We start from the raw sequence: 54942 nt of genomic DNA, 5'->3' as shown, positions 1-54942 counted from the left end.
TGACCAGCCACATGGGCCGCGTCTCGGCGCCATTCGACAAGGTGCTGGTGCGCGACCCGACCAGCGGCCCACGCATGCCGTGCTTCATCAAGACCATCCGCAAGCTGGACGTGAAGTCGCTGCGGGCGGAGGAGAAGGAAATGCGTCAGGCGCAGGTGCAGGAGCGCGAAGAGTCCGCGAAATAGGCCGGTAGCGCCGGGCCATGCCCGGCGGATGCGGGAACGCCGGGCATGGCCCGGCGCTACCTCCAGATCAGGCTTCCGGGGTGAAGCCGGCAGGCTTCTCCGCGTCTTTCTCGAACAGGAACTTCACCAGTTCCGTTTCCAGCAATGCGCGATGCTCCGGCTTGCGCGGGGAGAGGCGGTTCTCGTTGATCAGCATGGTCTGGTGTGCCAGCCATGCGGTCCACGCCGGCTTGCCGATGTGGTTGAACACGCGCTGGCCCAGCTCACCCGGGTAAGGCACGAAGTCCAGGCCCTCGGCATCGCGTTGTTCGTACTGGCAGAAGACGGTTCGGGGCATGGCACTCACTCGTGGTTGCGGGATTTCGCGGAGGTTCGCTTCGGGGCCTTGATGGGCGTGCCATCAAGCAGTTTTCGGATGGGGGCTGGCAAGCCCAGTGCAGACAGTTCGGCGGCATCGACCCAGCGCAGCGTGGGTTCTTCCACGCGCAGGCCGTGCACCTGCCGTGACAATACCTGCAGATGCAGCTTGTAGTGGCTGAAGGTGTGCTGCAGCACCGGTAGTTCCTCGGCATCTTCCAGTGAACCATCGACGTGCACGTCGAACCAGTCCTGCAGCTCGCTGCCCGCATCGGCCTGCGGAAGCGTCCACAGCTGCGCCCAGATGCCGGTATCCGGCCGCTTCTGCAGCAGCACGCGCTGCTGCTTGTCGCGCAGCAGCAGGGCCACCGCCTCGCGTTCGGGCAGCACCTTGCCCGGCTTTGCTGTTGGCAGCTCGGCGGTGCGGCCTTCGCGACGGGCCACGCAATCGGCCTGCAGCGGGCAGATCACGCAGGCCGGTCTGGACCGGCTGCAGACCGTCGCACCGAGGTCCATCTGCGCCTGGGTGTAGTCGGCCATGCGTCCCGCCGGTACCTGCGCGACCTGCGCCTCGGCGATGGCCCACAGCTGCTTTTCGATCGCGGGCAGGCCAGGAAAGCCTTCGACGCCGTGATAGCGGCTGAGCACGCGCTTGACGTTGCCGTCGAGGATCGCGAACGGGTCGTTCCAGGCTTGGCTGAGGATCGCGCCGGCGGTACTGCGGCCGATGCCGGGCAGGTCGTGCAGGGCATCGAAATCACGCGGCAGGTCGCCCGCGTGCTCGGCCACGCAGCGCTTGGCGGCGGCATGCAGATTGCGCGCACGCGCGTAGTAACCCAGCCCGGCCCACTGCGCCATCACCGCGTCGTTGCTGGCGGCGGCGAGGTCGGGCAGGGTGGGGAAGTGCTGCAGGAAACGGTGGAAGTACGGAATGACCGTGGCCACCTGGGTCTGCTGCAGCATGATCTCCGACAACCAGACCCGATACGGGCTGCGCGGATGCTGCCAGGGCAGGTCGTGGCGGCCATGGTCGTCGAACCAGTGCAGCAGGCGGGCGACGAAGCCCTGCTCGGGGGCTGGTGGCATGACGCTGGCGTTCTGCTGGCGGGGCATTGGTACTCCAGGGGGCAGCCACCCATGGGGTGGCTCTACCGGGTTGCAGTAGAGCCACGCCATGCGTGGCTGCACGGTGTATCAGGCACCCAGCGCTTCGGGCAACAGGGCGTCGACGAACGCTTCCGGATCGAACACGCGCAGGTCTTCCGGGCGCTCGCCGATGCCGGCGAAACGGATCGGAATGCCGAACTCACGGGCCAGCGCGAACACCACGCCGCCCTTGGCGGTGCCGTCCAGCTTGGTCACCACCAGGCCGGTCACCGTTACCGCAGCATTGAACTGGCGCAGCTGCGAAAGCGCGTTCTGGCCGGTGGTGCCGTCGATCACCATCAGCACTTCGTGCGGCGCGTTCTCGTCGATCTTGCCGAGCACGCGGCGGATCTTGCCCAGCTCGTTCATCAGCCCGGACTGGGTGTGCAGGCGGCCGGCGGTATCGGCGATCAACACCGACGTGCCACGGGCCTTGCCGGCCTGCAACGCGTCGTAGGCCACCGAGGCGGCATCGGCGTTCTGCCCCTGCGCGACCACGGCCACGCCGTTGCGCTCGCCCCAGATCTGCAGCTGGGCCACTGCAGCAGCGCGGAAGGTATCGCCAGCGGCCAGCATCAGGCTGTGGCCCTCGTCCTTGAAGCGCTTGGCCAGCTTGCCGATGGTGGTGGTCTTGCCAACGCCGTTGACGCCCACGGTCAGCACCACGAAAGGCTTGGCGTTGCGGTCGATGACCAGCGGCTTGGACACCGGCTGCAGGATCGCGATGAGGTCCGCGCGCAGTGCCGCCAGCAGGGCATTGGCATCGATGAATTCGCGTGCCTTCATGCGCTTGCGCAGGTCGGCGATCAGGTCGGTGGTGGCGGCAACGCCGACGTCGGCGGTCAGCAGTGCGGTCTCGATCTCGTCCAGCAGGTCGTCATCGAGTTTGGGATTGCGTGAGAACAGGCCGCCGAAGCTGCGGGCGAAAACGCTGTTGCGCAGGCGCTCGCGCCAGCCGGGCTTACCGGCCGGAGCAGGCGGGGCATCGACCAGCACCGGCAGGTCGGCGGCCGGGGCGGCCGGTTCCTGTGCCGGGATGACCGGCGCCAGCGGGGCAAGCACCGCAGCAGCGGCGGCCGCTTCGGCGGCGAAGTTCTCCGGTGCCAGCACGCGTTCCGGCAGGGCTTCCGCAGTGGTTTCCTGCGGTGCTTCCAGCGTCGCCTGCGCGGGCGGCGCTGCTGACGTTGCGGGCGCGACGACTTCGGGGGTGGCGGTTGGCACAGGTGCTTCCGCCACGGGCGGGGCTACCGGTGTGGCCGGGGCCTGCTCGGGCGGCGCGGCCGACGGGAATGCCGCCGCCAGCTCTTCAGCCGAGTAGTGCTGGGTCTTGGGCGCGTCCGGTGTGGCGGCGTCCTGGGGCTTCTTGCGGCGGAAAAAACTGAGCATTGGCAAAAGGCGCTGAAATCAGAGGGATATGCTACCACCCGGGCCTGTCTGGCCGGCGTGGACTCAAGGTCGCAGCCGCGCGGCCGTTAATCGGTGCGGAAGGCTGCGTTGGGTGGCCTGGGAGACCCCCGATGAACGATGTGACCGGTATTGCCCTCAGCGGGATGCGTGCGGCCCAGCAGGGCGTGCAGGTGGCCGCGCACAACGTGGCCAACCTGGCGACCTCGGATGCACCGCGCCTGCAACTGCAGCGCGAAGCGGCAGCGCAGGGCGGGGTGGACTCCCGCGTAATCTCCACTGGCGACACCGACCCGCCCGCGCCGCTGGGTGACCTGTTGGCCGCCAAGGCCGAGGTGGTGGCCTTTGCTGCCAATGCTGCGGTGATCCGCCGCGAGGATCAGATGCTGGGCTCGCTGCTGGATCGGCGGGTCTGATCTGAGCGGCTGTGGGCGGGCCCGATCCGACCGGCTCTGGGACGGGCCTGATCCGACCGGCTCTGGTAGGTGCCAACCTTGGTTGGCACGCTGTTGCAGGCGAGCCATGTTCGGCTGCTTTTCAAGCGCCAACCAAGGTTGGCACCTACCAGGGCAATGACAGCGCCAACCAAGGTTGGCCTCTGCCGGGGCAATGGTGGGGCCAACCGAGGTCGGCACCCACCAGGCCGGGCGATCCCGGCATCGATCAGGCCGACAGTTCCAGCAGCAGCTTGTTCAGACGGGCCACGTAAGCACCCGGATCCTTCAGGCTGTCGCCGGCGGCCAGTGCGGCTTGGTCGAACAGCACCCGGCCCAGGTCGTCGAAACGCGCGCCATCGGCTTCCGCATCCAGCTTGGCGATCAGCGGGTGACCCGGGTTGATCTCCAGTACCGGCTTGCTGTCGGGCACCTTCTGGCCGCTGGCTTCCAGGATCTGGCGCATCTGCAGGCCCAGGTCCTGTTCGCCGATGGCCAGCACCGCCGGCGAATCGGTCAGACGGTGTGAAACGCGCACTTCGGCCACGTCATCGCCGAGCACGGTCTTCAGTCGCTCGACCAGGCCCTGCTTGTCCTTCGCTGCAGCTTCCTGTTCCTGCTTGTCCGCTTCGCTCTCCAGCGCGCCCAGGTCGAGGTCGCCGCGGGCGATGTCGACAAAGCCCTTGCCGTCGAAATCGGTCAGGTAGCCCATCAGCCACTCGTCGATGCGGTCGGTCAGCAGCAGGACTTCGATGCCCTTCTTGCGGAACACTTCCAGGTGCGGACTGTTGCGCACCTGGCTGTAGCTCTCACCGGTCAGGTAATAGATCTTGTCCTGGCCTTCGGCCATGCGGCCGATGTAGTCGGCCAGTGACACGGTCTGTGCATCGCCATCGCCACGGGTGGAGGCAAAGCGCAGCAGGCCGGCGACCTTTTCGCGGTTGTTGTAGTCCTCGGCCGGGCCTTCCTTCAGCACCTGACCGAATTCCTTCCAGAACGTGGCGTACTGTTCGGGCTTGTCGTTGGACAGCTTCTCCAGCATGTCCAGCGAACGCTTGGTCAGCGCGGCCTTCATCGAATCGATGACCGGGCCCGACTGCAGGATCTCGCGCGAGACGTTCAGCGACAAGTCGTTGGAATCGACCACGCCCTTGATGAAACGCAGGTACAGCGGCAGGAACTGCTCGGCCTGGTCCATCACGAACACGCGCTGCACGTAAAGCTTCAGGCCCTTGGGCGCATCGCGGTGATACAGGTCGAACGGCGCACGGCCCGGCACGTACAGCAGCGAGGTGTACTCCAGCTTGCCTTCAACCTTGTTATGGCTCCAGGCCAGCGGGTCGCTGTGATCGTGGGCGACGTGCTTGTAGAACTCGGTGTACTCCGAGTCGCTGATCTCGGTACGCGGGCGGGTCCACAGCGCGCTGGCGCGGTTGACGGTTTCCCACTCGATCGCGGCGCCTTCTTCGCCCCCTTCCTTGGGCATCTGGATCGGCAGGCCGATGTGATCGGAGTACTTCTTGAGGATGCTGCGCAGGCGCCAGCCGTCAGCGAAGTCGTGCTCGCCATCCTTCAGGTGCAGGACGATGCGGGTGCCGCGCTCGGCCTTGTCGATGGTGGCGACATCGAAATCGCCTTCGCCGCGCGAGGTCCAGCGCACGCCTTCACTGGCAGCCAGGCCGGCGCGACGCGAGGTGACTTCGACTTCGTCGGCGACGATGAAGGCGCTGTAGAAGCCGACGCCGAACTGGCCGATCAGCTGCGAGTCCTTCTTCTGGTCGCCGGACAGCTGGCGCAGGAAATCGCCGGTGCCGGACTTGGCGATGGTGCCTAGGTGGGTGATGGCATCGGCGCGGCTCATGCCGATGCCGTTGTCTTCGATGGTGATGGTGTGTGCGGCCGGATCGAAGCTGACGCGCACGCGCAGTTCGCTGTCGCCCTCCAGCAGCTCGGGCTGGGTCAGGGCTTCAAAGCGCAGCTTGTCGGCGGCGTCGGCGGCATTGGAGACCAGCTCGCGGAGGAAGATCTCCTTGTTGGAGTACAGCGAGTGGATCATCAGCTGCAGCAGCTGCTTGACTTCGGTCTGGAAGCCAAGGGTTTCGGTCTGGATCGTCTCGGACATCGGTTAGGGCTCCATGTGCAATGCCGCGCAAGCGCGTGCGGCCTCGCCAAGGGGTAAGGGTGATTGTCCCGAAATCAAGGGGTTGGTCGGGCAGGGCGGCGCCCTGCACCCGCAGAGGCCAGGGCAACAGCAACAGCAAAGGCAAGAGCGGGCATTCCGTGGGATGGCGGGGCACTGTGGGTTTGCGGGGACGCCGTAAACCCATCCGTGGGGGCTTGGTCGCGGCATCCATGCCGCTCACACCCCGCAAACCCACAGTGCCCGCCTCTGACAGGTTCACTCGGCTGTTGGTTGGTGTCGACCTTGGTCGACACATCTGTCAGATATCGAAATAAATCTGCGGTCAGATCCGTTTTCCTACGGAAAACGGATCTGACCCCAAGAGCCGTTCGACAGATCGCAGGAAACTGTCGAAGGCGGGGTGGGTCCGGTTGAGGGGGCGTGAGCCGCATGGATGCGGCGACCGAGCTTACATGGACGTACTTGCAGCGGCCCCCTCAACCGGACCCACCCCGCCAACCCACAGGAAACCAGCTTTTGACGTTGCTCCGGCCGTTGCTTCGGCCTCTGCGGGTGCCGGGCGCAGCCCGGCCGAACTACAATCCCGCTCATGCTGAAATTCTCGAATACCTCCCGCCGGGGGCGCCGATGAGCGGCCGTGGTGGCAACGACGGCCAGGTGCGCATCATCGGCGGGCGCTGGCGCAATACCCGCCTGCCGGTGCCGACCCTGCCGGGCCTGCGGCCCAGCAGCGACCGCGTGCGCGAAACCCTGTTCAACTGGCTGACACCCAAACTGGGCGGGGCACGCGTGCTGGACCTGTTCGCCGGCAGCGGCGCGCTGGGCCTGGAAGCCGTTTCACGCGGTGCCGCGCATGCCACCCTGGTCGAACGCGATGCGCAGCTGGCACGCAATCTGTCCGCTGCCGTGGCCAAGCTTCAGGCGGGCGACAGCGTGACGGTCGCCCAGGCCGATGCCCTGCGCTGGCTGCAGGGTGCGCCGGCACAGCAGGCCGATCTGGTGTTCATCGACCCGCCGTTCGCCGATGGCCTGTGGCAGGACGTGCTGGCCCAGCTGCCGCGGCACCTGGCCGCCGATGCCTGGCTGTACCTGGAGTCGCCGGCCAGCCACGTGCCGGTGCTGCCCCCGGAATGGCTGCTGCACCGCGATGGCAGCACCCGCGAGGTGCGCTTTGCCCTGTACCGCCGCGCCACTGCTACACTTTGACCTCATCTGAACATCTGCAACCGCCCATGACCGTGGCCAACCGCCGCATCGCCGTCTATCCCGGCACGTTCGACCCCATCACCAACGGTCACATCGACCTGGTGAGCCGGGCCGCGCCGCTGTTTGAAAAGGTCGTGGTGGGCGTGGCGCAGAGCCCCTCGAAGGGTCCGGCACTGCCGCTGGAACAGCGCGTGCAGCTGGCGCGTGGCGCCCTGGGCCACCACAGCAACGTCGAGGTCATCGGCTTCGATACGCTGTTGGCCCATTTTGTACGTTCGGTGCAGGGCGGGGTGCTGCTGCGCGGTCTGCGCGCGGTGTCCGACTTCGAGTACGAATTCCAGATGGCGAGCATGAACCGCCACCTGATTCCGGAGGTCGAGACCCTGTTCCTGACCCCGGCCGAGCAGCACAGCTTCATCTCGTCCTCGCTGGTCCGCGAGATCGCACGCCTGGGTGGCGATGTGTCCGGCTTCGTGCCGGCCGCCGTGCTCGAGGCGCTGCGCAAGGTCCGCGAAGCGAAGTCGGCGCAGTCGTAAGCCCTGCCCAGCAGTAGATCCTGTAGTACCACGCACCCCATTACGCACACCAACACGCAACATTCCGGGAGGAAACCCATGAACAACACCATGCGCGCGATGCTGATCGCCTCGTTTGCCCTGGCTTTCACCGCCTGCAAGAAGGAAGAAGCCGCTCCGGTCGACGAAGCCAAGCAGGCGCTGGTCGCCCCGGCCAAGGAAGACGACGCAGGCTGGAAGAAGTACCTGCAGGAAGTGGCCATCCAGAACATGGGCAACATCACCAACAGCCCGTTCCTGTACTACCTCTCGCCGGAAACCGACCCGGACTTCCAGGCCAAGTACGAGCGCCAGACCGAAAGCGCGACCCAGGCCGTGGCCCGTGGCGTGCAGCCGGGCAACATGCTGGCCTTCGGTTCGTCGGCCTCGGGCAAGATGGCTGACATGATCCAGGTCGTGTTCAAGGACGTTTCGCCGGATTCCATGAAGGGCGTGCGCGTCGTCTTCATCGGCCAGTCCGCCGACAACGCCCGCGTGCAGGCCGTGGTCCAGCCGACCGGTGCCGAGTACATTTTCGTCGAAGCCAAGTAAGACCGAGCCGAGGCGGTCGTGCTGCGGCACGACCCGGGCGGCGCCCTGCGATGGGTGCCGCTGATGACCTGACCGGCCCGCGCGCCCGCGCAGGCCGGTCCTTGTCCCAAGGCGCGGGCGTGGAGTATCGCCATGTCGCTGAAAATCAATGAGCTCTGCGTCAACTGCGACGTATGCGAGCCGGCCTGCCCGAACCAGGCCATCACGATGGGTGAAACCATCTACGTGATCGACCCCGCCCGCTGTACCGAGTGCGTGGGCCATTTCGACGAACCGCAGTGCGTGGTCGTGTGCCCGGTCGAATGCATCGATCCCGATCCGGACATCGTCGAAACCGAAATCGAGCTGCTGGCCAAGCTGCGCCAACTGCAGCACGATCATCCCGAACTCTATGCGGAGCCCCCATCCGAATGAAGCCGTTCGCCCGCCCCTTGTTGTTGCTCGGCCTGCTGCTGAGTTCCGTCGCCTGGGCTGATGCCCCGGCCCGCGCCGAGCGTCCTGATGGTGCTGCCATCGCCAGCGGCCACGCCCTGGCCACCCAGGCCGGCGTCGACATCCTGGCCCAGGGCGGCAACGCCTTCGACGCGGCGGTGGCCGTCTCCTCGACCCTGGCCGTGGTCGAGCCGATCAGCTCTGGCCTCGGCGGCGGCGGCTTCTTCCTGCTGCATGATGCGGCGACCGGCAAAGATGTGATGCTGGACGCGCGCGAGACCGCGCCGGCCGCAGCCACGCCGCAGGCCTTCCTCGACAAGAAGGGCGACCTGGACCGCGACCGCTCGGTCAACGGCCCGTGGTCGGCCGGCATTCCCGGCCTGCCGGCGGCGCTGGTCGAACTGTCGGCCAAGCACGGCAAGCTGCCGCTGGCGGCCTCGCTGCAGCCTGCGATCCGTATCGCGCGTGAAGGCTTCCCGGTCTATGAGCGCATGGCCAAGGGCTATGCCTCGCGCCGCGAAGTGATGGAGCGTTATCCCGGTACGCGCGAGGTCTACCTGCGCAATGGCAAGCCGATCGCCACCGGTGACCTGTTCAAGCAGCCGGAACTGGCGCAGACCCTGGAGCGCCTGGCAGCCGGTGGCTTCGATGGCTTCTACAAGGGCCAGACCGGCAAGCTGCTGCTGGCCGGCGTGAAGCAGGCCGGTGGCAAGTGGACCGCCGAAGAACTGGCCGGCTATCGCGTGAAGCAGCGCGCGCCGATCGTCTTCAACTACAACGGCTGGAAGATCACCACCGCGCCGCCGCCGTCCTCTGGTGGCATCGCCCTGGCCAGCATGTTGCAGATCCTGGAGGGCTGGGACGTCAAGCAGATGGATGCGGCGCACCGCACCCATCTGGTCGTCGAGTCGATGCGCCGTGCCTACCGCGACCGCACCTTCTTCCTCGGCGATCCGGATTTCGTGCAGATCCCGCAGAAGGTGCTGGCCAGCAAGGATTACGCGCAGGGCCTGCGTGCGACCATCCACCCGGAAAAGGCCACCCCCAGCGACCTGCTGTCGGGCAACCCGACGCCGCTGGAAGATGACGAGACCACCCATTTCTCGATCATCGACCGTGACGGCAACCGTGTCGGTGCTACCCAGACCGTCAACCTGCTGTACGGCTCGGGCCTGATTCCGAAGGGAACGGGTGTGCTGCTGAACAACGAGATGGACGACTTCGCGCTGAAGCCGGGCACGCCCAACGCCTTTGGCGTGATGGGCTACGCCGCCAATGCACCGAAAGCGGGCAAGCGCATGCTCAGCTCGATGACACCGACGTTCATGGAGAACGATGACAAGGTGATCGTGCTGGGCACGCCGGGCGGCAGCCGCATCATCACCATGGTGCTGCTGGGCATCCTCGGCTACGACGCTGGCCTGGATGCGCAGCAGGTCGCCGCGCTGCCGCGCTACCACCACCAGTGGTTGCCGGACCTGATCGAAGCCGAGAGCAACGCTTTCGACGCTGCGACCATCAAGCAGCTGCAGGCGATGGGCCACAAGATCGATCTGCCGGGTGAGGTCGCCGCCGGTGGCCGTGGTTCCAGCCACGTGTGGGGCAACCTGCAGACGGTGGAGTGGGACCGCAAGGCCAACAAGCTGTTTGGCGGCAGCGATCCGCGCAACCCGGTCGGCAGCGCCCAGGTCGTGCCGGCTCCCTGATCCGGCGGTAGCGCCGGGCCATGCCCGGCGGACGCAGGCCTGAGAACCCCGCCCGCAACGGCGGGGTTTTTCATTTTCCCGCTAGCGATTATTTAACGAGCGGCGACCGATAATTGCGCCATGAAACTATGGTCGATTCGCGGTAATACCCAGCGCCTGGATGGCGGTGCGATGTTCGGCAATGCGCCGCGCGCGTTGTGGGAAAAATGGGCAGCACCGGATGAGCTCAATCGCATCGAGCTGGCCTGTCGCGCGCTGTTGGCGAGTCCGCTGGAAGGCAAGACGGTGCTGTTCGAAACCGGCATCGGTGCGTTTTTCGATCCGCGCATGCGCGAGCGCTATGGCGTGCAGGAAAGCCAGCATGTGCTGATCGATTCACTGCGCGAAGCCGGCTTCGAGCACGAAGACATCGACGTGGTGGTGCTCAGCCATCTGCACTTCGATCATGCCGGTGGCCTGCTGGCCGCGTGGCGCGAAGGCCGCGAACCGGAACTGCTGTTCCCCAATGCGACGTATGTGGTTGGTGCGCAGCATTGGCAGCGCGCGTTGCAGCCGCACCCGCGCGACCGTGCCAGCTTCATTCCGGAACTGCCGGGCCTGCTGCAGGCCAGTGGGCGCCTGGAAGTGGTGGACGGTGAGTATTCGAAGGTGCTCGGCCACAGCGTGCGTTTCAGTTACAGCGACGGGCACACGCCGGGGCTGATGCTGGCCGAGATCGTGGGGCAGGGACGCGCAGGCGCAGGGGCGCACGGTGGTGTGGTGTTCTGCGCCGACCTGATTCCCGGTCGTTCGTGGGTGCACGTGCCGATCACGATGGGGTACGACCGCAATGCCGAACTGCTGATCGACGAGAAGCGGCAGTTCCTGGAAGACAAGCTGGCGCGCAACGTGCATCTGTTCTTCACCCATGATCCGCAGGTGGCGCTGGCGCAGGTCGGGCGGGATGAGAAGGGGCGTTTCGTTACGCTGCATGAGCAGGGCGAGCTGAAGGCGCGTGCGTTGGGGTGAGGTTTGCCGGCAGGGCTGCGCCCTGCACCTGCCGAATCAACGGCAACAGCAACGGCAACAGCGGGCTGTCCGTGGAGTGGCGGGGCGGTGTCGGATTGCGGGGACGCCGCAAGTACGTCCCTGTAGGCTTGGCAGCCGCATCCATGCGGCTGACACCCCGCAATCCGACGCCGCCCCGCCGCTGACAGATTTTCGTGACCCGTCGGGGTCGGATCCCGTTGCCGGGCAACGGGCTCTGACCCCGTTCAACGACGGTCAGTAGATCCACGCCGTGCGTGGATGGGCCTTTCTTCGCTGTTCTTACGATGCCTTGAGGCAGCTGCTCATGAAGGTCTTGCGGGCGTCGCCGGCGAGCTTTTTGGTGGCGGCGTCGGCGTTGCACTTCTTCATGCGTTCCTGCGGCGTGGCGGGGGTTGCCGGGGCGGCGGCGTGCGAACTCAGGCATGCGCTCTGCGCGGACTTGTAGGCGTCGCCCTTCAGCCCTTTGTTCTTGGCCGAACAGTCGGCCATGCGCTGCTGCTGCGGGGTGGCGGCGTTGGCGGCCAGCGGCAGGCTGAGCAGCAGGGCGGCGGCGAGCAGGAATGGTGCTTTCATGGTGGCTCCAGGGCAGGGCGGGTGCGCGGAGCATTCGCCCGTCGCCGCAAAGCCGGCGTGAAGGTGCCTGGAGCAGGTGGAGCACTTCCTTTTGAAGCGCTCCGACCCGGGTTGATCTCAGCCCACGCGGGTGCCGAAGATGCGGTCGCCGGCATCACCCAGCCCCGGCAGGATGTAGCCCTTGTCGTTGAGCTGCGCATCGATCGCGGCGGTGTAGATCTCCACGTCCGGGTGCACGGCCTTCACCGCGTCGATGCCCTCCGGTGCGGCAACCAGGAAGATGCCCTTGATCCGGCGGGCACCGGCGCGCTTGAGCATGTCGATGGTGGCGATCAGGGTGCCGCCGGTGGCCAGCATCGGGTCGAGGATCAGCGCATCGCGCTCTTCCAGGCGGCCGGTCAGGCGCTCGAAGTAGGGCACCGGCTGCAGGGTTTCTTCATCGCGCTGCAGGCCGACCACACTGACACGGGCGGCCGGGATCAGCGACAGCACGCCGCTGAGCATGCCGAGGCCGGCACGCAGGATCGGCACGACGGTGATCTTGGCGCCGGCGATGCGCTGCACGGTGACCGGGCCGGACCAGCCCGGCAGGGTGTGCGGCTCGGTGTCCAGGTCGGCGGTGGCCTCGTAGGCCAGCAGCGTGCCAAGTTCGTTGGCCAGTTCGCGGAAATCCTTGGTGCTGAGCGCGGCGTTGCGCATCAGGCCGATCTTGTGCTGCACCAGCGGGTGGCGCACTTCGACGATCTTCATGGGAGGGTCTGGCAGAAGGGGAGAGCCCCATTTTAAGCGGAATGCGCTGTGGTGCCGAGCCGGGTCCGGCCGGCCAGGCTCCACCGGTGTCATGCCCATGCAACCTCGCGGACATACCGTGCTGACCCAATCTTTACACCGTTGGGGATAGCTGTGCAGAAGAAGAACACGTTGGGCCTGGCAATCAGCCTCTCGCTGCTGGCGACGGCCAGCCCGTCGGTGCTGGCAGCCGAAACTGCTGCAGGGGCCGGTGGCGGCGCTGCGGCGACCGATCTGGACCGCATCGAAGTACGTGCGCAGCTGGAATCGCAGGTGCGCGCAGTTGACCTCAAGCGCAGCAGCGACGCTATCGAAGACGCCGTGTCCTCCGACGCGCTGGGGCAGTACCCGGACAAGAACGTGGCCGAGTCGCTGCAGCGCCTGCCGGGCATCAGCGTGACCCGCGACCAGGGCGAAGGCCGTTTCGTGGTGGTGCGTGGCCTGGATGCCAACCTCAACAGCGTCAGCGTCGACGGCATCGCCATCGGCACCCCGGAAGATTCCAGCCGCGCTGCGCCGCTGGATGTGATTCCGTCCGATTCGACCGAGCGCCTGCGCGTGGTCAAGTCGCCGACCCCGGACATGCCGGGCGACGCCATCGGCGGCGCGATCCTGGTTGAATCGGCCTCGGCCTTCGATCGTGACGGCCGCAGCCTGCGCGGCAAGATCGAAGCCAGCCACCAGCAGCTGTCCGGCGAAACCAGCCCGAAGGCCGCTTTCAACTACAGCGAAGTGTTCAATGACACCTTCGGCGTGGCGCTGGGCGTGAACTACCAGAAGCGCACGTTCGAATCGGACAACACCGAAGTGGAGTACGACGGCGAAGACGATGCCGCGCCGGGCGACGTCACCGCGATCAACCTGCAGCACCGCAAGTATGAGATCGAGCGCAAGCGCATCGGCGCCAACCTCAACCTGGACTGGCGCCCGAACGAGGACAGCAAGTACTACCTGCGTGCGCTGTACAGCCAGTTCGACGACGCCGAAACCCGCCAGCGCGTGATCTTCAATTTCGACGACGCGAAGATGGTCAGGACCGGTACCGACCAGTACCGCCTGGACGGCATGCCGAAGGATTCCATCGACAAGCGCATGCGTTACCGCACCAAGGAAGAGAACACCTTCGCCGCCAGCGTGGGCGGCGAGAACAAGTTGACCAACGCCGTGGTCGATTACAAGCTTGGCTTCACCCGGACCGAAGAGCGGGTGAACGATGAGATGGAGGCGCGCTTCAAGCTCAACGGCAAGGCGTTCAACGGCACGCTGGACCAGAGCAGCCGCCTGCCCAGCTACAGCTTCGACAACCCGCAGTGGCTGGACAATGGCAACTACGCGTTCGACCGCTTCGTGATCTCGCCCAAGCAGGTGAACGACAAGGAACACAGCGCGCAGGTCAACGTGCGCTTCGACGGCGACAACAGCAGCATCAAGTTCGGCCTGCTGGGGCGCTGGCGCGACCGCGACGTCAACGTCGATGAAAGCGAACTGCGTGTCGGCCCGAAGGTTGCGCTGTCGAGCTGGACCACCGGCTCGCCCGACTATCGTCATGGCACGCTGGGCGATGGCATGGATTCGGATGCCATGCGCGCGTACTGGGCGGCCAACAGCGGCCAGTTCAGCGCCCGTCCGCAGGACGTCGGTGCCAATGCGATGACGTCGCTGGAGGAGGACTACACCGCCAGTGAAGACATCTTCGCCAGCTATGCCATGGGCACCTGGGATGTCGGCGCGCTGCGCATCATCGGTGGTGTGCGCGTAGAGAACACGCGCTTCAAGGCCGAGGGCAACCAGGTCGATGTGGCTGCAAACGGCCGCAGCTACACCGTGACCCCGCGCGTGGCCAACAGCAGCTACACCAACGTGCTGCCGGGCCTGCACCTGCGCTACGACGCGGCCGATGACTGGGTGCTGCGTGCTTCGGCCAACAAGACTGTTTCGCGTCCGTCCTTCGGCGATATCTCGCCGCGCGTCGGCTACAGCCGCGGCGATGAGGAAGTGCGCCTGGGCAACCCGGAGCTGGACCCGTACGAGTCGAAGAACATCGATCTGTCGGTGGAGAAGTATCTGGGCAGCACCGGTATCGTCTCGCTCGGTCTGTTCCACAAGTCCATCGACGGCTACATCGTGCAGACCGTGCGTACCAATGATCCGGCGTACGGCGGTTTCGACGTGACCCAGCCGATCAATGGCCGCAAAGCCACCGTGCGTGGTGCGGAGCTGAACTGGCAGCAGCAACTGGCCTTCCTGCCCGCCGGTCTGGACGGCCTGCTGGTGGGCGCCAGCGGCACCTGGCTGGATACCGAATTCGATGCTGGCATCGAGGATCGCGCCGGTGAGGATTTCACCCTGCCGCGTGCCTCCAAGCACGTGTACAGCGCGCATATCGGCTATGAAAAGTACGGCCTCAGCACCCGCCTGGCGGCGGTGTACCGCAGCGAGTACCTGGACAGCATCGGCAAGGGCCGTACGTTCGATATCTACGTGGCGCCCAACACCCAGCTCGATTTCTCGCTGGATTACAAATTCAACGCGAACGTGAGCCTGTACTTCGAAGCGCAGAACCTGCTGGATAAGCCGTTGGAGCTGTACCAGGGCACGCGCTCGCGCACCCTGCAGTTGGAAGAATACGGACGCACTTACGCCGTTGGCCTGAAGGTGGCGCTGTGATGGTGCGCGGCATGACCTTGATGGCGGCCTCGCTGGCCGCCGTTCTTGCCGCCGGCTGCACGCCGGCAGCGGACAATGCGCCGGCAGCGGCTGGCGCTGTGGCACCGGTCGAGCGCCAGGTGGCGACCATCGCTGAGGCGTTCCTGACTCCGATGACCCCGGCCGACAACATTGATTCGCCGGCCTCCTGGCAGGCACCGGATGGCAAGACCTGGCTGATTGCAACGGCCAAGGCCACCGACAAGCTGGTGGTCTACGACGGCAGCACTGGCCAGCACATGCGTGATGTCGGCAGCACCGGCACCGGCCTGGGCCAGTTCGATCGTCCCAATGGCATCGCAGTGACCGATGACCTGCTGTGGATCGTCGAGCGCGACAACCATCGGGTGCAGGTGCTGTCACTGCCGGACTTCGCTCCTTTGGCCACCTTCGGTGCCGACGACCTGCGCAAGCCCTACGGCCTGTGGGTGGATCGCCGCGCCGATGGCTACAGCGTCTACGTCACCGACTCCTGGGACAACGGCGAGGACGCACAGGGCAAGGACATCCTGCCGCCGCTGGCGGAGCTGGACAAGCGCGTGCGCCAGTACCACGTGACCCGCGACGGTACCAGGGTCCAGGCAACGCTGTCGGCCAGCATCGGCGATACCAGCGAAGCTGGCGCGCTGCGCGTGGTCGAATCGATCTGGGGTGATCCGGCCAATGATCGCCTGCTGATCGCCGAAGAGGACGAAAGCTACGCCAGCGAATTCAAGGTCTACACCCTGGCCGGGCGCTTCACCGGCACCACCTTCGGTCGCGACGTGTTCAAGGCGCAGGCCGAAGGCGTGATGCTGCGCATCTGCGGCAAGGACGGCTGGTGGATCACCACCGAGCAGGGCAAGCAGCGCAGCGTGTTCCATCTGTTCGACCGCCACACGCTGAAACCGGTGGGCGCGTTCCAGGGCAACACCGTGGCCAACACCGATGGCATCTGGATGATGCAGCAGCCGACGCCGCGGTTCCCGCACGGTGCGTTGTATGCGGTGCACGATGACCAGGGCGTGGTGGCGTTCGACTGGGAAAGCATTGCCAAGCAGTTGGCCCTTCCGCTGGAGTGCGGTTCGTGAGCGCGCGTTTGACGCGCGTGCTTGCGATCGGCCTGCTGTTGGCATTGCCATCGCTGGCGATGGCGGCAGCCGAGCCCAACACCCAAGTGCCGTCGGGCAGCCGCTACTACGCAGCCACACCGGTGCCGGACCGCATCGTCGCCTCTCCGTCGGTCGACCCCAGCCACGGTTTCGCGGTGGCCTGGCGCACCGATGGCAGCGTGCAGTCGCCGCTGCTGGAAATCGCACTGGCCGACGATTCGCCGGCCATCGAGGGCATCCGCCAGGTGCGCGCAACCACCCAGGTGCTGCAGACCGAGAACGGCCTGTCGCATCATCATCGCGCCGACATCGATGGCCTGCAGCCGGACGCCCTGTATGTCTACCGCGTACAGGGCAACGGCAGCTGGAGCGCGTGGAACCAGCTGCGCACCCTGGCCGCCGCCGACCAGCCGCTGACCCTGCTGTACTTCGGCGATACCCAGAACAAGAACGTCAGTCACGTCAGCCGCGTGGTGCGGGCCGCACAGAAGGCTGCACCGGATGCGCGGATCAGCCTGTTCGCCGGTGACCTGGTCAGTGGTGGTGACAACATTGACGACAGCGAATGGGGCGAGTGGTTCGCCGCCACCAGCTGGCTGGCGCAGGAGACGCTGGTGGCGCCGGCGATCGGCAACCATGAGTACTTCGAGGAATTCGAGGACACCCCGCAGGAGCGCCGCGTGCTGGGCCGTCATTGGCCGGTGACCTTCGCTCTGCCGGGTAACGGTGCCAATGCGGCGGCGGGTACCAGCTACTGGTTCGATGCGCAGGGCGTGCGCGTGGCCGTGGTCGACGGCACATCAGCGCTGGATCTGGGTACCGCCAAGGCGCAGGCGCAGTGGCTGGACAAGGTGCTGGCCGGCAACCGACAGCCGTGGACGATCGTGCTGTTGCACCAGCCGTTCTACTCGCCGCGCGAGGGCCGCGAAAATGCAGCCCTGCGCAAGGTGCTGCTGCCGGTGGTACGACGCCACAAGGTGGATCTGGTGCTGCAGGGGCATGACCACACCTACGGACGTCGCGGTGAAGGGCAGGCGGCAACGCCGCAGTACGTGGTGACTGTGGCGGGACCGAAGCAGTACCGGCTGTCGGACGAGGCCCGCAGGACGATGGAACCGGTGGGCGAGGACACCCAGCTGTTCCAGGTGTTGCGTATCGATCCGCAGCAGCTGCGCTACGAGGCGCGCACGGTCACCGGACGCCTGTACGACGCCTTCGAGCTGAAGCGCGATGGCCATGGCAGCAAGCAACGGGTGGAATTGCAGGAAGGGCGGATTGCTCCGCGTGACTGCGCGCGCGCCCAGACTGCCAAGGGCCGCACCGACCGCTGCTGGGAGTGAGGACAGCCCGATGAGCACGCGCGCGCGCATCGTTCCGATGGCCGCCATTGCCGTTGCCCTGCTGCTGATGGGCAGCGCGGTGGCCGCTGCGGATTCGGTCCTGCACCCGTTCCTGACCGCTCAGCCGAAGCAGGTGCCGCAGGAAAGAAAGGCGGGCGGGTGATCAGGGAATGCATGAAGTAAATCCACGCCATGCGTGGATTGAACCTTCCCGCACACCATCCACGCATGGCGTGGATCTACTGCATCGCGTCCAGGAACAGTTCTGCTTCGTCCGCGTCGCCCAGCACCGCAGCGACAGCGCGCAGCGCCGCTTCGCGATGTTCGGGACGGATCCCACCATCATCGTCGTCGCTGTACAGATCCTCATCGACCTCGAGGTAAACGCTGCCGGCCGCCGCCAGTGCGGCCATCAAGGTCGGTACGTCGGCGACGAACTCGTCGGCGTCCCAGTGGCCCGTGCCATGACGGGCGAACAACACGCGGCCATCATTGATGTCGAGGATGAGGGGATCGGCGCCACGGTCGGCAATCACCAGCCAGTGCGCCGGCCAGTTGCTGATCGGCTCGCCATCAATGCCATGCCAGCGGTAGCCCGCCTGATACGCCCACAGGCGCTGCAACGGCGGCAGCCACACTTCTACGCCCGGTACGGTGATGCCGCTGGGGCCGTTGGCAGGATTGAACACCTCACCGAACGGGCCGACGTGTGCATAGAATCCGGCCAGCACGTCCGGCAACGGGAATGGTCCCTGCCACGCATCAGCGTGTTGCGGTCGCAGGGTGCCGAAGCGGTCAAACGTGGTGCGAAGATCATCCATGACGAGGGCAGGGCGGAAGCAGGACAGCACGCAGCCTAGCAGAGCCGGTCGCACGCATCGCCTTCACCGTCACTGGCTATCATGGCCGCCCAGGACAGAGAGGCAGTGCACGTGTCGGTAGCGTTGGTATGGTTCCGTCGGGACCTGAGGTTGCAGGACAATCCGGCGCTGCAGGCGGCCCTGGAAGCGGGCCACGACGTGGTGCCGGTCTACATCCACGCCCCGCACGAAGAGGGCGATTGGGCGCCGGGTGCCGCGTCGAACGCCTGGCGGCACCGCTCGCTGGCAGCGCTGGATGGCGATCTGCGTGCACGCGGCTCCTCGCTGGTGCTGCGCACCGGCAACAGCCTGCCGACCCTGCAGGCGCTGATCGAACAGACCGGCGCCGAGGCGGTGTACTGGAACCGCAAGTACGAACCGGCGACCCAACCCCGTGATGCCGCCGTCAAACGCACGCTGCGCGAGCAGGGCATCGATGCGCAGAGCTGCAACGGCAGCCTGCTGTTCGAGCCCTGGGACATCGCCACCCAGCAGGGCCAGCCCTACAAGGTATTCACCCCGTACTGGCGCAACGTGCTCAGCCATTGGCGATTGCCGGCCCTGCAGGCGCCGCCGCGCACGTTAGCCGCACATACCGTTGAAGGCCTGGCGCTGGACGCGCTGCAGCTGGCGCCGTCGTTGCAGTGGGACTGCGGCTTCTGGGAGCACTGGCAGCCGGGTGAGGCCGGTGCGCTCGAGGCGCTGTCCGTGTTCGAGGAGGGTGCGCTGCGCGGCTATCGCGAACAGCGCGACCTGCCGGACCGGGTCGGTACCTCGCGGCTGTCGCCGCACCTGCATTTCGGCGAAATCGCCCCGTGGCGCATCGCCCACGCGCTGGAAGGCCTGCGCAGCGCTGGCACCGATGCCGACATCGACGGCTACCTGCGCCAGCTCGGCTGGCGTGACTTCGCCTACCACCTGCTGCACCACTTCCCGAAGACGCCCACGGAAAATCTCAACCCGCGTTTTGATCGTTTCCCCTGGGCCAACCCCAGTGCTGCCCAGCTGCAGGACTGGCAGCGCGGCAACACCGGCGTCCCCATCGTAGACGCGGGCCTGCGTGAGCTCTGGCATACCGGCTACATGCACAACCGGGTACGGATGATCGTCGCCAGCTACCTGTGCAAGCACCTGCGTGCGCATTGGCTGCACGGCGCGCAGTGGTTCTGGGACACGCTGGTGGACGCGGACCTGGCCAACAACACGATGGGCTGGCAGTGGGTGGCCGGCACCGGTGCCGATGCGGCGCCCTATTTCCGTGTATTCAATCCCGTCACCCAGGCCGAGAAGTTCGATCCACAGGCGAGCTACATCAGTCGTTGGGTGCCGGAGCTGGCGGCGCTGCCGGTGAAGGCGCGGTTCGCTCCATGGCAGCACCCGCAGCTGTTGGCCGAACGCGCGCCCGGGTATCCGCGCATGCCGCTGGTGGACCTGGCGGCAGGTCGGGATGCGGCACTGGCTGCTTACCGCCAGTCGGCGGCGGGGTAAAGCGCTGGCTGAGCGGTCCAGACAGCTAGCTGAACACGTCCCTGTCGGCCGGTGCGATCATCATCCCGACATCGCGTCCGGCTGTTTATCCTCGTTGCCGCCCGCAAGCCGCCGGCCCGACCGGAAACCAAGGAGAACACCATGATCCGCAACACCACCCGCAACGTCGCACTGGCCCTGATGAGTGCGGCCGTCCTGTCGGCCTGCGCCACCGGCGGCTCCTACGTGCAGAGTGATCCGTACGGCAACCCGACCGAGCAGCAGAACCGCACCGGCCGCAACGCCCTGATCGGTACCGCCATCGGCGTGGCCGCGGGCCTGCTGACCGGCGACAGCGCCACCGAGCGTCGCCAGCACGCGCTGATCGGCGCGGGTATCGGTGCACTCAGCGGCGCCGCCGTGGGTCAGTACCAGGATCGCCAGGAGCGCGCGCTGCGCGAGCGCACCGCCAACACCGGCATCGATGTGCAGCGTCAGGGCGACAACATCACGCTGAACCTGCCGGACGGCATCACCTTCGACTTCGGCAAGTCGGCACTGAAGCCGCAGTTCTACGGCTCGCTCAATGGCGTTGCCGGCACCCTGCGCGACTACAACCAGACCATGATCGAAGTGGTCGGCCACACCGACAGCATCGGCAGCGACGCGGTCAACAACCGCCTGTCCAAGGAACGCGCTGATTCGGTGGCGCAGTACCTGATCGGCCAGGGTGTGCAGAGCGTGCGCATCGAGACCCTGGGCGCTGGCAAGTCCTACCCGATTGCCGACAACAGCACCGATGCCGGCCGTGCCAAGAACCGCCGCGTTGAGATCCGCGTGATTCCGCTCAAGCAATAACGCGCAGCGTTATTGCTGTTCCGGTGCAGCCGGAACGAAAATGCCGCCCTTGCAGGCGGCATTTTTGTAGGTGCCGAGCTTGCTCGGCACGCCGATAGCCCCTGTGGAGACCCATGCCGACCAAGGTCGGCATCTACCAGGATGGGCTCGTGCTATTGATGCAGTCTACGCCGCAGACGCAGCCACCTTCTCCAGGATCCGCTTGCCGCTGCTTGCCAGCGCCGCTTCTTCCTGCTCCTGCTGCTGCCGTGCCAGCTTCGCACCCGGGCACTGCGCCAGCATGTAGTTGGCGTCGAAGTTGAGTTTCTCCACCAGGAAGTCGACGAACGCGCGCACCTTCGGCGAGACCAACCGGCCACCGGCAAACACCGCGTTGAAGTCCACTTCCGGACCGGTCCAACCGGCCAGCACGCGGCGCACCATGCCCGACTCGACGAACGGCTTGGCCATCACGTCGCCGGTCAGCAGCAGGCCCTCGCCACACACCAGCGCACCATTCAGCGCAGACATGTCGTTGGCGGTCATCAGCGGCGTCACCGGGAAGTCGCGCAGCTCGCCGCCGTTCTCGCCCAGCTGCCAGGTAAAGCGTGGCGAATTGCCGGTGTGGTACGGCTTGCGCATGGCCAGGATGCGATGGAACTGCAGCTCTTCCGGATGCAGCGGCTCGCCGTAGCGCTCGATGTAGGCCGGGCTGGCGAACACCTGCGTACGCAGGCTGCCGAGCTTGCGCGCCACCAGGTTGGAATCGGGCAGGGCACCCACGCGCAGGGCGAGATCGGCCTCGCCGGCGATCAGGTCCAGCTTCTCGTTGCCCATGTGCATGTCCAGGCGGATCTCCGGGTACTGTGCATGGAACTGGCCCAGCAGCGGTGCGATCCAGGTGATGCCGATCGAATAGGGCACGGTGAAGCGCAGCCAGCCGCGTGGGCCGGACTGCAGCTGGCTGACCGCGCTTTCGGCTTCTTCAAGCTCGCGCGCGATGCGCTGGCAATGCTCGTGATAGATCGAGCCGGCCTCGGTGAGGCCGAGGCGGCGCGTGGTCCGGTGCAGCAGGCGCGCGCCGAGGCGCGTTTCCAGTTCCTGCACCTTGCGGCTGACCGTGGTCTTGGGCAGGCCGAGCGATTTGGCAGCCGCGATGAAGCTGCCTTGCTCGACCACTTTGACGAAGATCAGCGTCTCGTTGAGATCGTGGGACATGGTCAGGAATCCTGGACGTCGGGGATGGGGCAATCGTGACAGAACGATTGGACCGGGGACGGGATGATTATTCCCCTTAATCAGGACTAATCAAGTAGGGGTTTGAGGTCTATCGTGGCGCCATTCGCTAATTGGAGCCCGTCCGCCATGAGCCTGCGCAACATTCTTGCCCGCTTCCGGATTGCCGGCCAGAACGCTCTGGACCTGGCAATGACCGTCGAATCCCGTCCCAGCTCCTTGGTTAACAAGGATTTTCGGGAGTTTACCGCACCCATGCGTCAGCAGCGTGGCGGTGCCTTGCACCTCGCTTCACACAAGGGTGACCGACTGCGTCGAATCGGGACTATCCCGGATTTGGGAGGAAATGTCCCGTGAATGGGATTCTGACCCCAGAAGTCCTGGTTCTCGGCGGCACCGGTGCCGTCGGCCAGGGTGTGGTCGGCGCCCTGCTGGAGGCCGGCAGCCCCGTGCTGGTGGTCGGTCGCGATCCGCGCCGCCTGGCTGCATTGCACGAGCAGTTCGCCGATGAGCCGGGCCTGCAGACGATGCTGGGTTCGCTGAGCGATGACAGCTCTGCGCGTGTGGTGGCCGAACGCGTGGCGCAGCGCCCGCGTCCGCTGGCAGCGGTGATCGCCGCGATGGGTGGTCCGTACAACCGCGGTCGCGTGGTCGAGCGTGGCGGCGACGCACTGTCGGCGGCACTGCAGGCTGACCTGATGCCGCATGTGCACGCGGTGCGTCATCTGTTGCCGCTGCTGCAGGACAACGTGCACGCCCGTCGCTACGTGATGATCGGCAGCCCGGCCGGGCTCAAGCCCTGGGCCGGTTATGGCGAGACCTCGATCACCACGGCCGCGCTGCGCATGTATGCGCAGGTGGTGCACCAGGAAGCGCAGGCCGTCGGCGTTCGCGCGCAGATGCTGGAAGTGTGCAGCCCGGTCTGCACGCCGGCCAACGCCGCCAACGCCTGCATCGAATGGCCGAGTTCACTGCTGGTCGGTCGCCGCGTGGTGTCCCTGCTCGACGGGTGCCGCGACAACCGCGCAATCGTCCGTTGCGACAGTAGTGATGCCGAACTGCCACGCGGCCTGCTGCACCTGGAAATACCGCCGCTCTGGCGCGACACCGCAGGCGTTGCTTGACCTCAGCCTTGGTTGAGGTCGCAGGATACGCCGCCGAAAGTTGATAGCAATTCTCAAATAGCTGTACCACCCCTCCGTACGGATGCATGCCATGACTTCCCCCAACACCACTCCACATCGTTTCCGTCATCGCCTGGCGATGGCTGGCGTGTCGATCCTCGCTGCCGCCGTTCTGGCTGCCTGCAGCGGTGGCCATGCCGAAGAAGCCGGCGCACCGCCCCCGCCGCAGGTCAGCGCTGCCCCCGTGCTGCTCAAGCAGATCAGCCAGTGGGACGAATTCAGCGGTCGTGTCGAGGCCGTGCAGAGCGTCGAGCTGCGCCCGCGCGTGTCCGGCTACATCGACAAGGTCAACTACGTTGAAGGCGAAGAAGTGAAGAAGGGCGCCGTCCTGTTCACCATCGATGCCCGCAGCTACCAGGCCGAGTACGATCGCGCCAACGCCGAACTGGCCCGTGCGCGCACCCAGGCGGTGCTGGCCCGCAGCGAGTCCGAGCGTGCCAAGCGCCTGGCCGAGCAGCAGGCGATCTCCACCGAGACCGCCGAACAGCGTCGTGCGGCCGCCGACCAGTCCGGTGCGGCGGTGCAGGCGGCGCAGGCCGCGGTGGATGCAGCCCGCCTCAACCTGGAGTTCACCAAGGTGCGTGCGCCGATCGACGGCCGTGCCGGCCGGGCGATGGTCACCGCCGGCAATCTGGTCACCGCCGGTGACAGTGCCAGCGTGCTGACCACGCTGGTCTCGCTGGATACGGTGTTCGTCTATTTCGATGCCGACGAAAGCACCTTCCTGCGGTACGCGCAGATGGCACGCAAGGGCGAGCGCCCGAGCGAGCGCGACAGCGAGCTGCCGGTGAAGGTCGGCCTGTCCGGTGAAGAAGGCTACCCGCACACGGGCAAGGTCGACTTCCTCGACAACCAGGTGACCCGCAGCACCGGCACCATCCGCGTCCGCGCGCTGCTGGACAACGCCGATCGCCAGTTCACCCCGGGCCTGTTCGCCCGCGTGCAGCTGCTCGGCAGCGGCCAGTTCCAGGCCATGCTGATCGACGACAAGGCCGTGCTGACCGACCAGGACCGCAAGTACGTCTACGTGGTCGACAAGGATGGCAAGGCCCAGCGCCGCGACATCCAGCTTGGCCGCACCGCCGAAGGCCTGCGCATTGTCGAGAAGGGTCTGGCCGCCGGTGACAAGGTGATCATCGATGGCGTGCAGAAGGTCTTCATGCCCGGTATGCCGGTGCAGGCGAAGCCGGTGGCGATGCAGCCCACCGCTGCGCCGGCGCCGGGTCGCGATGCAACTGCCGCACTGAACCACTGATCCGCGTCCCCGCTTAGCTGCCGGTGCCAGCGGCAGCCGTCACTGCCTTCGCCAGATTGGCGAGGGGCAGGGCGGCTGTTGCCCGCCGACGGCCTTTTCCAGGAATTCTTCCATGGACTTTTCCCGTTTCTTCATCGACAGGCCGATCTTCGCGGCGGTGCTGTCGATCGTGATCTTCGCCGCCGGCCTGATCTCGATTCCGATGCTGCCCATCGGTGAGTACCCCGAAGTGGTGCCGCCGTCGGTGGTCGTACGCACGGTGTATCCCGGCGCCAACCCCAAGGTGATCGCCGAAACCGTGGCCACCCCGCTGGAGGAGGCCATCAACGGCGTTGAGGGCATGATCTACCTCAAGTCAGTGGCAGGTTCCGACGGCGTGCTGCAGATGACCATCACCTTCCGCCCGGGCACCGACCCGGACGAAGCGGCGGTGAAGGTGCAGAACCGCGTCGCCCAGGCCCAGGCGCGACTGCCCGAGGACGTACGCCGGCAAGGCGTGACCACCCAGAAGCAGTCGCCCACCTTCCTGATGGTGGTGCACCTGACCTCGCCCAACGGCAAGTATGACACCCTGTACCTGCGCAACTACGCCCGCCTGCACGTCAAGGACGCGCTGGCACGTATCCAGGGCGTGGGCGATGCGCAGATCTTCGGCGGTGGCGACTACGCCATGCGCGCCTGGCTGGACCCGGACAAGGTTGCCGCGCGCGGCCTGACCGCCAGCGATGTGGTGCGCGCCATGCGCGAGCAGAACGTGCAGGTCTCGGCCGGCCAGCTCGGCGCCGAGCCGATGCCCAACAGCCAGTTCCTGACCCTGATCAACGCCCAAGGCCGCCTGCGCAGCGAGCAGGAGTTCGGCGACATCGTGCTCAAGAGCGGCGTAGACGGTGAAGTGGTGCGGTTGTCGGACGTGGCCCGGGTTGAGCTGGGTGCCGGCGACTACACCCTGCGCTCGCAGCTGGACGGCAAGAACGCGGTGGGTATCGGTATCTTCCAGGCCCCCGGCGCCAACGCGCTGGAGATCCGCGACGCGGTGATGGCCAGCATGGACGAGATGCAGAAGACCATGCCCGCCGACGTGAAGTACGAGGCGGTGTATGACACCACCATCTTCGTGCGCGACTCGATCAAGGCAGTGGTCTCGACCCTGCTGGAAGCCATCGCGCTGGTGGTGCTGGTGGTGATCCTGTTCCTGCAGACCTGGCGTGCCTCGATCATCCCGCTCATCGCAGTGCCGGTGTCGATCGTCGGTACGTTCGGTGCGCTGTACCTGCTGGGCTTCTCGATCAACACGCTGAGCCTGTTCGGCCTGGTGCTGGCGATCGGCATCGTGGTCGATGACGCGATCGTGGTGGTGGAAAACGTTGAACGCAACATCGAGGAAGGCCTGACCCCGCTGGCCGCTGCGCATCAGGCGATGCGCGAAGTGTCCGGGCCGATCATCGCCATCGCGCTGGTGTTGTGTGCGGTGTTCGTGCCGATGGCGTTCCTGTCGGGCGTCACCGGTCAGTTCTACAAGCAGTTCGCGGTCACCATCGCCATTTCCACGGTGATCTCGGCAATCAACTCGCTGACCCTGTCGCCGGCCTTGGCCGCCCGCCTGCTGAAGCCGCATGGCGCGCCGAAGGATGCCCCGACCCGCATCATCGACCGTCTGTTCGGCTGGGTGTTCCGTCCGTTCAACCGCTTCTTCAAGTCCAGCTCGGAAAAGTACGAGCGTGGCGTGTCGAAGATCCTCGGCCGTCGTGGTGCGGTGTTCGTGGTGTACGCGGTGCTGCTGGTCGGTACCGGCTTCATCTTCAAGCTGGTGCCGCCGGGCTTCATTCCGACCCAGGACAAGCTGTACCTGATCGCGGGTGTGAAGCTGCCGGAGGGTTCGTCGATCGCGCGTACCGATGAAATGCTGCGCAAGGTCGCCAAGATCGCCCAGGAAACCGACGGTGTGGCCCACACCATCTCGTTCCCGGGCCTGAATGCCCTGCAGTTCACCAACACGCCCAACACTGGTGTCGCGTTCATTCCGCTCAAGCCGTTCAGCGAGCGCCATGGCCGTACCGCCGCGCAGATCAATGCGGAGATCAACCAGAAGATCGCCGGCCTGCAGGAAGGGTTTGCCTTCGCCATGATGCCGCCGCCGATCCTTGGCCTCGGTAACGGCAACGGCTACCAGATGTTCATCCAGGACCGTGGCAACCTCGGCTATGGCGCGTTGCAGAACGCGGTGCAGTCGATGCAGGGTGCGGTTGCGCAGACCCCAGGCATGGCCTTCCCGATCACCAGCTACCAGGCCAACGTGCCGCAGCTGGATGCCGAGGTGGACCGTGTCAAGGCAAAGGCCCAGGGCGTACAGCTGACCGAGTTGTTCGACACGCTGCAGACCTACCTCGGTTCGGCCTACGTCAACGACTTCAACCAGTTCGGACGTACCTGGCAGGTGATCGCACAGGCAGATGGCCAGTTCCGTGACAGCGTCGAGGACATCGGCAAGCTGCGCACCCGCAATGATCGTGGCGAGATGGTGCCGATCGGCTCGATGGTCACCGTCAAGGAAACCTACGGCCCGGACCCGGTGCTGCGCTTCAACGGCTACCCGGCCGCTGACCTGGCCGGTGAAGCCGACCCGCGTGTGCTGTCCTCGGCCGAAGCGATGAACAACCTCACCGCCATCGCCGCCAAGGTGCTGCCGGTGGGCATGGCGACCGAATGGACCGACCTGAGCTACCAGCAGGCGACCCAGGGCAAGGCTGCCTTCATCGTGTTCCCGGTGGCGATCATGCTGGCGTTCCTGGTGCTGGCCGCGCTGTACGAAAGCTGGTCGCTGCCGTTGGCGGTGATCCTGATCGTGCCGATGACCCTGCTGTCCGCGCTGTTCGGTGTGTGGATGACCGGCGGCGACAACAACGTGTTCGTGCAGGTCGGCCTGGTGGTGCTGATGGGCCTGGCGTGCAAGAACGCGATCCTGATCGTCGAGTTCGCCAGAGAGCTGGAAATGGGCGGCAAGGGCATCGTCGAAGCGGCACTGGAAGCCTGCCGCCTGCGTCTGCGCCCGATCGTGATGACCTCCATCGCCTTCATCGCCGGCACCGTGCCGCTGGTGCTGTCGCATGGTGCTGGCGCCGAAGTGCGCTCGGTGACCGGTATCACCGTGTTCGCCGGCATGCTGGGCGTGACCCTGTTCGGCCTGTTCCTGACCCCGGTGTTCTACGTGGCACTGCGCAAGTTCGTCACCCGCAACGGTGGTGGCCAGCTGGTGCAGCACGGCGAGCCGACCATCCACCACTGACATGGAAAACAGCGGCGCCGGCAACCACCGGCGCCCGCTTCCCCCTACCAAGGCAATGAATCCATGAACACCCATCAGAACAAGATCGCGCTGGTTACCGGCGCAACCCGCGGCATCGGCCTGGAAACCGTGCGCCAGCTGGCGCAGGCCGGCGTGCATACGCTGCTGGCCGGGCGCAAGCGCGAGACCGCCGTCGAACTGGCACTGAAGCTGCAGGCAGAAGGCCTGCCGGTGGAGGCACTGCAGCTGGACGTCAACGATGGCGCCAGCATCGCCGAGGCGGTCGAGCAGGTGCGCCAGCGCCATGGCCGTCTGGACATCCTGGTCAACAACGCCGGCATCATGATCGAGAACCCCGCACAGCTGCCGTCGGAACAGTCGCTGGACACCTGGCGTCGCACCTTCGACACCAACGTGTATGCGCTGGTGGCAGTGACCCAGGCCTTCCTGCCGCTGATCAAGCAGGCCAAGTCCGGTCGCATCGTCAATGTCTCCAGCATGCTCGGCTCGCAGACCCTGCATGCCGATCCGACCTCGGGCATCTACGACTTCAAGATCCCGGCCTACAACGCCTCCAAGGCCGCGGTGAACAGCTGGACCCTGTCCCTCGCCCATGAGCTGCGCAGTACGCCGATCAAGGTCAACACCGTGCACCCCGGTTACGTGAAAACCGATATGAACGGCGGCAACGGCGAAATCGAAATCGCCGAGGGCGCACGCTCCAGCGTGCAGATGTCGCTGATTGGCGAGTCCGGCGCCAGCGGCAGCTTCACCTACCTGGGCGAGGTGCTGCCATGGTGATCCGCACCCTGGCGATGGCCGTCTCCAGCCTGGTGCTGGCGGGCTGTGTCAGCGTCGGCCCCAATTACAAAGCACCGGTGCAGGAGTCCGTCGTCCTGCAGGGTGCGCAGCAGCCGGTGTTCAGCACCGCCTCGCCGGTCGCCAGCTGGTGGGCGCAGTTCGATGATCCGGTGCTTGAAGAACTGGTGCATGGCGCGCTGTCGGACAACCTGGACCTGCGCGTGGCCGTGGCCCGCGTCAGCCAGGCCCGTGCAGTGTTCGTCGAGAGCCGCTTCGACCAGGCGCCGCACGTTACCGCTGGCGGCAGCTACGATCGCCGCAAGCAACCCGATCCGCAGCTGGGTGGGCAGCGGGTGTTCAGTGAAAGCTACCAGCTCGGCTTCGATGCGGGCTGGGAGCTGGATCTGTTCGGCCGCAAGCGCCGTGCTGCAGAGGCCGCGCGTGCCGACCTGGACGCCGAGCAGGCCAACCTCGCCGACGCGCAGGTGCTGATCGCGGCCGAAGTGGCACGCAACTACTTCGAGTTGCGTGGCACCCAGAAGCGCATCGCGGTGGCCCAGCGCACCCTGGTCAACCTGCGTGATACGCAGCGGCTGACCGAGGCACGCTGGGAGCTGGGTGCCGGCAGCGAGCTGGACGTGCAGAGCAGCCGCGCACGGTTGAAGGCCATCGAGGCCGATATCCCGCTGCTGGAAGTGGCCGAGACGCAGTCGCGCAACCGGCTGGCCGTCCTGCTTGGCCAGCGTCCGGAAGTGTTGACCGCCATGCTGGCACCGCACGAAGTGCCGGCGTTTGCCAAGGCCTTGCCGCTGGGCGATACCCGCGAACTGCTGCGTCAGCGTGCTGACGTGCGGGTCGCCGAACGCCGCCTGGCTGCCGCCACCGCGCGTGTCGGCGTGGCCACCGCCGATCTGTTCCCGCGGCTGTCGCTGTCTGGTTTCGTCGGCTTCCTCGGTGGCGATGCCAGTGGCCTGGTCAACGGCAACAACAAGGCCTGGTCGCTGACCCCGTCGCTGAGCTGGGCGGCATTCGATTTCGGCACGGTCAAGGCACGCCTGCGTGCGAGCAAGGCCGAGGCCGAGGGCGTGGCCGCACAGTACGAGCAGGCGGTGCTGCTGGCGCTGGAAGACACCGAGAACGCGTTGACCCGCTACTCCAAGCAGCAGGCACGGCTGGCCATCGTGGTCGAGCAGGCGCAGGCAGCACGACGGGCCGAATCGCTGGCGCAGATCCGCTACCGCGAGGGTTCGGAAGACTTCCTGACCCTGCTCGACGCGCAGCGCACGCAGTTGGTGGCCGATGATGCACTGGCGGCCGCCGAATCGGAGGTCAACGTCAGCGTGGTGGGCGTGTACAAGGCACTGGGTGGCTGGGGCCAGTCACCGCAGGCGCCGAGCGTAGCCCAGGCGCGCTGATCGGCAGGGGACGGGAGCATCAGCTTCCGTCCCTTTTTTCGTTACGGCCAGAGGTTGGCCGGGGCATCGGGGCCGCGCATGCGCACGATGCAGAAACGATGACCGGTGGGCGCTTCCATCACCCACCAGCGTTTGACGAAACCGACCCGGCGCGCACCGAGCCTTTCCAGCCGTTCGGCTTCGGCGTCGATGTCGTCACTTTCGATATCCAGGTGCACCCGCGACGGGTGATCGACCCGCTGCACCTCCACGTTCAAGCCGGCCGGCGCACCTGTCAGGTCGGCGTACTCTGCGTCGCCTTCGCCACGGGCCGGCTCGGCCTGCAGGCCCAACGCTGCGGCCCAGAAGCGGGCGCTGTCCGCAGCAGGTGTGTCCTGGCAATCGATGATGAAACCGGCCAGTCGGCTGCGATGGGTCATGTGCCGTCTCCGCTCAATGAGGGTGCTGGCAGGGTAGCGCGTGTGCCGCCGGGCGCGTTCTCGCCGCCATGACGTTTCTGACTCTGCCGGAAGTGCCGCCCACCGTGTAACTAGTGGGGGGAACACGGGAGGACAGGACATGAGCGAACAGAAGCAATCGACCCAACGGACGCTGCTCGGCGATCCCGGCCTGCCGGGGGCCGGGCTGTCGGTCGCCGTGGTGGTGCTGCTGGTGCTGGCAGCGATGGCCGCGGTGATCGGTTTCCTGCGCCTGCCCGATTCCATGCTGGGGGTTGGCCTTGTCGGCATTGCGGTGTTCCTGGCCGTCGGCGCACGCATCTGCCAGGCGCGCGACCAGCACCAGGCGCTGTACCGCCTGCTGGGCAAGCGACCCCCGCCGTAGCGAGGGTCGCCGCAGTGCTCAGGGCTTCGGCCAGTCCAGCTCAACGACCAGCGGGAAGTGATCGGAGGGCAGCACGCCGTCGATGCGGCGGTCATCGGTGCGGAAGCTGCGCGCGTGGAAGCCACGTACCAGCACCCAGTCCAGTTCGGCGGTCGCCGTTCCCGTGAAGTTGTGGAAGGTCAGGCGCGGCCCCTGCGGTGTCTTGACCTGTGTGCGCGTGTCCTGCAGCACCCGGGTGAAGGCCTGATAGGTGCCGCCGCCGGGTTCGCTGTTGAAATCACCGGTCAGCACGACGGGCAGATCGGAAGGCAGGGCGGCCACGCGCTTGGCGATCAGTTCGGCACCCTTGATCCGCCGCGGTTCGTCCTCGTCGCGGTAGGGCAGGTGGGTGTTCATGAAGTAGAAGCGACGGCCATCATCCAGGCGACGGAACACGGCCCAGGTGACCATGCGCGGGAACAGGTTGCCCCAGCTGATGCTGCCTGCGACCTCGGGTGTATCGGACAGCCAGAAGTTGCCGGATTCCTCCACCGCCAGCACCTTGCTGTCGTAGAACACGCCCATGTGCTCGTCGCCGCTGCCACCGCGGCGACCTTCGCCGAACCAGCGATAGTCGGGCAGGTGCTCGGCCAGGTAGTTGGCCTGCTCCAGCACCAGTTCCTGGGTGCCGATCACCGCCGGGTGCGCCTGCTGGATCACCGTGACCATGGCCTCGCGGCGATCTTGCCAGCGCTTGCCAGGGTCGGTGTCAGCGGGAGTGCGTACGTTGAAGGACATCACCTTCAACGGCGCGGGCGTGCTCGCCCAGGTGGCGGCGGGCAGAGCAAGGACCAGCAGTGCGCAGAGCGCGGATCTGCGGAAACGTGACAGCATCGTGGAATCCCTCCATTCCGTGAAAACGATTTCACGGAGGATGCCACGGAAAGGGAGGGTGGAGGTATGCCGGAGCGGGCGATTTCCGTGCGCCCGCCCGGGCGTGACCGTCGGCTGCAGCAACGTTGCCGATAGGGTTCGTTGCTCAGATCAGGTAGGGATTGCCGTACTCGTCGATCCAGTATTCAGAAACGAAGACGCTGCCCGTTTCGTCGACGAAGGTCACCGTGCAGTGCTGGTGGATGCGGTAGCGCTCCACTTCCACCGGTACGCATTCGGTGGTGCTGCCGGGTGGCGATGGCACACCGGCGACGGCACTTCCTGCCGATGCCATGCTGCCAATCGCCAGCATCAATGCGGCCATCGAGGCCAGTTGCAGTTTCATAAGCATCATCCTTGCTTTCTGCAATCGCGCACATGCGCTTGGCTTGTGTAGCATGCGACGGCGGTCCACGGAAGTGTCACGCCTGCACTCAGTCCCCGATCTCACCGCGCCGGCTGGCCGCGCGCACTGCCTGCGCAGTGGTCGCCACGCCCAGCCGCTGGCGTGCTCTGCGCAGGTGGTTTTCCACGGTGCGCGCGGACAGCCCAAGCGTGGCAGCGATGTCTGCCTGGCGACGACCGGCGGCAACCCAACGCAGTACCTCACGCTCGCGCGCGCTGAGTGTGCCGGTAGGCACAACCGCCGGGGCGACAGACAGCCGATGCGCCGCACGGAAGGCGGCGGTGCCGATCAGCTCCAGCAGCAACCGTGCTGATGGAGATGCGTCGATCGTGCGCCCGCCCCAGCTGACCGCGCCTTCCAACCCGGTTGCACCGAACACTGGCACCTGCAGGCCGTGCAGTCCTTCGCCGCGCGGTTGCCGCACGACTTGGTAGCGCTCGCCGCGCATGCCCTGCTGCTTGCTCCAGAAGAAGGGCGCATCGCTGTCCAGCACATGGCGATTGACCGGGCACGCATGCAGGTAATGCGCCATGTCAGTGTTGGCGCCCTCACCGAACCAATCGCCATCGATCCAGTACAGGCGCTGCGCGCCGCGTTCCAGATCGGTGCCGGTGGCGAACATCAGCGTGCGGTCATAGCCCAGCGGCGCGCCGGTGCTGCGCAGCAACGCGCCGACCGCCGCCAGCGAACGCGCGCGCTCCAGCACCAGCAATGACGGCACCACGCTGTCCATGTCGATCAGCGCGTGGCCAGCGCATCCAGCAGGGTGCGCGCGGCCAGCTTGCCCAGCGCATTGCCCGCCAACGGGCTGTCTCCGGTCAGCAGCAGGCGGTCCTGCATCACGCTGCCGTCGATGCCCTCGTTGACGATCTGCACGCCCTGCTGGGCCAGACGCTCACCGAAGAACCAGGGCAGTTGACCGGGCATGTAGCCGATATCCGGTGTCTGTCGGTCCATCGCATCGGGGAAGGCGCAGATCCGATGGCCACGGAACAATGAACCACCATCGGTTTCATCCACACCGGCCGCCAGCAGCGCGGCAGGGCCGTGGCAGAGGGTGATGATGTGGCGCTGATGGTCCATCGCCCACTGCAGGGTGGCCTTCACTGCGCGACTTTCCGGCAGGCCGATCAACGCACCGTGCCCCCCGGGAATGAACACTGCGGCATAGTCCGAACCGGCGTCGAGCGCGGCCGCTACGTCGTCCAGCTGCAGAGGCTGGCGGAAGCGGGACTCGTAGCGCTCATACAGTCCGCCGATCTCGCGGTCCTCGCGTGGGAACGCCCACCACTCGAACTTGACCGGGTTGCCCGACAGCGTGGCCACGTCGATCCCGAAACCGGCCTTGTCCAGGTGATACATCGGCAGCAGCGTCTCCACCGGATGGTTGCCGGTCGAGAACAGATGGCCGTTGGCGGTCGGCAGATAACGTTCGTCGGCGGCGATCATCAGCACTTTCCAGCGTCCGTCACGACGGGCATCGGGATAGTCCGCGCCTGAAAGGTCGGTGGTTGCCGAAGTGAACTGGGACAGCGAGTACGGCGACGGGAAGAACGCATCGCGCTCGGCCGGATCGGGGCTGGGCTGGCGGCTGGGCTCTGAGGTGTTCATGTGGATCTCCTGCGGAAGAGAGTGGCCAGCTTAGCCAGAGCGATGCGTACGCACGATGAGGGATTTCCCCCAACGCGATCAGGCAGGGTGCGCTTGCTGAACCCGCTGATAGGCGTCGTCCAGCAGTGCCAGGAAGGCCTGTCGCTGTGCGGCATCAAGCACCACCGCGCGCTCGAATGCACCCACGCTCGCACTCCAGTCCACCAGTGTGTCGTCGTTGTAGAGGGCCTGATGCCGTTCCCATGCCCCGCCTGCCTTCAGGTACAGCCACTTGTCGAACAGGTGCAGCGAGCTGCCGTTGTCCAGTTGCAGGGGGCGGGTGGTCCTGGTGTGGGCCAGCAGGCTGCGCAGCGCAGGTGAATCGTGAAGCTGCCCTGCCCAGACGTGGTTGCCGAGATGTTGATCGGCAAAGCGCAGGATCGCCTGGTGATCGTCCTCCAGCCCGGCCTCGTAGAGTGCCTGCGCCACCCGCAGGTGTCGGCGATCGAACAACCACTTCAGTACCAGCGTTGCCGCCTGCGGGGTGGTGTTGTGTTCATTGCCAGGGTCGAAATCATGATGGCCGATGAACTCGCGGTCCTCGCGCAGATTGAGCTGGATGGTGTCCACGCGCTGCCTGCGCTTGCAGAACCAGAGCTTGATTTCCACGTCCCCGGTCAGCGGCTTTTCAAAGTAGACCGTATCGCCGAATTCTTCCATCAGGCCGTTGAAATACGCCAGGCAGTCCTGGAGTGTGGCTGCAGGCTGCACGTATCCGTCCCAGAAGCCTTCGGGCTTTGGCGGATTGCCCTTGGGCCGGCGACTGAACAGGGTGGCGGACTTGAAGTGGCTCAGCAGGCTGCCACGCGCCGCGCTGGTGGGCGGATAGAAGCGATCATTGATGATGTCGAAGGCAAAGTAGAACTCCATGTCGTGGAGCTTGTCCTTGACTGATTTCTGCCCCTGGTTCGCGCTGATCGTGGCCGGCGGCTTGCCGATGCCGTGCTGTGCGAACCATGCCTGCAGATGAGCATCCGAGCCTTTGCTGCCGAGCAGCTCGACCAGTGTTGAGATGTGCATTCCATTGCCTCGTTGTCGGTGGCCCGGCCGGAAAAGCGCGGGCCACGGTTGCTGGATTTCGTGTGCTACTTCGCCGGCAGGGGGTGAGCTTCCATGTCCTCATGCAGGATGCGGCGAAGTTCGACGATGGCCGGCGTAGCTTCCTGCACGCTGTGACCGGACACAATCACCTTTTCCGAAACGGCATGTGGCAGGTGCGAACTCCAGTACGGCACCAGTCCATCGTCGGTCTTTTCCAGCGGACCTTCGGCCTGGGTCCGCGCGATGATCGAGTGGTAACGCACCTTCGGCGATATCGGCAGATCGGCCACTGCCTTGACGAAGGCATCGTCCTTGTCCAGGTTCTGGATGCTGTTCATCTGGTAGCCGTGCTTGTCATCGTTGCGCTCGACCTTGCCGTCGTTTGCCAACGTTGCGACATCCTCCAGCACGGTCAGCGGCAGGCGTACGAAGCGGCCCAGCCAGCGGCCCAGGCGCGTGCCGGCGACATCGGTGCCGCGATGCGGGGTGGCGATGAACACCACCCGCGAGATTTCCGGTTCCGGCTGGAATGTCAGCACCGGTGCGCCTTTCGTACGCAGCAGTTCGCGCTGCGCCGGAGTCATCTGCGCGGTCGCCAGCAGGGTATCGACCAGATGGTCGCCGGAGGAGGACACCATCAGCCGCGAAATCACGCCGCCCATGCTGTGGGCGACCACCACCATGTCATGCGAGGCGAGCGCCTGGCCGCTCGGGTCGAAGTGCTGCAGCGTGTCGTGCAGGATCCGCCGGATCTCATCGTGGCTGAGCGCGATCGGCATGTTGGTCGGGTAGTAGAACTGCCAGATCTGGAAATCGCCGCGGATCTCATCGTCGCGCATCAGTTCGTTGGCCACGTTCACCCACGCTTCCGGGCTGCTGGCCAGGCCATGGATCATCAGCAGCACGCGGCGGTTCGGATCGTAGGGCTGCATCATGAACAGGTGCGGTTTTTCGATGCCCCCCTTGCCACCGAACAATGTACGCAGCGATTGCCGGCTGAAGTTGGAGCGGGCCAGCCACAGCGCGTAGCCGGCGGTGAAGTTCGCCGCCAGCGGCACCTGCTCGCCATGCAGTTCCACCACCGCCACCTGGTAGGGGTCGTGGATCTCCAGTTCCGGCTCGTCGTCGTGCAGCACTTCCCACAGGTTCTTGCCCGAGAAGCGCAGCAACACAGTCATCGACGGCGACGGCATCTCGCTCCAGTCGCGCTCGGCCGCCGGTGCGGTGCCTGCAGCGGCCGCCGCCAGCCCGGTGCTGGCCGGGTCGGCCATCACCGCCACCAGTTCGGCACCGAAGCCATCGCGACGATGCACGCTGCGCAGGGTGCCGGTGAAGGACATCGATGCCGCCGGTACCAGTTCGATCGGTTCGCGCGTATCCGCCGCCGCGCCATCGTCGGCAGGCGCCAGCACGAAGGTCCAGCGGCCCAGCTGGAATCGCCCGTTGTCGTTGCGCACCTGCTTGCTCGAATAGGCTTCGAACAGCAGCACGGCCGATTCCTGCACGGCCAGGTTGTAGTAGTCGCGAACCTGGGTCTGGCGGTCTTCGAAGCCACGCTGGTTGGCGGTGCGTTCGGTGAAGAACAGATACGCATAGGACTGCCGTGCGATCTGCATCCACGCATCCAGGCGCGGTTGGAAGGTCGGGTCGGGCAGAGCGGCCGCGGCCTTGCTGCGCGCCACCGACGCTGACTCGCGCTTCGGCGCCGGCATCGTCATCGCGTACTGCACCCACAGCTCGGCCAGCGACGAGCGCTTGTCTTCCTCGCGGACGACGATGCTGGCCTCCATCGCTTCGATGCACGGCAGGCCCGGTTTGGCGCAGGCACCTTCGTCCAGGCCAGCCACGCGTAGGGTCTCCATCGTGGCCGCGCTGAGCTTGCCGCTGGTGAGGATGTCACCGCGCTTGAGCGCGATGTACTGGCCCGGGGTGACCGTGCCCACCTGCACCGATGGGCCGAACTGGCGCAGCGTCGCGCACCCGCTGAGGGTCAGCAGGGCAATGAGGACGACGGTGGTGTGGCCGATGAAGCCGATGCCTGTTCTTGCCATGTGGACTCCCTGCGCTGGCGCCACTCTAGCGGCAGGCGTGTCAACGCGGAAGCAGGGCGCAGGTAGCACCGGGCGGGGACCGGCGGGCACCGTCTGTCAGCTGGTCTCCCTGCAGATCACCCCTCGATCAGGCAGGTGACCGCAGCCGAATAACCTTCGTAGTCGTCACCGGCCCCCACATGCAGCGTGTGCCTGGCATCAACCTTCCTGAGGTAGGAGGGCGCTTCGGTCTCGGCTTCCTCGTTGACCGTCGTCACTCCCCAGGATCGGGCCAAACGCTGGTGATCGACACCCTTCAGGTACACATGCAGGCTCTTGTAGGGCTTGGAAATGCTCACGTCCGCGCTGGCCACGGTTCCACCGAACAGCGCCACCGGCTTGTCCTTCGGCTCGAACACGCTCCCGGGATCGCGGGTCAGGCCGGCGGCATGGAATGCCTGCTCCACCTGCGCTTCGGTGAAATCTGAGCCCGCCTTGCAGGCCAGCAGCGCTTCCAGTGCAGCGGTGCTGGAAGCAGGAGGTGCGCCAGCAGCGGCGGTCGATACGGCCAGGCCCAGCAGCAGGGCGATAAGTGGCGTGTTCATGGCAGATCCTTCTGGATGTCGTGGACGATCGGAGACATGGCCCTAGTGTGGGGTGGGGCGGGGTGCCGGCCAAGAGCGTGGTGATCTGCAGCAATCCTGGCCGATGAGCGCGCGAGCAGGAGTTTCGCTTCCCATTTGAGATGCTTCCGTTGGTCGAGATCTCCAGCAGACCGCTTGATCCCGCACTGATCGGCTGCCCATGCACGCATGCGTCGCGAGGATGACGGGCGCAGCACCAGACAGTAATCTGCGCCATCCCATGCAACCATCGAGCGGAACCATGAAATCACCCGTCGCCAGACTTGCACTCGTGAGTGCGATGGTACTGGTCTTCATTGCGGTCCCGATCTGGTCCCTGGTGGGGCCGGGTGTATGGGGATGGCATGTAAGGCAGCCGGCGGCATGGCAGGGGGGCCTGGAATCGTCAGTTCTGTTTCTGGCGCTGTATGGTGCGCTGAAACTGCTGCGAGGTCCGGCCCTGTGGGTGAGTGTTGCAGCAGTTTCCGTGCTGTATGCCCGGCATCATGGTGTGGATGTGGCGATGCTGGCCAGCTATCTCTATCTGGAAGGCATATTCGCCCTGGGCGGATGCCTGGTTGCCTTGGCCGGTGGTGTCTCCCGACGTGATCCGGGCCAGCAGGTCATTGTGGGCTTGGCAGGCATTGTGTCCTGCTCGCTTCTGCTTTGGACGGCTTCGCTGTTCGGCCTGGGCAGCATGCAGGCGCTTGCCTGGCTCGCTGCAGTGGTACTGGGAGGTATGCTCGTTCTGCGGCGTGGACCGTGGCTTGGCGGGATGTTGCTGTCCAGCGTGCGACGAGGCGGTGCGCGCACTCCTGCGGTCACCGCCTTGATCGCGGCCCTGACCTTCGTGCTGTTTGCAAAAGCATCGGTTTCATCGGATTTTGATTCCAACTGGTACGGCCTGTCGGCTGACCGTGCTTTGATCGCCAGCGGCAACATCTTCTACAGTGAAGGCCTTGTCGCGCCGGTTCATTACTATCCAAAGCTGATCGAGCTGCTCCAGGTGCCTCTGGCGGCAATCGGGAGCATTCCGGCCATCATCGGCGTGAGCATCGGCTGCTGGCTGGCCACCCTCGCCGTTGCTTCACAGATCCTGCGCGAGTTGCGTGTGGGACGTTCATTGCGGCCCTATGTCATCGCGCTGCTTGCAACGCTGCCCGCGTTCGCCAACATTTCAATCACCGCCAAGGGAGACGCTCTGGCAGCGTTGCTGCTTGCCATTTCGCTGCTGGCAGTGCTTCGGCTTGGCAACAGAGGAGGGGCAGGGTGGTTCTGGATCGCGGTGGCTGCGGCCCTGTTGGCCAGCCAGGCCCGGCTGTCCAACATTCCCTACACGATGGCCGTCGGCGTGCTGGCGATCACCGCCCTTGTTCGATGGTGCCGCCAGCGGCATCGCTGCGGGCAGCCGGATGCCATGGTCGCCAGTGGCGTGTTCTTTGCGGTGATTCTGTTGGTTGGGCTCATCACTGCGCGAACCTGGTGGTTGGCCGGCGTGCCCATTGTGGCCCCCAACGCAGCCCTGGACCTCTTCGCGGCATGGGGCTTGCCGTTGCGCTCACCGGTCGGTCACCTGCCGACCAGTGACCTGCTTGTCTATCTCCCGCCGGGAAAGGCGCTGCTGGCGTATCTGTTCGATCCACGCCAGTACCCTCTGCTGCAGATTCTGTGGACAGGCAACGCGTGGCTCGGTCTGCCTCTGGCAGCCCTGGTCCTGGGTTGCAGAAGACCCATCGCGTGGAGGCGCGCGCTACCCGTGCTTTTCATGGGCTTGCTGTTCTTCCCGATGCTGTTGGGCAATCGCTACATCGAAGCATCCGGCGCGGACGGAAACTATTTCATCACGCCTGTGCTGAGCCTGTTGATGTTTGCAGGATTCCTTGTCCAGCAGTCGCTGTGGAAGTGGCAGTCGTTTCCTGGCGTGGGTCGGGTAATGCGTGGCTTGATCTTCTCCATCGCGGTGGCGTCGGCCTTGATGTGTCTGGTGACGGGTGCTTGGGGACCCGGCACCCGCGCGTTCGATACCCGTCTTGACCGTCCCATGTTCGATACCGCCTCGCGACGCGCTGTTGCCTGGCAGGACATCGGCCTGGAAAAGACGGCGCAGCGCCTTGCGCAGGAGGCTCCGCGTACGCGGGTCGTGGGTGATGTCGGCGGCGAAGGTTTCTGGCTGCCGATCCGATATGAGCCGATCGATATCATTGCCCTGACGCGCCCGGGACTGGTGGATAGCCCTGAACACACGCTGGCCTTCCTCGAACGCATCGGTACTGAATACCTCATCGTCCGCTCACCCGGCGCTGAGGGCGGCCAGGAGAGGGACCATATCCTGCGTACTGCAGTTGCAACCCTCCGTGCGGATGGGCGAGCAACCCGCCTCATGCAAGAGGGCGCGTACGAGCTCTGGCAGATACGCCCGGCGCGTTGAGCGGCAACTGACGAAAGCAGCGGGATGGGTGCGGCAGGCGTCTGCTTGGCCGCACCGGGACCAGGGCTTGAGGGCAATGCGGCCCCGGCGGCAACGCGCCTGCGTAGTGGAGGGGCGTACGGTGATCGCCGACAACAAAAAAGCCAGACCCCAATCGACGGGAGATCTGGCTTTTCGTGCCCCAAAGGGCGGTACAAATGGTGGAGGTGGGCGGAATTGAACCGCCGTCCGAAGGCACTCCATCCCCAGCACTACATGCTTAGCTCACCGTTGAATCTCATCCCCGAGCAGCACGGTGTGCAAAGCGCACCCGGGAACCAGCCTGTTGTGTTCTTGTGCCGGACTGACAGGCAGCCGCCCAGCGCGATTCCATGATAATGACTCTACGCTGCGAGCATGGACACAAGCAGTTTCGAGGCTCCGCCTAAGTCGGCAGAAGGTCACGCACCGCAGTTTTTAGGCTGCGAGGGCGACCGGAGCGTAGTTGTCGTCGTTGGCAACTAGAGTTTTGCAGCTGGATTTACGAGGAAAGCTACCCCCTCGGCATGCGCCAGGCGACTTCACAACCCCCGTCGAAACCAATGCACCCCCGGTTTCTTCAAGTCCTGCAAGGTACAAGGCCTGTTTCGTGTTGCCACGGTCAGTACCCGCCTAACGCTGCACATGCTACGCCAAAAAGCCTGAACAGTCACCCGGCCCCTTGGGTCGCTTGCTAGCATCGACGGTTCGTACAGTCGCCCAAGGAAAGGACAGGATGAAGCTCGAAATCGCCGTGACCGACGCGCCCGGCACCCAAGCACTGGAGCTGATCGCCGATGGCCTGGATCAGTTCAATCTGGAGGCCGCCGGCCATGCCGATCAACGCACCTTGGCTGTGCTGGCCACCGATCCGGCCAGCGGTGAAGTTGTGGGTGGCCTGAGCGGGCGCACCTCGCTGGGCCTGTTGTTCATCGACCTGTTCTACCTGCCGGCCGCACAGCGCGGCAATGGCCTGGGGTCGCAGATGCTTGCCGCCGCCGAAGAGGAGGCGCGCAGGCGCGGTTGCCGTTCCGCCGTGCTCTACACCATCAGCTTCCAGGCGCCAGACTTCTATGTGAAGCATGGCTGGACTGTGTTCGGCCAGGTGCCGTGCGATCCGCCGGGCACCAGCCGGGTCTTCCTCAGCAAGGACCTGTCTGTCGCTTGAGCGGCAGACGCACGGTATCCGTCACGTCAATCCTCAACATGTTGTAGAGCCTCCGTCATAGCGGATTGCTAACGTCGCTGGCACGAATTTGCGACACACTGGCCACGACCATTCCAGCCAGCACAGACACGGAGACGGCCGGTGACCGAAGCAATGCAACAGCGCAGCCTGCGTCAGCTGGTTGGCCCGGTAGGCGCCGATTACCAGCGGCGGGCGCTGCCGCCCGGCTGGGTCTGGGCGGTGCTGGCGGTGTTGCTGGCTGCAACGTGGGCAACCGAGCTGCCGGCAACGGCTGCAGCCGCGCTGATCGCCAGTGCGGTGGTGGTGCACTGGCCTCGGCGTGGCCGCTTCCATTGGCTCGGCTGGCGGCTGCCGGCGCTGGCGGTGCTGGCCGCGCTGTTGTGGGGCCCGGATGTGCTGTCACAGTGGTTCGAGCACGGCCTGGCCCTGACCCTGATGTCGCTGGCCAGCCTCAGCATCGGCGTGCACGTGTGGCAGTCGCGGCAGTTGGCCCGGCAGCTGCAGGCCTCCGCCGATGCGCTGGATGATGCCCAGTTGCTGGCCTTGTTACCCGTCGACGCTGCCCGGTTGGCACAACAGTGGCGGGCCGGCGATGATCGCCATGCCCCGGAGCTGTCGGTGGTGATGCACCTGGCGGTGATGCACGCGGCGCTGTCCCCGCGCCTGCGCGGGCAGGGCATGCTGGCGGGTTGATCAGCGTCTTGTAGAGCCGAGCCTGCGCTCGGCTGCTTCTTTGCCGAAGCCGAGCATGGCTCGGCTCTCCACGAAAACGGGCCGGCGTCCTTATGCGTCGCGGTTGCCGCGACGCATCACCCGCTGCTTCTCGATCGCCCAGTCACGATCCTTGGCGGCATCGCGCTTGTCGTGGGTCTGCTTGCCCTTGGCCAGCGCCACTTCCAGCTTGATCTTGTTCTTGCTCCAGTACATGGCGGTGGGCACGATCGTGTAGCCATCGCGCTCGACCTTGCCGACCAGCTTGTCGATCTCGCTCCGGTGCAGCAGCAGCTTGCGTTCGCGCCGGTCGTTGGCCACCACGTGGGTGGAGGCCTGTATCAGCGGGGTGATCTGCGCGCCGATCAGGAAGATCTCGCCATCCTTCACGTAGGCGTAGGCGTCGACGATGTTGCCGCGGCCAGCGCGGATCGACTTCACTTCCCAGCCCTGCAGGGCCAGGCCGGCTTCGAAGCGGTCTTCGATGTGGTACTCGTGACGGGCACGCTTGTTCAACGCGATGGTCTTGTTGGCCGTCGCGCTCTTTGCTTTATCCTTGCCGGTGTTCTTGCTCATTTCCGTATTGTCTCCGATTCGGGCCCGCCCGGTCGATTGCCGAAGCGTCCTGTATTCATGCCTACTATCCGCCGCAGTGCCCTGGTCGAACATTCGGCCGCGCGCATGTTCGATCTGGTCAACGACGTCCAGGCCTATCCGCGCCGTTTCCGCTGGTGTTCCGACGCCCGCATCCTCGAGCAGGGCGAAGACCGGCTGGTCGCTCGCCTGGACCTGGGCCTGGGTTCGTTCAGCACCTGGTTCCAGACCGAAAACACCCTGCAACGTCCGCACAGCATCGACATGCAGCTGCGCGAGGGGCCGTTCAAGCAACTGCACGGCCGCTGGGAATTCCACGCCCTGGCCGAAGATGCCTGCAAGGTCACCCTCACCCTGGACTTCGAGCCGAGCTCACGCCTGCTGGGCCCGGCGCTGGCGATCGGCTTCCAGGGGTTGGCCGATCGCATGGTCAACGATTTCGTCCGCGTCGCCGACGAGGGCTGAACGATGATCGAGGTCGAGGTCGTGCTGGCCTGGCCACAGCAGGTGCTGTCGCGCCGGTTGCAGCTGGAGGAAGGCGCGACCGTGGCTGATGCGGTGGCAGCGGCTGGGCTCGAAGGCAGTGCCGATTGTCCGGCCGTTGCCGTGCATGGCGTGCTGGCGCGGCCGCAGCAGGTGCTGCTGGATGGTGATCGTGTGGAGCTGCTGCGTGGCCTGCAGGCCGACCCCAAGGACAACCGCCGGCGACGCGCGCGCGGCGGTTGATCCCCAGGACCCGTCCCGGGGGACGGGCAGGGTGGCTCAGCGGCCGCCCTTCTTCTTCTTGTCCTTCGGCAGGTTGCGGCCGAACTGGCGCACGGTCTGCTGGGCAAGGGCCTTGTCGTTGGCCGGGAAGTAATCGCCATCCCAACGGGTGACCACATCATTTTCGAAGTACACGACGAAATTCTTCACGTCGGTACGGCCCAGGCGGTTCACGCGCTCGGTCGAGGTGTAGTCCCAGCGCTGGGCGTGGAACGGGTCCGGCACCGAGGGAGTTCCCAGCAGAGCGTTGACCTGCTGCTTGCTCTGCCCGACCTGCAGCTTGGCCACGGCATCTTCCCGGATCAGGTTGCCCTGGTAGATGGGTTGCTTGTAGATGATGCCGCACCCGGTGGTGGACAAGGCAACGGCGGCGACCAACAGGAGATTGCGCATCGGGACTGGCGGTTGGGGAAATCAATCCGATGATACACTCCCGGCGTGCCACCGCGACCCAATCCGAGGCAGCTGGCGCTAAATCGCCAATGAACGGAGACCTATGGAAACCCACGACCTGCGTAAAGTCGGCCTGAAGGTGACCCATCCGCGGATGCGGATCCTGGCGCTGCTCGAGCAGCGCAATGCCCAGCACCACATGACCGCCGAAGACATCTACCGCCAGCTGCTGGAGCATGGCGACGAGATCGGCCTGGCCACGGTGTACCGGGTGCTGACCCAGTTCGAGGCTGCCGGCCTCGTGCTGAAGCACAATTTCGAAGGCGGCCAGGCCGTCTACGAACTGGACCGCGGCGGCCACCACGACCACATGGTCGACGTGGACAGCGGCAAGATCATCGAGTTCGAAAGCACCGAGATCGAAGACCTGCAGCGCAAGATCGCTGCCGATCACGGCTACGAGCTGGAAGAACACTCGCTGGTGCTGTACGTGCGCAAGAAGCGCAAGTAAGTCCCGCAGCCAGCTGATTGCGACGAAACCCCGGGCATGCCCGGGGTTTTTGTTGCCCGTCGCCGTCGTAATCTGCCTCGACGGCGTCTTCGGATGGTACGAATCTGGGGAATTGTGCGGAATGATGGGGAGCGGAAATGAGTAGCGTTGGAAGGTTGGCTGCACTGGCCGTGTTGGCGGTGGATCGCCTCTCGCAGCTGTCGACAGCCGAGCTGGAGGACCATCTGTCCGCAGACTATCTGGACGAGACGTCTGGTCACGCCGTGCCCTACGGCAGTGTGTTCGACGAGGCGGCGCAGGCGTTCCTGCTGCGGCATTTCGTCGAGGTGGTCCTTCTAGGGGTCTCAAACGAGGCTCTTGAGGCGCATTTATCCGCATGTATGGGGCGGCCTGTGGCCGTGGTCGGCAATGAGCCGCCGCTGGAGGCCTGCCCCTGCTGCGGGTTTCTGACCCTCTCCCAGTTTGGTCAATATGACATCTGCCCTGTCTGCACCTGGGAGGACGACGGCACAGGCGCGCACGACCAATCTCGCTATAGCGCCCCCAACCTTGCCTCGTTGCAGGACTTTCGGTTACGCGTCAGAGACCGGATCGACAGTCGAGGGCGTTGGTACAGGCGGGTGCGGATGCCAGATGGACGACGGGATTGAGACGCCGTGCCACGCGCGCTGGATATCAAGGGCGCATCAGAATCTGCTCCAGATCCACCGCCTCGGCCATCGCCCGGTTCCCCGCATCGCCCGGGTGCAGGTGGTCGCCGGAGTCGTAGGCAGCCGCTATCCGTGACGGATCGGCCGGATCGCGCAGCGCCGCGTCGAGGTCGATCACCGCGTCGAACGGGCTGTCCGTGCGCAGCCAGGCGTTGAGCTGCTGGCGCAGGGCGTCCTTGTCCGCGGCGTAGTAGTCGTCCAGCGGGGTGCGGGGCAGGGCACCGGCAAACGGTGTCAGGGTCGCACCGAGGATGCGCAGGCCGCGGGCATGGGCGCGCTTGGCCAGGTCGCGGTAGCCGGCCTGCAGCTCGGCCAGGGTCGGCCGCGTCTCGTCGCGGGCAAAGGCGGTGCCCGGCCAGCTGATGTCGTTGACGCCGATCAGCACGATCACACTGGCGACGCCGGGCTGATCGAGCACATCACGCTGGAAGCGGCCCAAGGCCGATTCGCCCATGCCATCACGCAGCAGGCGACCGCCGGAGATGCCGGCATTGACCACCGCTACACCTTCTGGTGCCAGCCGCGCGGCGAGGTGATCGGTCCAGCGCTGGTCCTGGTCGAGGCTGGCGGTGGCGCCATCGGTGATTGAATCGCCGACCACCACCACGCTGCGCGCGCTGGCTGCCGCCTCCACCTCGATACCCGACAACAGCAGGCGGGCCGTGGTGCTGCTGGCGCCGTGCAATGCAGGCAGGCGATGCTGGTCGCCCGGCGCAATCCAGCTGGTCTGCCTGCCTTCCCAATGGAAGGTCTGCAGCGGTGTGCGCTCGGGCAGGTAGACGCTGACCTGCAAGGCCTGCCGATCAGCGGTGGCAAGGGGGAGCGGATCGCTCAGGCGGTCCTGCCCCGGCCCGATCACGACCCCGGGTTGGCCGTCGAAGCGCAGCGGCTGCGGTGTATCACCCGTATGTGCGGCCACGCTGGCAGCGCCGATCTTCAACGGCCGGGTGCCATAGGCATTGCTCAGCCGGACCCGCAGGCGCGGCCCGCCCAGGCTGAGGCGAGCGCTCTGTCGGAAGGTCTGGTCCTGCAGCTGGCCGGGGATGAGGGTGGGAAACAGGAAGTCACTGCCCCAGACCGGCTGCGGGCTGGCTTGCCAGCTGGCGACCCAGTGCGGCGCGGGTGACGCGGCGGCGGCGCCGGACAGGGCAAGCAGGGCGGTGGCAGTGAGTTGGCTCAGACGATTCATCGGAGTGACCCGGTGGGAGGGACAGCCATGGTGCGTCCGCGCTCACCTGTGAACTAGACTGCGCATGGACAATCATCTGTGAATCAAATTCATTGCCATGGCACGCACCGACATCAACCGATCCGGCGAACTGGAAGTGTTCGTGCGGGTCATCGAGACCGGCGGCTTTTCCGCTGCCGCCCGCAGCCTGGAGATGACGCCCTCGGCGGTCAGCAAGCTGGTTGCGCGCTTGGAGCAGCGGCTGGGAACGCGCCTGCTGCAGCGCTCCACCCGCCAACTACAGCTGACCCCGGAGGGGTGTGCGTTCTATGAGCGCGGCCTGCGGGTGCTGGCTGATCTGGAAGAGGCCGAACGCTGCGCCAGCGCCCACGCCGAGCCGCGCGGGCGGCTGCGGGTGAATGCCAACGTGCCATTCGGCCAGCACTTCCTGCTGCCGCTGCTGCCGCAGTTCCTGCAGCGGCACCCGCAGGTGGGGGTGGACCTGACCCTGACCGACGAAGTGATCGATCTGCTGGAGCAGCGCACCGACGTGGCGGTGCGGGCCGGCCCGTTGAAGAGTTCCAGCCTGGTCGCGCGCCGGCTGGGTGCAACGCGGATGATGATCGTGGCGGCACCGGCCTATGCGGCACGGCACGGACTGCCGGGCAATGTCGATGCGCTGCTGGCGCACAACCGGTTGGATATCGGCCATGCACGGTCGGTGCAGGGCTGGCCGCTGCTGCAGGACGGGCAGGAGCAGCGGGTGCTGCCCAGCGGAAATGCGCGCGCCAGCAATGGCGACGCGCTGCGTCAGCTGGTGCTGGGCGGGCTGGGCATGGCCCGGCTGGCAGCGTTCCAAGTGCAGGCCGACATCGCCGCAGGGCGGTTGTTGCCGGTACTGGAGGATGCCAACCCGGGCGACCTGGAAGAGGTGCATGCCGTGTTCCTGGGGCAGGGCGGTTACCTACCGCTGCGGGTGCGCGCGTTCCTCGATTTCCTGGTGGAAACGGTGGATCTGGCGCGACCGCTGGGGTGACATGCGCCGCGCTACCCCGCGGAAGCCGAGCATGGGCTCGGCTCTACACGTCGGTTCCGTTCGAGATTCCTGTAGAGCCGAGCCCACGCTCGGCGCCACCAGCCTCAGGCCTGCAACAGCTTGCGCGCGGCGGCGCGGGCTTCCTTGCTCACTTCCACGCCACCCAGCATGCGCGCCAGCTCTTCCTCGCGCGCCTTGGTGTCCAGCTTCTCCACCGCGCTCTGGGTCATGCCTTCCACCGGCGCCTTGCTGACCCGGTAATGCGCGTGGCCCTTGGAGGCGACCTGCGGCAGGTGGGTCACGCACAGCACCTGACGCTTCTCGCCGAGGGCGCGCAGCTTCTGGCCGACGATGTCAGCCACCGCGCCACCGATGCCGGAGTCGACTTCGTCGAACACCATGGTCGGCACCGCGTCGAGGTCGAGCGCGGCCACTTCGATGGCCAGCGAAATGCGTGACAGCTCGCCGCCGGATGCGACCTTGCGTAGCGCACGTGGCGGCTGGCCGGCATTGGCCGCCACCAGGAACTCGACGCGCTCGGCGCCCTGCGGGTCCGGCTTGCCGCTGTCCTGCGGCTCCAGCTCGATCAGGAACTGGCCGCCGCCCATGCCCAGCTCGGCAATGATGCCGGTGGTGGTGGCCGACAGCTCGGCAGCAGCGGTGCGGCGGCTGGTGGTCAGTGTCGCGGCCTCGACACGCCAGGCTGCTGCGGCCTTTTCAATCTCGCCGGCCAGGCGCTGCAGGCGTTCGTCGGCGCCACGCAGCTGTTCCACTTCGGCGTGCATGCGCTCACGCTGCGCGCCCAGCTCATCCATCGGCACGCGGTGCTTGCGGGCCAGATCGTGCAGGCGGCCCAGACGGCGCTCGTTCTCCTCGAACTGGTCCGGATCGGCGTCCAGGTCGTCATGCACCCGGTCGAGCAGGGCCAGGGCCTCGTGCAGCTGGATGGAGGCGCTGTCGATCAAGGCATCGACATCGCCCAGGCGCGGGTCATGTTCGGCGACCCGGGCCAGTTCATGCCGCACCTGCTGCAGCAGATCGAGCGCCGAGTGGCCTTCGTCGCCGTTGAGCTGGTCCGAAGCTGCCTGGCAGGCGGCCAACAGCGCGCTGGCGTGCGCCTGACGGCGATGGCTGGCGCCGAGCGCGGTGATCGACTCCGGCTCCAGATCCTCACGGTCCAGTTCGCGCAGCTGGTGTTCGAGGAAGCCGATGCGGTCACTCACATCGCCCTGTTGCGACAGTGCCAGGGATTCATCGACCAGCGCCTGCCAGGTGGCGGCAGCACGGCGCACCTGGCGGCGTTCGCTTTCGTTGCGGGCATAGGCGTCCAGCAGGGCCAGCTGCGATGGACGCGTCAGCAGGGCCTGCTGCTCGTGCTGGCCATGGATCTCCACCAGCAGGCCGGCCAGGTCGGCCAGTTGCGCCAGCGTGACCGGGCGGCCGTTGATCCACGAGCGTGAGCCGCCGTCGGCGCGGATCACGCGGCGCAGCTGGCACTGATCTTCATCGTCCAGCTCGTTGCTGGCCAGCCACTGGCGGGCGGCCTGCAGCTGGTCCAGCGCGAACTCGGCCGACAGTTCGGCCCGGGCCGCGCCATGGCGGACCACGCCACTGTCGGCGCGCAGGCCGGACAGGAAGCCCAGTGCGTCGACCATCAGCGACTTGCCCGCGCCGGTCTCGCCTGAAACCACAGTCATGCCCGGCCCGAACTCCAGTTCGGTGGCGCGGACGACGGCGAAATCCTTGATTGAAAGATGTCTGAGCATGGGTAAGGGGGTGTCTGCAGCCGCGCAACGCTAGCACGCGCGGCGGGGTCGTCCAATGACTTGCCAAGGGGATGCGCCGCCATTATCTAATGTCCCTGTCTCACAGGTTGATTCCATGCACGGTTCTCCCGACCAACTTGCCCCGCGCGCGCGGCACCTGCTGCGCACGCTGATCGCGCGCTACATCCAGGACGGCGAACCCGTGGGCTCGCAGACGCTGGCGCGCGTGGCCGGCCTGGAGGTCAGCCCGGCCACCATCCGCAACATCCTTGGCGACCTGGAAGACCTGGGCCTGCTGGCCTCGCCGCATACCTCGGCGGGGCGGATTCCGACCGCGCATGGCTATCGGGTGTTCGTCGACAGCCTGCTGCAGATGCAGCCACCGGGCGAAGGGGAGCTGGCCCGGTTGCGTCAGGAGCTGGCCGGCGGCGGCAGTACCCAGGCCCTGCTCGGCAGCGCCTCGGAGCTGCTGTCGGCGATGAGTCATTTCGTTGGCGTGGTCAGCGCCCCGCGGCGCGAGCAGTTCGCCTTCCGGCAGATCGATTTCGTCGCGCTGGATGGGCGCCGGGTGCTGGCGATCCTGGTGTTTGCCGACAACGAGGTGCAGAACCGGGTGATCGAGACCCGCCAGGAGTTCGCGCCGGGGCAGCTGGAGCAGGTTGCCAACTACCTCAATGCCCACTTCGCCGGGCTGCCGCTGGCCGAGATCCGCACGCGCCTGCTGCTGGAGCTGCGCGATGCGCGGTCCGAGCTGGAACAGGTGCTGGCGCACAGCATCGAGCTGGCCGAGCAGGCCCTGCAGCCGCCGGCCGACGACATGCTGGTGGCCGGCCAGACCCGCCTGATGGGGGTGCAGGACCTGTCCGACCTGGAGCGCCTGCGCGAGCTGTTCGAGCTGTTCTCCAGCAAGCGCGAGATCCTGCAGCTGCTGGAGCGGACCATCCAGGCCCCCGGCGTGCGCATCTTCATCGGCGAAGAAACCGGCGTGGTGCCCCTGCAGGGCGTCTCGCTGGTCACCGCGCCGTACACCGCCAATGGCCAGGTGCTGGGCGTGCTGGGCGTGATCGGGCCGAAACGGATGGCCTACGACCGCATGATCCCGCTGGTCCAGGCCACCGCCGATGTGCTCGGCGCGGCCTTTTCGCCCGGCGGGCGAAGTCCAGGTGCATCGGACGCTTGAAACGCAGCATCCCGCCCACACTAGGGTGGGTGGAGGCGGAGAGTGACCGCCAGGGACCCAGACATGAATCAAGATCAGCCAGACATCGCCGCCCAGCAGGCCGCCGCCGACGCAGCTGCCGCCGAGGGCGTCAACGAACAGATCGAACAGCTCCGTGCCGAAGTGGAGCAGGTCAAGGCCGAAGCGCTGCGAGAGCGCGCCGACCTGGACAACCAGCGCAAGCGCGTGGCCCGCGACATCGAGCAGGCGCGCAAGTTCGCCAACGAGAAGCTGCTGGGCGAGCTGCTGCCGGTATTCGACAGCCTGGATGCCGGCCTCAAGGCCGCCGGCGACGATGCCCATCCGCTTCGCGAAGGCCTGGAGCTGACCTACAAGCAGCTGCTGAAGGTTGCTGGTGACAACGGCCTGGTGCTGCTGGACCCGACCGGCCAGCCGTTCAACCCGGAGCACCACCAGGCGATCAGCCAGGTCGCGGCCCCCGGCGCCGCCCCGGGCAGCGTGGTGACCGTGTTCCAGAAGGGTTACCTGCTCAACGAGCGCCTGCTGCGGCCGGCGCTGGTGGTGGTTGCCGCCGATTGACCCCGCGCGCCGGGCCCGGCCTGGCGCGGGTTTTCCCGCTTCGACCGCGGCATCGGCACGACCGACGCTGAACGTGTTGGGCGAACGGAAACACAGCGTTCGGGGGATGGCTTGAATGTTCCACGAGCCTCCCCCACATCCCATTCATCCACCGGCCGAACGGCCGGACTGACAAAAACAACATCCTTCAAGGAGTCTCCCCCATGGGCAAGATCATTGGTATCGACCTCGGCACCACCAACTCGTGCGTGGCGATCATGGACGGCGGCAAGGCCCGCGTCATCGAAAATTCGGAAGGCGATCGCACCACCCCGTCGATCGTCGCCTACACCAAGGACGGCGAAGTCCTGGTCGGTGCCTCGGCCAAGCGCCAGGCCGTGACCAACCCGAAGAACACCTTCTACGCGGTGAAGCGCCTGATCGGCCGCAAGTTCACCGACGCCGAAGTGCAGAAGGACATCGCGCACGTCCCGTACAGCATCCTGGCCCATGACAATGGCGATGCCTGGGTGGCCACCAGCGATGCCAAGAAGATGGCGCCGCAGGAAATTTCGGCCAAGGTGCTGGAGAAGATGAAGAAGACCGCCGAGGACTTCCTCGGTGAGAAGGTCACCGAAGCGGTCATCACCGTGCCGGCCTACTTCAACGACAGCCAGCGCCAGGCAACCAAGGACGCCGGCCGCATCGCTGGCCTGGACGTCAAGCGCATCATCAACGAGCCGACTGCGGCCGCGCTGGCCTATGGCCTGGACAAGGGCGACAACAAGGATCGCAAGATCGTTGTGTACGACCTGGGCGGCGGCACCTTCGACGTCTCGGTGATCGAGATCGCCAACGTCGACGGCGAGAAGCAGTTCGAAGTGCTGGCCACCAACGGCGACACCTTCCTGGGTGGCGAAGACTTCGACAACCGCGTCATCGAGTACCTGGTTGAAGAGTTCAACAAGGACCAGGGCATCGACCTGCGCAAGGATCCGCTGGCCCTGCAGCGCCTGAAGGATGCTGCCGAGCGCGCCAAGATCGAACTGTCCAGCGCCCAGCAGACCGAAGTGAACCTGCCGTACGTTACCGCTGACGCGTCGGGTCCGAAGCACCTGAACATCAAGCTGACCCGCGCCAAGCTGGAATCGCTGGTGGACGAGCTGATCAAGAAGTCGATCGAGCCGTGCCGCGTCGCGTTGAATGACGCCGGCCTGCGTTCGAGCGACATCAGCGAAGTGATCCTGGTCGGTGGCCAGACCCGCATGCCGAAGGTGCAGCAGGCGGTCACCGAGTTCTTCGGAAAGGAACCGCGCAAGGACGTCAACCCGGACGAAGCCGTGGCACTGGGTGCTGCGATCCAGGGCGGCGTGCTCGGCGGCGACGTCAAGGACGTGCTGCTGCTGGACGTGACCCCGCTGTCGCTGGGCATCGAAACCATGGGCGGTGTGTTCACCAAGATCATCGAAAAGAACACCACCATCCCGACCAAGGCCTCGCAGGTGTTCTCCACCGCCGAGGACAACCAGTCGGCCGTGACCGTGCACGTGCTGCAGGGTGAGCGCGAACAGGCCCGCTTCAACAAGTCGCTGGCCAAGTTCGACCTGTCCGGCATCGAGCCGGCCCCGCGTGGCCTGCCGCAGGTGGAAGTGTCCTTCGACATCGACGCCAACGGCATCCTGCACGTGTCGGCCAAGGACAAGAAGACCAACAAGGAACAGAAGGTCGAGATCAAGGCCGGTTCGGGCCTGTCCGAGGAAGAGATCGCACGCATGGTCGCCGACGCGGAAGCCAACCGCGAGGAAGACAAGAAGTTCCAGGAGCTGGTGCAGGCCCGCAACCAGGCCGATGCCCTGATCCACGGCACCCGCAGCGCGATCACCGAGCACGGCAGCAAGGTCGGTGGCGAAGTGATCGGCAAGGTCGAAGCAGCCCTGGCCGATCTGGAAACCGCGATGAAGGGTGACGACAAGGCACAGATCGAAGCCAAGTCGAAGGTGCTGGAAGAAGCTGGCCAGTCGCTGTTCGCTGCCGCTTCGGCCGACCAGGGCGGTGCCGCCCCGGGTGCCGACGCCGGCAATGCGGGCAAGGCGCAGGATGACGTGGTGGACGCCGAGTTCACCGAAGTCAAGGACGACAAGAAGTCCTGATCCGGACCGACGCGGGACGCTGCTTGCCAGCGTCCCGTTGTCGTATCAGGGTCCTGACCGCCCTCTGGCGTGTCGGGGCGCCCGACGCAAGAGCGGACCTGGTTCCGCTCTTCCGCTTTGACGAATCCCGACTTTCCGGAATGCGATCCACGATATGAGCAAGCGCGATTATTACGAAGTGCTGGGCGTTGCCCGCACCGCCACCGACGAAGAACTGAAGAAGTCCTATCGTCGTTGCGCGATGAAGTTCCACCCGGACCGCAACCCGGGTGATGCGGCGGCCGAAGCCTCCTTCAAGGAGTGCAAGGAAGCCTACGAAGTACTGTCCGACGGCAACAAGCGCCGCATGTACGACAGCCATGGACACGCCGCGTTCGAACACGGCATGGGCGGTGGCGGTGGTGGTCCGGGCGGCCCGGACATGAACGATATTTTCGGCGACATCTTCGGCAACATCTTTGGTGGTGCTGGCGGCGGCGGTCCGCGCCAGGCGCGTCGCGGCGCCGACATCGGCTATGTGATGGAGCTGGACCTGGAAGAAGCGGTGCGTGGCGTCGAACGTCGCATCGAGATTCCGACCCTGGCCGAATGTGGCGACTGCGATGGCAGCGGCTCGGAAGACGGCAAGGTCGAGACCTGCAACGTCTGCCATGGTCGTGGCCAGGTGCGCATCCAGCGCGGCATCTTCGCCATGCAGCAGGCCTGCCACAACTGTGGTGGCCGTGGCCAGATCATCGCCAAGCCCTGCAAGACCTGCCACGGCAACGGCCGTGTCGAAGAAGACAAGGTGCTGTCGGTGAAGGTGCCGGCGGGCGTGGATACCGGCGACCGCATCCGCCTGGCGGGTGAGGGCGAGGCCGGCCCTGCGGGGACGCCACCGGGCGATCTGTACGTGGAAGTGCGCGTGCGCGAGCACCACATCTTCCAGCGCGACGGCGACGACCTGCACTGCGAAGTGCCGATCCGCATTTCGCAGGCCGCGCTGGGTGACACCGTGCGCGTGGCCACCCTCGGTGGTGAGGCGGAAATCCGCATTCCGGCCGAGACCCAGACCGGCAAGCTGTTCCGCCTGCGCGGCAAGGGTGTTCGTTCGGTGCGCAGCCGCAGCGAAGGCGACCTGTACTGCCGCGTGGTGGTGGAGACCCCGGTCAACCTCACCAACGACCAGCGCAAGCTGCTGGAGCAGTTCGAAGCCACCTTCAACGGCGAGGATGCGCGCAAGCATTCGCCGAAGTCGGCGACCTTCATCGATGGCGTCAAGGGCTTCTGGGATCGGATGACGTCCTGAGCCATCGACGGACATGTTGAACGACAGCGCCGGGCTCTGCCCGGCGTTTTCGTTTGCGTTGCAGTAGATCCACGCCATGCGTGGATGCCGTTCAACGGCTCAACGGAAAAACGCCGCCGGTGTCTGCCCCAGCTGGCGCTTGAACATGCTGGTGAACGCACTCGGGCTTTCATAGCCCATCGCCAGCGCAACATCGATCACCTTCTCGCCGCGGGCCAGCCGCTCCATCGCGGCCAACAGGCGTGCCTGCTGCCGCCACTGGCCGAAGGTCATACCGAGTTCGCTGGCGAAGTGGCGCTGGATGGTCTTCACGTCGATCGCCAGCGCCTGCGCCCAATCCTGCAGGGTGGCCTCATCGCCGGGATGCTTCTGGATGTGCTGGCAGATCCTGTGCAGGCGCGGGTCGACGGGCTCGGGCAGGTGCAACGGCAGTACGTCCATGCGGTGCAGCTCATCGAGCATCAGTCGCACTACGCGGCCATCGCGGCTGTCTTCTTCATGCGGTCCGTCGATCAGAATGGCCGCCTGCAGCAGTTCGCGCAGCAGCGGCGCCACCTGCACGGCGAAGGGCTCGGCGGGCAGATGCGGGGCGAACGCCGGTTCGATGTACAGGCTGCGCATGTGCACCTCGGCGATGCAGTCCACCGCATGCGCCATGCCCGCCGGCATCCAGATGGCGCGGGTGGAGGGCACCACCCAGCGGCCGACCTCCGACCGCACCACCATCAACCCGGACATGGAATAGACCAGCTGGTGTCGGCGGTGCTTGTGTGCCGAGATGTGGGTGCCGGCACGGTAGTCGCGCGCGCGGCAGGTCACCGGACGATGCACCGGCACGTCGTTCCACGGCGCGGTTTCGCGGACCGGGCAGGGAGTGTCCTTTTTGCGATAGGCCATGACCAGAACGCGGCAGAAGGGAGCGGAAGGCCACCGTAGCATGCACGGCTCGCCCCATCCTGACCGTGCGCAATGTCGACTCTGGCTTCTCCCGCCGTATCCGCCCGCCCC

General features: G+C 66.0%; 54 protein-coding genes, 1 other RNA gene and 1 pseudogene (2 of these 56 only partly in view). 34 read left to right on the top strand and 22 right to left on the bottom strand.

The window, feature by feature from the left end:
• Positions 1 to 185 carry the 3' portion of a DUF6491 family protein gene (locus tag MRBLST15_RS05155; RefSeq protein WP_265954551.1) on the top strand. The gene continues 265 nt to the left of window position 1, outside the view, so only the last 185 of its 450 coding nucleotides appear in the window; its start codon lies off the left edge, out of view; it ends in the stop codon at positions 183 to 185.
• 67 nt (positions 186 to 252) lie between these two features.
• On the opposite strand, the gene MRBLST15_RS05150 is transcribed toward MRBLST15_RS05155, so the two are convergent.
• The 3 genes from MRBLST15_RS05150 to ftsY form a co-directional block, all read right to left on the bottom strand.
• Positions 253 to 522, bottom strand: a complete 270-nt coding sequence (locus MRBLST15_RS05150; RefSeq protein ID WP_093820188.1) for an oxidative damage protection protein — start codon at positions 520 to 522, stop codon at positions 253 to 255.
• 5 nt (positions 523 to 527) lie between these two features.
• Positions 528 to 1628 carry an A/G-specific adenine glycosylase gene (gene mutY / locus MRBLST15_RS05145; RefSeq protein WP_367785535.1) on the bottom strand — a complete coding sequence of 367 codons (1101 nt, stop codon included), beginning with the start codon at positions 1626 to 1628 and terminating at the stop codon, positions 528 to 530.
• Between the two features lie 108 nt (positions 1629 to 1736).
• Positions 1737 to 3074 (bottom strand): signal recognition particle-docking protein FtsY, encoded by a 1338-nt coding sequence (gene ftsY, locus MRBLST15_RS05140; protein ID WP_367785408.1) that lies wholly within the window; start codon positions 3072 to 3074, stop codon positions 1737 to 1739.
• A 131-nt stretch (positions 3075 to 3205) separates the two neighbouring features.
• Between ftsY and MRBLST15_RS05135 the strand changes: the two genes are divergently transcribed.
• Positions 3206 to 3508, top strand: coding sequence for a hypothetical protein (locus tag MRBLST15_RS05135; RefSeq protein ID WP_367785407.1), 303 nt, complete (start codon positions 3206 to 3208; stop codon positions 3506 to 3508).
• A 247-nt stretch (positions 3509 to 3755) separates the two neighbouring features.
• Here the strand turns inward: MRBLST15_RS05135 and htpG are convergent, their stop codons facing one another.
• Entirely contained in the window at positions 3756 to 5648 is a 1893-nt protein-coding gene (htpG, locus tag MRBLST15_RS05130; protein ID WP_367785406.1) for a molecular chaperone HtpG, read from the bottom strand.
• Positions 5649 to 6296: 648 nt separating this feature from the next.
• On the opposite strand from htpG, the gene rsmD reads away from it, so the two are divergent.
• The 6 genes from rsmD to MRBLST15_RS05100 all read left to right on the top strand — a co-directional run bounded on the left by rsmD (position 6297) and on the right by MRBLST15_RS05100 (position 11127).
• A complete protein-coding gene (rsmD, locus tag MRBLST15_RS05125) occupies positions 6297 to 6875 on the top strand; it encodes a 16S rRNA (guanine(966)-N(2))-methyltransferase RsmD (RefSeq protein ID WP_265955890.1) in 579 nt (192 codons plus the stop codon).
• 26 nt (positions 6876 to 6901) lie between these two features.
• Positions 6902 to 7411, top strand: a complete 510-nt coding sequence (gene coaD, locus MRBLST15_RS05120; RefSeq protein ID WP_008267036.1) for a pantetheine-phosphate adenylyltransferase — start codon at positions 6902 to 6904, stop codon at positions 7409 to 7411.
• Between the two features lie 78 nt (positions 7412 to 7489).
• Entirely contained in the window at positions 7490 to 7981 is a 492-nt protein-coding gene (locus MRBLST15_RS05115) for a hypothetical protein (protein WP_089240385.1), read from the top strand.
• Positions 7982 to 8113: 132 nt separating this feature from the next.
• On the top strand, positions 8114 to 8395 hold the full coding sequence (locus tag MRBLST15_RS05110) for a YfhL family 4Fe-4S dicluster ferredoxin (RefSeq protein ID WP_025878828.1): 282 nt from the start codon (positions 8114 to 8116) through the stop codon (positions 8393 to 8395).
• Entirely contained in the window at positions 8392 to 10119 is a 1728-nt protein-coding gene (gene ggt / locus MRBLST15_RS05105; RefSeq protein WP_367785405.1) for a gamma-glutamyltransferase, read from the top strand. The genes MRBLST15_RS05110 and ggt overlap by 4 nt, the downstream gene beginning before the upstream one ends.
• Positions 10120 to 10239: 120 nt before the next feature.
• Positions 10240 to 11127 (top strand): MBL fold metallo-hydrolase, encoded by an 888-nt coding sequence (locus MRBLST15_RS05100; RefSeq protein ID WP_089240389.1) that lies wholly within the window; start codon positions 10240 to 10242, stop codon positions 11125 to 11127.
• Between the two features lie 300 nt (positions 11128 to 11427).
• Here MRBLST15_RS05100 and MRBLST15_RS05095 read toward each other — a convergent pair whose 3' ends face one another.
• Positions 11428 to 11721, bottom strand: a complete 294-nt coding sequence (locus MRBLST15_RS05095; RefSeq protein WP_367785404.1) for a PsiF family protein — start codon at positions 11719 to 11721, stop codon at positions 11428 to 11430.
• A gap of 117 nt (positions 11722 to 11838) precedes the next feature.
• Positions 11839 to 12471: a uracil phosphoribosyltransferase gene (gene upp, locus MRBLST15_RS05090; protein WP_312705427.1), complete on the bottom strand. Its 633-nt coding sequence runs from the start codon at positions 12469 to 12471 to the stop codon at positions 11839 to 11841.
• 153 nt (positions 12472 to 12624) lie between these two features.
• On the opposite strand from upp, the gene MRBLST15_RS05085 reads away from it, so the two are divergent.
• The 4 genes and pseudogenes from MRBLST15_RS05085 to MRBLST15_RS05070 all read left to right on the top strand — a co-directional run.
• Positions 12625 to 15177: a TonB-dependent receptor gene (locus tag MRBLST15_RS05085; protein WP_367785403.1), complete on the top strand. Its 2553-nt coding sequence runs from the start codon at positions 12625 to 12627 to the stop codon at positions 15175 to 15177.
• On the top strand, positions 15177 to 16286 hold the full coding sequence (locus MRBLST15_RS05080; RefSeq protein WP_367785402.1) for a phytase: 1110 nt from the start codon (positions 15177 to 15179) through the stop codon (positions 16284 to 16286). Before MRBLST15_RS05085 ends, MRBLST15_RS05080 begins: the two co-directional genes overlap by 1 nt.
• 59 nt (positions 16287 to 16345) lie before the next feature.
• Positions 16346 to 17647: a metallophosphoesterase gene (locus tag MRBLST15_RS05075; protein WP_367785534.1), complete on the top strand. Its 1302-nt coding sequence runs from the start codon at positions 16346 to 16348 to the stop codon at positions 17645 to 17647.
• 10 nt (positions 17648 to 17657) lie between these two features.
• Positions 17658 to 17792, top strand: a pseudogene (locus MRBLST15_RS05070) (inorganic diphosphatase); the annotation flags it as partial.
• Between the two features lie 94 nt (positions 17793 to 17886).
• Here the strand turns inward: MRBLST15_RS05070 and MRBLST15_RS05065 are convergent.
• Positions 17887 to 18468: a hypothetical protein gene (locus MRBLST15_RS05065; RefSeq protein WP_367785401.1), complete on the bottom strand. Its 582-nt coding sequence runs from the start codon at positions 18466 to 18468 to the stop codon at positions 17887 to 17889.
• 111 nt (positions 18469 to 18579) lie between these two features.
• Here MRBLST15_RS05065 and MRBLST15_RS05060 point away from each other — a divergent pair, with 111 nt between their 5' ends.
• Positions 18580 to 19995 carry a cryptochrome/photolyase family protein gene (locus tag MRBLST15_RS05060; RefSeq protein WP_367785400.1) on the top strand — a complete coding sequence of 472 codons (1416 nt, stop codon included), beginning with the start codon at positions 18580 to 18582 and terminating at the stop codon, positions 19993 to 19995.
• Between the two features lie 141 nt (positions 19996 to 20136).
• Complete coding sequence (locus tag MRBLST15_RS05055) at positions 20137 to 20832, top strand: OmpA family protein (protein ID WP_100464910.1); 696 nt, start codon at positions 20137 to 20139, stop codon at positions 20830 to 20832.
• Between the two features lie 165 nt (positions 20833 to 20997).
• Here MRBLST15_RS05055 and MRBLST15_RS05050 read toward each other — a convergent pair whose 3' ends face one another.
• Positions 20998 to 22029 (bottom strand): LysR family transcriptional regulator, encoded by a 1032-nt coding sequence (locus MRBLST15_RS05050; RefSeq protein ID WP_025878839.1) that lies wholly within the window; start codon positions 22027 to 22029, stop codon positions 20998 to 21000.
• Between the two features lie 147 nt (positions 22030 to 22176).
• Here MRBLST15_RS05050 and MRBLST15_RS05045 point away from each other — a divergent pair, with 147 nt between their 5' ends.
• From MRBLST15_RS05045 to MRBLST15_RS05020, 6 genes are all read left to right on the top strand, one after another.
• On the top strand, positions 22177 to 22404 hold the full coding sequence (locus MRBLST15_RS05045) for a hypothetical protein (protein ID WP_025878840.1): 228 nt from the start codon (positions 22177 to 22179) through the stop codon (positions 22402 to 22404).
• A complete protein-coding gene (locus tag MRBLST15_RS05040) occupies positions 22401 to 23171 on the top strand; it encodes an SDR family NAD(P)-dependent oxidoreductase (RefSeq protein ID WP_265952149.1) in 771 nt (256 codons plus the stop codon). The genes MRBLST15_RS05045 and MRBLST15_RS05040 overlap by 4 nt, the downstream gene beginning before the upstream one ends.
• Before the next feature lie 91 nt (positions 23172 to 23262).
• Positions 23263 to 24486, top strand: a complete 1224-nt coding sequence (locus MRBLST15_RS05035; protein WP_367785399.1) for an efflux RND transporter periplasmic adaptor subunit — start codon at positions 23263 to 23265, stop codon at positions 24484 to 24486.
• A 112-nt stretch (positions 24487 to 24598) separates the two neighbouring features.
• Entirely contained in the window at positions 24599 to 27769 is a 3171-nt protein-coding gene (locus MRBLST15_RS05030) for an efflux RND transporter permease subunit (protein ID WP_251476485.1), read from the top strand.
• 63 nt (positions 27770 to 27832) lie between these two features.
• Positions 27833 to 28570 (top strand): SDR family oxidoreductase, encoded by a 738-nt coding sequence (locus MRBLST15_RS05025; RefSeq protein WP_312705432.1) that lies wholly within the window; start codon positions 27833 to 27835, stop codon positions 28568 to 28570.
• Complete coding sequence (locus MRBLST15_RS05020) at positions 28564 to 29985, top strand: efflux transporter outer membrane subunit (RefSeq protein ID WP_312705433.1); 1422 nt, start codon at positions 28564 to 28566, stop codon at positions 29983 to 29985. Before MRBLST15_RS05025 ends, MRBLST15_RS05020 begins: the two co-directional genes overlap by 7 nt.
• A gap of 41 nt (positions 29986 to 30026) precedes the next feature.
• Here the strand turns inward: MRBLST15_RS05020 and MRBLST15_RS05015 are convergent, their stop codons facing one another.
• Positions 30027 to 30404 (bottom strand): VOC family protein, encoded by a 378-nt coding sequence (locus tag MRBLST15_RS05015; RefSeq protein WP_367785398.1) that lies wholly within the window; start codon positions 30402 to 30404, stop codon positions 30027 to 30029.
• Between the two features lie 139 nt (positions 30405 to 30543).
• Here MRBLST15_RS05015 and MRBLST15_RS05010 point away from each other — a divergent pair, with 139 nt between their 5' ends.
• Positions 30544 to 30807 (top strand): hypothetical protein, encoded by a 264-nt coding sequence (locus MRBLST15_RS05010; RefSeq protein WP_265952153.1) that lies wholly within the window; start codon positions 30544 to 30546, stop codon positions 30805 to 30807.
• 18 nt (positions 30808 to 30825) lie between these two features.
• On the opposite strand, the gene MRBLST15_RS05005 is transcribed toward MRBLST15_RS05010, so the two are convergent.
• The 7 genes from MRBLST15_RS05005 to MRBLST15_RS04975 form a co-directional block, all read right to left on the bottom strand.
• The gene (locus tag MRBLST15_RS05005) at positions 30826 to 31680 is read right to left on the bottom strand and encodes an endonuclease/exonuclease/phosphatase family protein (RefSeq protein ID WP_367785397.1); all 855 of its coding nucleotides are present in this window, start codon (positions 31678 to 31680) and stop codon (positions 30826 to 30828) included.
• A 145-nt stretch (positions 31681 to 31825) separates the two neighbouring features.
• Positions 31826 to 32065: a hypothetical protein gene (locus tag MRBLST15_RS05000; RefSeq protein WP_223880184.1), complete on the bottom strand. Its 240-nt coding sequence runs from the start codon at positions 32063 to 32065 to the stop codon at positions 31826 to 31828.
• Between the two features lie 88 nt (positions 32066 to 32153).
• The gene (locus MRBLST15_RS04995) at positions 32154 to 32858 is read right to left on the bottom strand and encodes a PA1136 family autoinducer-binding transcriptional regulator (protein ID WP_367785396.1); all 705 of its coding nucleotides are present in this window, start codon (positions 32856 to 32858) and stop codon (positions 32154 to 32156) included.
• 5 nt (positions 32859 to 32863) lie between these two features.
• Positions 32864 to 33736: a glyoxalase III HchA gene (gene hchA, locus MRBLST15_RS04990; protein ID WP_265952159.1), complete on the bottom strand. Its 873-nt coding sequence runs from the start codon at positions 33734 to 33736 to the stop codon at positions 32864 to 32866.
• 78 nt (positions 33737 to 33814) lie between these two features.
• On the bottom strand, positions 33815 to 34795 hold the full coding sequence (locus tag MRBLST15_RS04985; RefSeq protein ID WP_367785395.1) for a hypothetical protein: 981 nt from the start codon (positions 34793 to 34795) through the stop codon (positions 33815 to 33817).
• 65 nt (positions 34796 to 34860) lie between these two features.
• Positions 34861 to 36867 (bottom strand): esterase/lipase family protein, encoded by a 2007-nt coding sequence (locus MRBLST15_RS04980; protein WP_367785394.1) that lies wholly within the window; start codon positions 36865 to 36867, stop codon positions 34861 to 34863.
• 116 nt (positions 36868 to 36983) lie between these two features.
• The gene (locus MRBLST15_RS04975; RefSeq protein ID WP_367785393.1) at positions 36984 to 37451 is read right to left on the bottom strand and encodes a hypothetical protein; all 468 of its coding nucleotides are present in this window, start codon (positions 37449 to 37451) and stop codon (positions 36984 to 36986) included.
• A gap of 280 nt (positions 37452 to 37731) precedes the next feature.
• On the opposite strand from MRBLST15_RS04975, the gene MRBLST15_RS04970 reads away from it, so the two are divergent.
• Complete coding sequence (locus MRBLST15_RS04970) at positions 37732 to 39897, top strand: hypothetical protein (RefSeq protein WP_367785392.1); 2166 nt, start codon at positions 37732 to 37734, stop codon at positions 39895 to 39897.
• Between the two features lie 198 nt (positions 39898 to 40095).
• Here the strand turns inward: MRBLST15_RS04970 and ssrA are convergent.
• Positions 40096 to 40488: a transfer-messenger RNA gene (gene ssrA, locus MRBLST15_RS04965) on the bottom strand.
• Positions 40489 to 40651: 163 nt separating this feature from the next.
• Between ssrA and MRBLST15_RS04960 the strand changes: the two genes are divergently transcribed.
• Together MRBLST15_RS04960 and MRBLST15_RS04955 are read left to right on the top strand one after the other, a co-directional pair.
• A complete protein-coding gene (locus MRBLST15_RS04960) occupies positions 40652 to 41083 on the top strand; it encodes a GNAT family N-acetyltransferase (RefSeq protein ID WP_367785391.1) in 432 nt (143 codons plus the stop codon).
• A 141-nt stretch (positions 41084 to 41224) separates the two neighbouring features.
• The gene (locus MRBLST15_RS04955; protein ID WP_025878859.1) at positions 41225 to 41797 is read left to right on the top strand and encodes a hypothetical protein; all 573 of its coding nucleotides are present in this window, start codon (positions 41225 to 41227) and stop codon (positions 41795 to 41797) included.
• Between the two features lie 90 nt (positions 41798 to 41887).
• Here the strand turns inward: MRBLST15_RS04955 and smpB are convergent, their stop codons facing one another.
• Positions 41888 to 42391 (bottom strand): SsrA-binding protein SmpB, encoded by a 504-nt coding sequence (smpB, locus tag MRBLST15_RS04950; RefSeq protein ID WP_025878861.1) that lies wholly within the window; start codon positions 42389 to 42391, stop codon positions 41888 to 41890.
• Positions 42392 to 42448: 57 nt separating this feature from the next.
• Between smpB and MRBLST15_RS04945 the strand changes: the two genes are divergently transcribed.
• Positions 42449 to 42874 carry a type II toxin-antitoxin system RatA family toxin gene (locus tag MRBLST15_RS04945; RefSeq protein WP_025878862.1) on the top strand — a complete coding sequence of 142 codons (426 nt, stop codon included), beginning with the start codon at positions 42449 to 42451 and terminating at the stop codon, positions 42872 to 42874.
• Between the two features lie 3 nt (positions 42875 to 42877).
• Entirely contained in the window at positions 42878 to 43135 is a 258-nt protein-coding gene (locus tag MRBLST15_RS04940; RefSeq protein WP_367785390.1) for an RnfH family protein, read from the top strand.
• 36 nt (positions 43136 to 43171) lie between these two features.
• Here the strand turns inward: MRBLST15_RS04940 and MRBLST15_RS04935 are convergent, their stop codons facing one another.
• A complete protein-coding gene (locus MRBLST15_RS04935; RefSeq protein ID WP_099820180.1) occupies positions 43172 to 43567 on the bottom strand; it encodes an outer membrane protein assembly factor BamE in 396 nt (131 codons plus the stop codon).
• A 103-nt stretch (positions 43568 to 43670) separates the two neighbouring features.
• Here MRBLST15_RS04935 and fur point away from each other — a divergent pair, with 103 nt between their 5' ends.
• Positions 43671 to 44078 (top strand): ferric iron uptake transcriptional regulator, encoded by a 408-nt coding sequence (fur, locus tag MRBLST15_RS04930; RefSeq protein ID WP_025878865.1) that lies wholly within the window; start codon positions 43671 to 43673, stop codon positions 44076 to 44078.
• Between the two features lie 137 nt (positions 44079 to 44215).
• The gene (locus tag MRBLST15_RS04925; RefSeq protein ID WP_367785389.1) at positions 44216 to 44728 is read left to right on the top strand and encodes a CPCC family cysteine-rich protein; all 513 of its coding nucleotides are present in this window, start codon (positions 44216 to 44218) and stop codon (positions 44726 to 44728) included.
• 25 nt (positions 44729 to 44753) lie between these two features.
• Here the strand turns inward: MRBLST15_RS04925 and MRBLST15_RS04920 are convergent, their stop codons facing one another.
• Positions 44754 to 45977, bottom strand: coding sequence for an SGNH/GDSL hydrolase family protein (locus MRBLST15_RS04920; protein WP_367785388.1), 1224 nt, complete (start codon positions 45975 to 45977; stop codon positions 44754 to 44756).
• Between the two features lie 97 nt (positions 45978 to 46074).
• Between MRBLST15_RS04920 and MRBLST15_RS04915 the strand changes: the two genes are divergently transcribed.
• The gene (locus tag MRBLST15_RS04915) at positions 46075 to 46992 is read left to right on the top strand and encodes a LysR family transcriptional regulator (protein WP_367785387.1); all 918 of its coding nucleotides are present in this window, start codon (positions 46075 to 46077) and stop codon (positions 46990 to 46992) included.
• A 104-nt stretch (positions 46993 to 47096) separates the two neighbouring features.
• Here the strand turns inward: MRBLST15_RS04915 and recN are convergent, their stop codons facing one another.
• Complete coding sequence (recN, locus tag MRBLST15_RS04910; RefSeq protein WP_265952167.1) at positions 47097 to 48758, bottom strand: DNA repair protein RecN; 1662 nt, start codon at positions 48756 to 48758, stop codon at positions 47097 to 47099.
• Between the two features lie 115 nt (positions 48759 to 48873).
• On the opposite strand from recN, the gene hrcA reads away from it, so the two are divergent.
• From hrcA to dnaJ, 4 genes are all read left to right on the top strand, one after another.
• Positions 48874 to 49938 carry a heat-inducible transcriptional repressor HrcA gene (hrcA, locus tag MRBLST15_RS04905; protein ID WP_367785386.1) on the top strand — a complete coding sequence of 355 codons (1065 nt, stop codon included), beginning with the start codon at positions 48874 to 48876 and terminating at the stop codon, positions 49936 to 49938.
• A gap of 63 nt (positions 49939 to 50001) precedes the next feature.
• Positions 50002 to 50517, top strand: a complete 516-nt coding sequence (gene grpE / locus MRBLST15_RS04900) for a nucleotide exchange factor GrpE (protein WP_025878870.1) — start codon at positions 50002 to 50004, stop codon at positions 50515 to 50517.
• Positions 50518 to 50720: 203 nt separating this feature from the next.
• The gene (gene dnaK, locus MRBLST15_RS04895; protein ID WP_265955779.1) at positions 50721 to 52646 is read left to right on the top strand and encodes a molecular chaperone DnaK; all 1926 of its coding nucleotides are present in this window, start codon (positions 50721 to 50723) and stop codon (positions 52644 to 52646) included.
• A 154-nt stretch (positions 52647 to 52800) separates the two neighbouring features.
• Positions 52801 to 53934: a molecular chaperone DnaJ gene (dnaJ, locus tag MRBLST15_RS04890; protein WP_367785385.1), complete on the top strand. Its 1134-nt coding sequence runs from the start codon at positions 52801 to 52803 to the stop codon at positions 53932 to 53934.
• 99 nt (positions 53935 to 54033) lie between these two features.
• On the opposite strand, the gene MRBLST15_RS04885 is transcribed toward dnaJ, so the two are convergent.
• Complete coding sequence (locus MRBLST15_RS04885) at positions 54034 to 54831, bottom strand: AraC family transcriptional regulator (protein ID WP_367785384.1); 798 nt, start codon at positions 54829 to 54831, stop codon at positions 54034 to 54036.
• Between the two features lie 72 nt (positions 54832 to 54903).
• Here MRBLST15_RS04885 and MRBLST15_RS04880 point away from each other — a divergent pair, with 72 nt between their 5' ends.
• Positions 54904 to 54942: the start of an MFS transporter gene (locus tag MRBLST15_RS04880; RefSeq protein ID WP_367785383.1), read on the top strand. The gene runs 1161 nt beyond the window's last position; the window shows 39 of its 1200 coding nt (coding positions 1–39); its start codon is at positions 54904 to 54906; its stop codon lies off the right edge, out of view.

The organism is Stenotrophomonas sp. LST15-1-1.1 (assembly GCF_040815575.1).
GTDB lineage: Bacteria > Pseudomonadota > Gammaproteobacteria > Xanthomonadales > Xanthomonadaceae > Stenotrophomonas > Stenotrophomonas lactitubi_B.
This window is presented reverse-complemented; position numbering and strand designations above follow the sequence as displayed.

Bases quoted from the DNA above. Each gene is read 5' to 3' on its own strand.
- MRBLST15_RS05150 (WP_093820188.1), bottom strand. From the start codon at position 522: ATGCCCCGAACCGTCTTCTGCCAGTACGAACAACGCGATGCCGAGGGC.
- mutY (WP_367785535.1), bottom strand. From the start codon at position 1,628: ATGCCACCAGCCCCCGAGCAGGGCTTCGTCGCCCGCCTGCTGCACTGG.
- ftsY (WP_367785408.1), bottom strand. From the start codon at position 3,074: ATGCTCAGTTTTTTCCGCCGCAAGAAGCCCCAGGACGCCGCCACACCG.
- MRBLST15_RS05135 (WP_367785407.1), top strand. From the start codon at position 3,206: ATGAACGATGTGACCGGTATTGCCCTCAGCGGGATGCGTGCGGCCCAG.
- htpG (WP_367785406.1), bottom strand. From the start codon at position 5,648: ATGTCCGAGACGATCCAGACCGAAACCCTTGGCTTCCAGACCGAAGTC.
- rsmD (WP_265955890.1), top strand. From the start codon at position 6,297: ATGAGCGGCCGTGGTGGCAACGACGGCCAGGTGCGCATCATCGGCGGG.
- coaD (WP_008267036.1), top strand. From the start codon at position 6,902: ATGACCGTGGCCAACCGCCGCATCGCCGTCTATCCCGGCACGTTCGAC.
- MRBLST15_RS05115 (WP_089240385.1), top strand. From the start codon at position 7,490: ATGAACAACACCATGCGCGCGATGCTGATCGCCTCGTTTGCCCTGGCT.
- MRBLST15_RS05110 (WP_025878828.1), top strand. From the start codon at position 8,114: ATGTCGCTGAAAATCAATGAGCTCTGCGTCAACTGCGACGTATGCGAG.
- ggt (WP_367785405.1), top strand. From the start codon at position 8,392: ATGAAGCCGTTCGCCCGCCCCTTGTTGTTGCTCGGCCTGCTGCTGAGT.
- MRBLST15_RS05100 (WP_089240389.1), top strand. From the start codon at position 10,240: ATGAAACTATGGTCGATTCGCGGTAATACCCAGCGCCTGGATGGCGGT.
- MRBLST15_RS05095 (WP_367785404.1), bottom strand. From the start codon at position 11,721: ATGAAAGCACCATTCCTGCTCGCCGCCGCCCTGCTGCTCAGCCTGCCG.
- upp (WP_312705427.1), bottom strand. From the start codon at position 12,471: ATGAAGATCGTCGAAGTGCGCCACCCGCTGGTGCAGCACAAGATCGGC.
- MRBLST15_RS05080 (WP_367785402.1), top strand. From the start codon at position 15,177: ATGGTGCGCGGCATGACCTTGATGGCGGCCTCGCTGGCCGCCGTTCTT.
- MRBLST15_RS05075 (WP_367785534.1), top strand. From the start codon at position 16,346: ATGGCGGCAGCCGAGCCCAACACCCAAGTGCCGTCGGGCAGCCGCTAC.
- MRBLST15_RS05065 (WP_367785401.1), bottom strand. From the start codon at position 18,468: ATGGATGATCTTCGCACCACGTTTGACCGCTTCGGCACCCTGCGACCG.
- MRBLST15_RS05055 (WP_100464910.1), top strand. From the start codon at position 20,137: ATGATCCGCAACACCACCCGCAACGTCGCACTGGCCCTGATGAGTGCG.
- MRBLST15_RS05050 (WP_025878839.1), bottom strand. From the start codon at position 22,029: ATGTCCCACGATCTCAACGAGACGCTGATCTTCGTCAAAGTGGTCGAG.
- MRBLST15_RS05045 (WP_025878840.1), top strand. From the start codon at position 22,177: ATGAGCCTGCGCAACATTCTTGCCCGCTTCCGGATTGCCGGCCAGAAC.
- MRBLST15_RS05035 (WP_367785399.1), top strand. From the start codon at position 23,263: ATGACTTCCCCCAACACCACTCCACATCGTTTCCGTCATCGCCTGGCG.
- MRBLST15_RS05030 (WP_251476485.1), top strand. From the start codon at position 24,599: ATGGACTTTTCCCGTTTCTTCATCGACAGGCCGATCTTCGCGGCGGTG.
- MRBLST15_RS05025 (WP_312705432.1), top strand. From the start codon at position 27,833: ATGAACACCCATCAGAACAAGATCGCGCTGGTTACCGGCGCAACCCGC.
- MRBLST15_RS05020 (WP_312705433.1), top strand. From the start codon at position 28,564: ATGGTGATCCGCACCCTGGCGATGGCCGTCTCCAGCCTGGTGCTGGCG.
- MRBLST15_RS05015 (WP_367785398.1), bottom strand. From the start codon at position 30,404: ATGACCCATCGCAGCCGACTGGCCGGTTTCATCATCGATTGCCAGGAC.
- MRBLST15_RS05010 (WP_265952153.1), top strand. From the start codon at position 30,544: ATGAGCGAACAGAAGCAATCGACCCAACGGACGCTGCTCGGCGATCCC.
- MRBLST15_RS05005 (WP_367785397.1), bottom strand. From the start codon at position 31,680: ATGCTGTCACGTTTCCGCAGATCCGCGCTCTGCGCACTGCTGGTCCTT.
- MRBLST15_RS05000 (WP_223880184.1), bottom strand. From the start codon at position 32,065: ATGAAACTGCAACTGGCCTCGATGGCCGCATTGATGCTGGCGATTGGC.
- MRBLST15_RS04995 (WP_367785396.1), bottom strand. From the start codon at position 32,858: ATGGACAGCGTGGTGCCGTCATTGCTGGTGCTGGAGCGCGCGCGTTCG.
- hchA (WP_265952159.1), bottom strand. From the start codon at position 33,736: ATGAACACCTCAGAGCCCAGCCGCCAGCCCAGCCCCGATCCGGCCGAG.
- MRBLST15_RS04985 (WP_367785395.1), bottom strand. From the start codon at position 34,795: ATGCACATCTCAACACTGGTCGAGCTGCTCGGCAGCAAAGGCTCGGAT.
- MRBLST15_RS04980 (WP_367785394.1), bottom strand. From the start codon at position 36,867: ATGGCAAGAACAGGCATCGGCTTCATCGGCCACACCACCGTCGTCCTC.
- MRBLST15_RS04975 (WP_367785393.1), bottom strand. From the start codon at position 37,451: ATGAACACGCCACTTATCGCCCTGCTGCTGGGCCTGGCCGTATCGACC.
- MRBLST15_RS04970 (WP_367785392.1), top strand. From the start codon at position 37,732: ATGAAATCACCCGTCGCCAGACTTGCACTCGTGAGTGCGATGGTACTG.
- MRBLST15_RS04960 (WP_367785391.1), top strand. From the start codon at position 40,652: ATGAAGCTCGAAATCGCCGTGACCGACGCGCCCGGCACCCAAGCACTG.
- smpB (WP_025878861.1), bottom strand. From the start codon at position 42,391: ATGAGCAAGAACACCGGCAAGGATAAAGCAAAGAGCGCGACGGCCAAC.
- MRBLST15_RS04945 (WP_025878862.1), top strand. From the start codon at position 42,449: ATGCCTACTATCCGCCGCAGTGCCCTGGTCGAACATTCGGCCGCGCGC.
- MRBLST15_RS04940 (WP_367785390.1), top strand. From the start codon at position 42,878: ATGATCGAGGTCGAGGTCGTGCTGGCCTGGCCACAGCAGGTGCTGTCG.
- MRBLST15_RS04935 (WP_099820180.1), bottom strand. From the start codon at position 43,567: ATGCGCAATCTCCTGTTGGTCGCCGCCGTTGCCTTGTCCACCACCGGG.
- fur (WP_025878865.1), top strand. From the start codon at position 43,671: ATGGAAACCCACGACCTGCGTAAAGTCGGCCTGAAGGTGACCCATCCG.
- MRBLST15_RS04925 (WP_367785389.1), top strand. From the start codon at position 44,216: ATGAGTAGCGTTGGAAGGTTGGCTGCACTGGCCGTGTTGGCGGTGGAT.
- MRBLST15_RS04920 (WP_367785388.1), bottom strand. From the start codon at position 45,977: ATGAATCGTCTGAGCCAACTCACTGCCACCGCCCTGCTTGCCCTGTCC.
- MRBLST15_RS04915 (WP_367785387.1), top strand. From the start codon at position 46,075: ATGGCACGCACCGACATCAACCGATCCGGCGAACTGGAAGTGTTCGTG.
- recN (WP_265952167.1), bottom strand. From the start codon at position 48,758: ATGCTCAGACATCTTTCAATCAAGGATTTCGCCGTCGTCCGCGCCACC.
- hrcA (WP_367785386.1), top strand. From the start codon at position 48,874: ATGCACGGTTCTCCCGACCAACTTGCCCCGCGCGCGCGGCACCTGCTG.
- grpE (WP_025878870.1), top strand. From the start codon at position 50,002: ATGAATCAAGATCAGCCAGACATCGCCGCCCAGCAGGCCGCCGCCGAC.
- dnaK (WP_265955779.1), top strand. From the start codon at position 50,721: ATGGGCAAGATCATTGGTATCGACCTCGGCACCACCAACTCGTGCGTG.
- dnaJ (WP_367785385.1), top strand. From the start codon at position 52,801: ATGAGCAAGCGCGATTATTACGAAGTGCTGGGCGTTGCCCGCACCGCC.
- MRBLST15_RS04885 (WP_367785384.1), bottom strand. From the start codon at position 54,831: ATGGCCTATCGCAAAAAGGACACTCCCTGCCCGGTCCGCGAAACCGCG.